General features: G+C 59.6%; 56 protein-coding genes and 1 tRNA gene (2 of these 57 running past the window's edge). 30 read left to right on the top strand and 27 right to left on the bottom strand.

The annotated features are described in order from the left end of the window. Positions 1-754 carry the 3' portion of an iron-sulfur cluster-binding domain-containing protein gene (locus tag GZH79_RS17445; protein WP_211645019.1) on the top strand. The gene continues 299 nt to the left of window position 1, outside the view, so only the last 754 of its 1,053 coding nucleotides appear in the window; the start codon falls outside the window, past its left edge; its stop codon occupies positions 752-754. A 16-nt stretch (positions 755-770) separates the two neighbouring features. Beyond that, positions 771-2,825, top strand: a complete 2,055-nt coding sequence (locus GZH79_RS17440) for an NADH:flavin oxidoreductase (RefSeq protein WP_211645018.1) — start codon at positions 771-773, stop codon at positions 2,823-2,825. A 22-nt stretch (positions 2,826-2,847) separates the two neighbouring features. Here GZH79_RS17440 and GZH79_RS19365 read toward each other — a convergent pair whose 3' ends face one another. The 6 genes from GZH79_RS19365 to GZH79_RS17415 all read right to left on the bottom strand — a co-directional run bounded on the left by GZH79_RS19365 (position 2,848) and on the right by GZH79_RS17415 (position 7,885). After that, the gene (locus GZH79_RS19365) at positions 2,848-3,081 is read right to left on the bottom strand and encodes a DUF6538 domain-containing protein (protein ID WP_349291229.1); all 234 of its coding nucleotides are present in this window, start codon (positions 3,079-3,081) and stop codon (positions 2,848-2,850) included. Positions 3,082-3,267: 186 nt separating this feature from the next. Then, positions 3,268-3,342: transfer RNA gene (locus GZH79_RS17435), tRNA-Gln, on the bottom strand. A gap of 62 nt (positions 3,343-3,404) precedes the next feature. Continuing rightward, positions 3,405-4,691, bottom strand: a complete 1,287-nt coding sequence (locus tag GZH79_RS17430; RefSeq protein ID WP_211645017.1) for a mechanosensitive ion channel domain-containing protein — start codon at positions 4,689-4,691, stop codon at positions 3,405-3,407. A gap of 50 nt (positions 4,692-4,741) precedes the next feature. Continuing rightward, a complete protein-coding gene (kdsA, locus tag GZH79_RS17425; RefSeq protein ID WP_211645016.1) occupies positions 4,742-5,575 on the bottom strand; it encodes a 3-deoxy-8-phosphooctulonate synthase in 834 nt (277 codons plus the stop codon). Beyond that, positions 5,575-7,248, bottom strand: a complete 1,674-nt coding sequence (locus GZH79_RS17420; RefSeq protein WP_211645015.1) for a capsule biosynthesis protein — start codon at positions 7,246-7,248, stop codon at positions 5,575-5,577. Before GZH79_RS17420 ends, kdsA begins: the two co-directional genes overlap by 1 nt. Next, complete coding sequence (locus tag GZH79_RS17415) at positions 7,226-7,885, bottom strand: ATP-binding cassette domain-containing protein (protein ID WP_211645014.1); 660 nt, start codon at positions 7,883-7,885, stop codon at positions 7,226-7,228. The genes GZH79_RS17420 and GZH79_RS17415 overlap by 23 nt, the downstream gene beginning before the upstream one ends. 195 nt (positions 7,886-8,080) lie before the next feature. On the opposite strand from GZH79_RS17415, the gene GZH79_RS17410 reads away from it, so the two are divergent. Then, on the top strand, positions 8,081-8,662 hold the full coding sequence (locus GZH79_RS17410; RefSeq protein WP_211645013.1) for a uracil-DNA glycosylase family protein: 582 nt from the start codon (positions 8,081-8,083) through the stop codon (positions 8,660-8,662). Then, positions 8,659-9,447 carry an SseB family protein gene (locus GZH79_RS17405; RefSeq protein WP_211645012.1) on the top strand — a complete coding sequence of 263 codons (789 nt, stop codon included), beginning with the start codon at positions 8,659-8,661 and terminating at the stop codon, positions 9,445-9,447. Before GZH79_RS17410 ends, GZH79_RS17405 begins: the two co-directional genes overlap by 4 nt. Here GZH79_RS17405 and GZH79_RS17400 read toward each other — a convergent pair. Genes GZH79_RS17400 through GZH79_RS17390 form a run of 3 tightly spaced genes read right to left on the bottom strand, consistent with a single transcriptional unit; the run spans position 9,444 to position 12,290 of the window. Further along, positions 9,444-10,964 (bottom strand): cryptochrome/photolyase family protein, encoded by a 1,521-nt coding sequence (locus GZH79_RS17400; RefSeq protein ID WP_211645011.1) that lies wholly within the window; start codon positions 10,962-10,964, stop codon positions 9,444-9,446. The two genes, GZH79_RS17405 and GZH79_RS17400, sit on opposite strands and share 4 nt — an antisense overlap. Further along, positions 10,958-11,614: an SDR family NAD(P)-dependent oxidoreductase gene (locus GZH79_RS17395; RefSeq protein ID WP_211645010.1), complete on the bottom strand. Its 657-nt coding sequence runs from the start codon at positions 11,612-11,614 to the stop codon at positions 10,958-10,960. The genes GZH79_RS17400 and GZH79_RS17395 overlap by 7 nt, the downstream gene beginning before the upstream one ends. Beyond that, entirely contained in the window at positions 11,604-12,290 is a 687-nt protein-coding gene (locus tag GZH79_RS17390; RefSeq protein WP_211645009.1) for an SDR family oxidoreductase, read from the bottom strand. The genes GZH79_RS17395 and GZH79_RS17390 overlap by 11 nt, the downstream gene beginning before the upstream one ends. A gap of 290 nt (positions 12,291-12,580) precedes the next feature. Between GZH79_RS17390 and GZH79_RS17385 the strand changes: the two genes are divergently transcribed. The 7 genes from GZH79_RS17385 (at position 12,581) to GZH79_RS17355 (ending at position 20,940) form a co-directional block, all read left to right on the top strand. After that, positions 12,581-14,140, top strand: a complete 1,560-nt coding sequence (locus GZH79_RS17385) for a 2-isopropylmalate synthase (protein ID WP_211645008.1) — start codon at positions 12,581-12,583, stop codon at positions 14,138-14,140. Positions 14,141-14,434: 294 nt separating this feature from the next. Beyond that, entirely contained in the window at positions 14,435-15,472 is a 1,038-nt protein-coding gene (locus tag GZH79_RS17380; RefSeq protein WP_211645007.1) for a rod shape-determining protein, read from the top strand. A 22-nt stretch (positions 15,473-15,494) separates the two neighbouring features. After that, a complete protein-coding gene (gene mreC, locus GZH79_RS17375; protein WP_211645006.1) occupies positions 15,495-16,406 on the top strand; it encodes a rod shape-determining protein MreC in 912 nt (303 codons plus the stop codon). After that, positions 16,399-16,938: a rod shape-determining protein MreD gene (locus tag GZH79_RS17370; protein ID WP_211645005.1), complete on the top strand. Its 540-nt coding sequence runs from the start codon at positions 16,399-16,401 to the stop codon at positions 16,936-16,938. The genes mreC and GZH79_RS17370 overlap by 8 nt, the downstream gene beginning before the upstream one ends. Beyond that, a complete protein-coding gene (gene mrdA / locus GZH79_RS17365; protein WP_211645004.1) occupies positions 16,935-18,875 on the top strand; it encodes a penicillin-binding protein 2 in 1,941 nt (646 codons plus the stop codon). The genes GZH79_RS17370 and mrdA overlap by 4 nt, the downstream gene beginning before the upstream one ends. Further along, positions 18,872-20,011, top strand: a complete 1,140-nt coding sequence (gene rodA / locus GZH79_RS17360) for a rod shape-determining protein RodA (RefSeq protein ID WP_211645003.1) — start codon at positions 18,872-18,874, stop codon at positions 20,009-20,011. The genes mrdA and rodA overlap by 4 nt, the downstream gene beginning before the upstream one ends. After that, positions 20,008-20,940: a glyoxylate/hydroxypyruvate reductase A gene (locus GZH79_RS17355; protein WP_211645002.1), complete on the top strand. Its 933-nt coding sequence runs from the start codon at positions 20,008-20,010 to the stop codon at positions 20,938-20,940. The genes rodA and GZH79_RS17355 overlap by 4 nt, the downstream gene beginning before the upstream one ends. Here the strand turns inward: GZH79_RS17355 and GZH79_RS17350 are convergent. Both GZH79_RS17350 and GZH79_RS17345 read right to left on the bottom strand, forming a co-directional pair. Further along, positions 20,937-21,929 (bottom strand): LLM class flavin-dependent oxidoreductase, encoded by a 993-nt coding sequence (locus GZH79_RS17350; protein WP_211645001.1) that lies wholly within the window; start codon positions 21,927-21,929, stop codon positions 20,937-20,939. The two genes, GZH79_RS17355 and GZH79_RS17350, sit on opposite strands and share 4 nt — an antisense overlap. A gap of 76 nt (positions 21,930-22,005) precedes the next feature. After that, complete coding sequence (locus GZH79_RS17345; protein WP_211645000.1) at positions 22,006-23,469, bottom strand: 2-isopropylmalate synthase; 1,464 nt, start codon at positions 23,467-23,469, stop codon at positions 22,006-22,008. Positions 23,470-23,596: 127 nt separating this feature from the next. On the opposite strand from GZH79_RS17345, the gene GZH79_RS17340 reads away from it, so the two are divergent. The 5 genes from GZH79_RS17340 (at position 23,597) to gltX (ending at position 29,874) form a co-directional block, all read left to right on the top strand. After that, complete coding sequence (locus GZH79_RS17340) at positions 23,597-25,255, top strand: NAD+ synthase (RefSeq protein WP_211644999.1); 1,659 nt, start codon at positions 23,597-23,599, stop codon at positions 25,253-25,255. Positions 25,256-25,357: 102 nt separating this feature from the next. Beyond that, positions 25,358-25,954: an NAD(P)H-dependent oxidoreductase gene (locus GZH79_RS17335; RefSeq protein ID WP_211644998.1), complete on the top strand. Its 597-nt coding sequence runs from the start codon at positions 25,358-25,360 to the stop codon at positions 25,952-25,954. 263 nt (positions 25,955-26,217) lie between these two features. After that, on the top strand, positions 26,218-26,901 hold the full coding sequence (locus GZH79_RS17330) for a DUF1236 domain-containing protein (protein ID WP_211644997.1): 684 nt from the start codon (positions 26,218-26,220) through the stop codon (positions 26,899-26,901). Between the two features lie 166 nt (positions 26,902-27,067). Continuing rightward, positions 27,068-28,516, top strand: a complete 1,449-nt coding sequence (locus tag GZH79_RS17325; protein ID WP_211644996.1) for an MFS transporter — start codon at positions 27,068-27,070, stop codon at positions 28,514-28,516. A gap of 32 nt (positions 28,517-28,548) precedes the next feature. Continuing rightward, positions 28,549-29,874 carry a glutamate--tRNA ligase gene (gltX, locus tag GZH79_RS17320; RefSeq protein ID WP_211644995.1) on the top strand — a complete coding sequence of 442 codons (1,326 nt, stop codon included), beginning with the start codon at positions 28,549-28,551 and terminating at the stop codon, positions 29,872-29,874. Between the two features lie 21 nt (positions 29,875-29,895). On the opposite strand, the gene GZH79_RS17315 is transcribed toward gltX, so the two are convergent. Together GZH79_RS17315 and GZH79_RS17310 are read right to left on the bottom strand one after the other, a co-directional pair. Beyond that, the gene (locus tag GZH79_RS17315; protein ID WP_211644994.1) at positions 29,896-32,412 is read right to left on the bottom strand and encodes an FtsX-like permease family protein; all 2,517 of its coding nucleotides are present in this window, start codon (positions 32,410-32,412) and stop codon (positions 29,896-29,898) included. Further along, positions 32,409-33,080 carry an ABC transporter ATP-binding protein gene (locus GZH79_RS17310; protein ID WP_211644993.1) on the bottom strand — a complete coding sequence of 224 codons (672 nt, stop codon included), beginning with the start codon at positions 33,078-33,080 and terminating at the stop codon, positions 32,409-32,411. The genes GZH79_RS17315 and GZH79_RS17310 overlap by 4 nt, the downstream gene beginning before the upstream one ends. Between GZH79_RS17310 and GZH79_RS17305 the strand changes: the two genes are divergently transcribed. Beyond that, complete coding sequence (locus GZH79_RS17305; protein WP_211644992.1) at positions 33,079-33,759, top strand: arylesterase; 681 nt, start codon at positions 33,079-33,081, stop codon at positions 33,757-33,759. The genes GZH79_RS17310 and GZH79_RS17305 overlap by 2 nt on opposite strands. Before the next feature lie 19 nt (positions 33,760-33,778). On the opposite strand, the gene GZH79_RS17300 is transcribed toward GZH79_RS17305, so the two are convergent. The 3 genes from GZH79_RS17300 to ettA form a co-directional block, all read right to left on the bottom strand. Next, entirely contained in the window at positions 33,779-33,988 is a 210-nt protein-coding gene (locus tag GZH79_RS17300; protein ID WP_056036161.1) for a cold-shock protein, read from the bottom strand. Between the two features lie 211 nt (positions 33,989-34,199). Then, a complete protein-coding gene (locus tag GZH79_RS17295) occupies positions 34,200-34,406 on the bottom strand; it encodes a cold-shock protein (protein ID WP_211644991.1) in 207 nt (68 codons plus the stop codon). 236 nt (positions 34,407-34,642) lie between these two features. After that, complete coding sequence (gene ettA / locus GZH79_RS17290) at positions 34,643-36,298, bottom strand: energy-dependent translational throttle protein EttA (protein ID WP_211644990.1); 1,656 nt, start codon at positions 36,296-36,298, stop codon at positions 34,643-34,645. Between the two features lie 148 nt (positions 36,299-36,446). On the opposite strand from ettA, the gene GZH79_RS17285 reads away from it, so the two are divergent. The 3 genes from GZH79_RS17285 (at position 36,447) to GZH79_RS17275 (ending at position 39,008) form a co-directional block, all read left to right on the top strand. Further along, positions 36,447-37,085: a nicotinate-nucleotide adenylyltransferase gene (locus GZH79_RS17285; RefSeq protein ID WP_211644989.1), complete on the top strand. Its 639-nt coding sequence runs from the start codon at positions 36,447-36,449 to the stop codon at positions 37,083-37,085. Positions 37,086-37,093: 8 nt separating this feature from the next. Further along, entirely contained in the window at positions 37,094-38,617 is a 1,524-nt protein-coding gene (gene dacB, locus GZH79_RS17280; protein ID WP_211644988.1) for a D-alanyl-D-alanine carboxypeptidase/D-alanyl-D-alanine-endopeptidase, read from the top strand. Between the two features lie 139 nt (positions 38,618-38,756). After that, positions 38,757-39,008, top strand: coding sequence for a hypothetical protein (locus GZH79_RS17275; protein ID WP_211644987.1), 252 nt, complete (start codon positions 38,757-38,759; stop codon positions 39,006-39,008). Positions 39,009-39,077: 69 nt separating this feature from the next. On the opposite strand, the gene GZH79_RS17270 is transcribed toward GZH79_RS17275, so the two are convergent. Continuing rightward, on the bottom strand, positions 39,078-39,494 hold the full coding sequence (locus tag GZH79_RS17270; protein ID WP_211644986.1) for a tellurite resistance TerB family protein: 417 nt from the start codon (positions 39,492-39,494) through the stop codon (positions 39,078-39,080). Between the two features lie 112 nt (positions 39,495-39,606). Here GZH79_RS17270 and GZH79_RS17265 point away from each other — a divergent pair, with 112 nt between their 5' ends. From GZH79_RS17265 to GZH79_RS19355, 4 genes are all read left to right on the top strand, one after another. Further along, entirely contained in the window at positions 39,607-41,187 is a 1,581-nt protein-coding gene (locus tag GZH79_RS17265) for a lysine--tRNA ligase (protein WP_211644985.1), read from the top strand. 63 nt (positions 41,188-41,250) lie between these two features. Next, positions 41,251-41,679, top strand: coding sequence for a DUF4864 domain-containing protein (locus GZH79_RS17260; protein ID WP_211644984.1), 429 nt, complete (start codon positions 41,251-41,253; stop codon positions 41,677-41,679). A 104-nt stretch (positions 41,680-41,783) separates the two neighbouring features. Further along, positions 41,784-43,163, top strand: coding sequence for a glycosyl hydrolase family 28-related protein (locus tag GZH79_RS19360; protein WP_349291228.1), 1,380 nt, complete (start codon positions 41,784-41,786; stop codon positions 43,161-43,163). Further along, complete coding sequence (locus tag GZH79_RS19355; protein ID WP_349291227.1) at positions 43,156-44,022, top strand: hypothetical protein; 867 nt, start codon at positions 43,156-43,158, stop codon at positions 44,020-44,022. The genes GZH79_RS19360 and GZH79_RS19355 overlap by 8 nt, the downstream gene beginning before the upstream one ends. A 6-nt stretch (positions 44,023-44,028) precedes the next feature. Here the strand turns inward: GZH79_RS19355 and GZH79_RS17250 are convergent, their stop codons facing one another. Continuing rightward, positions 44,029-44,697, bottom strand: a complete 669-nt coding sequence (locus GZH79_RS17250) for a hypothetical protein (protein WP_211644983.1) — start codon at positions 44,695-44,697, stop codon at positions 44,029-44,031. Positions 44,698-44,990: 293 nt separating this feature from the next. On the opposite strand from GZH79_RS17250, the gene acs reads away from it, so the two are divergent. Then, positions 44,991-46,946, top strand: coding sequence for an acetate--CoA ligase (acs, locus tag GZH79_RS17245; RefSeq protein ID WP_211644982.1), 1,956 nt, complete (start codon positions 44,991-44,993; stop codon positions 46,944-46,946). Between the two features lie 36 nt (positions 46,947-46,982). Here acs and GZH79_RS17240 read toward each other — a convergent pair whose 3' ends face one another. The 5 genes from GZH79_RS17240 to GZH79_RS17220 form a co-directional block, all read right to left on the bottom strand. Next, entirely contained in the window at positions 46,983-47,711 is a 729-nt protein-coding gene (locus GZH79_RS17240) for a DUF1194 domain-containing protein (protein WP_211644981.1), read from the bottom strand. Beyond that, positions 47,708-48,403 (bottom strand): DUF1194 domain-containing protein, encoded by a 696-nt coding sequence (locus GZH79_RS17235; RefSeq protein WP_211644980.1) that lies wholly within the window; start codon positions 48,401-48,403, stop codon positions 47,708-47,710. The genes GZH79_RS17240 and GZH79_RS17235 overlap by 4 nt, the downstream gene beginning before the upstream one ends. Then, positions 48,403-48,831 carry a VOC family protein gene (locus GZH79_RS17230; RefSeq protein WP_211644979.1) on the bottom strand — a complete coding sequence of 143 codons (429 nt, stop codon included), beginning with the start codon at positions 48,829-48,831 and terminating at the stop codon, positions 48,403-48,405. The genes GZH79_RS17235 and GZH79_RS17230 overlap by 1 nt, the downstream gene beginning before the upstream one ends. Positions 48,832-48,892: 61 nt before the next feature. Beyond that, entirely contained in the window at positions 48,893-50,305 is a 1,413-nt protein-coding gene (locus tag GZH79_RS17225) for a hypothetical protein (protein WP_211644978.1), read from the bottom strand. Next, on the bottom strand, positions 50,302-51,312 hold the full coding sequence (locus GZH79_RS17220; protein WP_211644977.1) for a hypothetical protein: 1,011 nt from the start codon (positions 51,310-51,312) through the stop codon (positions 50,302-50,304). The genes GZH79_RS17225 and GZH79_RS17220 overlap by 4 nt, the downstream gene beginning before the upstream one ends. A 190-nt stretch (positions 51,313-51,502) precedes the next feature. On the opposite strand from GZH79_RS17220, the gene GZH79_RS17215 reads away from it, so the two are divergent. Both GZH79_RS17215 and GZH79_RS17210 read left to right on the top strand, forming a co-directional pair. Beyond that, positions 51,503-52,321 (top strand): thymidylate synthase, encoded by an 819-nt coding sequence (locus GZH79_RS17215; RefSeq protein ID WP_211644976.1) that lies wholly within the window; start codon positions 51,503-51,505, stop codon positions 52,319-52,321. Beyond that, the gene (locus tag GZH79_RS17210; protein WP_211644975.1) at positions 52,321-52,803 is read left to right on the top strand and encodes a dihydrofolate reductase; all 483 of its coding nucleotides are present in this window, start codon (positions 52,321-52,323) and stop codon (positions 52,801-52,803) included. The genes GZH79_RS17215 and GZH79_RS17210 overlap by 1 nt, the downstream gene beginning before the upstream one ends. Here GZH79_RS17210 and GZH79_RS17205 read toward each other — a convergent pair. Next, the gene (locus GZH79_RS17205; protein WP_211644974.1) at positions 52,800-53,006 is read right to left on the bottom strand and encodes a cold-shock protein; all 207 of its coding nucleotides are present in this window, start codon (positions 53,004-53,006) and stop codon (positions 52,800-52,802) included. The genes GZH79_RS17210 and GZH79_RS17205 overlap by 4 nt on opposite strands. Before the next feature lie 133 nt (positions 53,007-53,139). Here GZH79_RS17205 and GZH79_RS17200 point away from each other — a divergent pair, with 133 nt between their 5' ends. Beyond that, complete coding sequence (locus tag GZH79_RS17200) at positions 53,140-53,466, top strand: ArsC/Spx/MgsR family protein (protein WP_211644973.1); 327 nt, start codon at positions 53,140-53,142, stop codon at positions 53,464-53,466. On the opposite strand, the gene GZH79_RS17195 is transcribed toward GZH79_RS17200, so the two are convergent. From GZH79_RS17195 to GZH79_RS17185, 3 genes are all read right to left on the bottom strand, one after another. Next, complete coding sequence (locus GZH79_RS17195; protein WP_249219245.1) at positions 53,463-54,161, bottom strand: NUDIX hydrolase; 699 nt, start codon at positions 54,159-54,161, stop codon at positions 53,463-53,465. The genes GZH79_RS17200 and GZH79_RS17195 overlap by 4 nt on opposite strands. Next, on the bottom strand, positions 54,145-54,546 hold the full coding sequence (locus tag GZH79_RS17190) for a DUF983 domain-containing protein (RefSeq protein ID WP_211644972.1): 402 nt from the start codon (positions 54,544-54,546) through the stop codon (positions 54,145-54,147). The genes GZH79_RS17195 and GZH79_RS17190 overlap by 17 nt, the downstream gene beginning before the upstream one ends. 278 nt (positions 54,547-54,824) lie before the next feature. Further along, complete coding sequence (locus GZH79_RS17185) at positions 54,825-56,216, bottom strand: diguanylate cyclase (protein ID WP_211644971.1); 1,392 nt, start codon at positions 56,214-56,216, stop codon at positions 54,825-54,827. Positions 56,217-56,309: 93 nt separating this feature from the next. Here GZH79_RS17185 and GZH79_RS17180 point away from each other — a divergent pair, with 93 nt between their 5' ends. Both GZH79_RS17180 and GZH79_RS17175 read left to right on the top strand, forming a co-directional pair. Beyond that, a complete protein-coding gene (locus GZH79_RS17180) occupies positions 56,310-56,588 on the top strand; it encodes a DUF3572 domain-containing protein (RefSeq protein WP_211644970.1) in 279 nt (92 codons plus the stop codon). A gap of 184 nt (positions 56,589-56,772) precedes the next feature. After that, positions 56,773-56,891, top strand: partial view of a fasciclin domain-containing protein gene (locus GZH79_RS17175; protein WP_211644969.1) — the start only. 460 nt of this gene lie beyond the right edge of the window; the window shows 119 of its 579 coding nt (coding positions 1-119); its start codon is at positions 56,773-56,775; its stop codon lies off the right edge, out of view.

The following is a 56,891-nucleotide window of genomic DNA, read 5'->3' as shown; positions in this document are numbered from 1 at the left end:
TCACGACACGCTCGTGCCGGGTGTCGTGATCGAAGCGCTGGGTCCCTCGGGCCGCTTTGGCCCTGCGTTCGTGTCAGGCACGGCCTATGCGCTGATGGCGGCGGGCAGCGGTATTACACCAATGTTGTCGATCCTGCGGACTGCTGCCGACCGGGGCATGAATCCGGACATCGTCCTGATGCAGGTCGTGGCCGCGCCGACCGATCTGGTTGCCACCGCAGAAATCGACGTGCTGTCGCGTCGTCTGCAACGGCTTGTTCACCTGCCCATCATCACGCGCGGCCCCGGCGGCGTCCGGCCTGACGCGGACCTGTTGAACCGGATCATTCCCGACCTCGCGGACCGAACCGTGCTGTGCTGTGGCCCCCAAAGTTTCATGGAAATGGTGCGCACCACGGCGCATGCAGCAGGCGTGCCCGCGGATCGCTACGGCGAAGAAAGCTTTGACTTCTCCTCACCGCTTCCCACTGCCGCTGCCGGGACCGATACGCCAAGCCGCACGGTGACGTTCGCGCGGACTGGCCGGTCCTTTGAATGTGCGGAAACCAGCACGATCCTCTCTGCGCTGAAAGAGGCGGGCCTGCCGCTTCCGTCCTCTTGCGCGCGGGGCATGTGTGGCACGTGCAAGACGTTCAAGCACGCAGGCGAAGTGGCGATGGCCCACATGGGCGGCATCCGCCAGCGCGAAATCGATCGCGGTTTCATCCTGCCCTGCGTCAGCCGTCCGCTGACCGACATCGTCCTAGATTGCTGAAGAAAAAGGTCCCCAAATGAAAGACCACGTCACCGCCGACCCCCTGCTTCAGCCCTACAAGCTCAAGCATCTGACCCTGAAGAACCGGGTCATGACCACCAGCCATGAACCGGCCTATCCCGAAGACGGGATGCCAAAGGCAAGGTATCGCGCCTATCACGAAGAGCGCGCAAAAGGCGGCGTGGCCTTGGCGATGACAGCGGGGTCCGCCGCCGTCAGCCGCGACAGCCCGCCGGTCTTTAACAACATCCTCGCGTATCGCGACGAGGTCGTGCCGTGGATTCGCGAATTGACGGATGCCCTGCATGAACACGGCTGTGCTGCGATGATCCAGTTGACCCATCTGGGCCGCCGCACGAACTGGAACAAGGGGGACTGGCTGCCGTCTATTTCGGCAGGCCCCGACCGCGAACCTGCCCACCGTGCCTTTCCCAAGATGATGGAAGACTGGGACATCGAACGCGTGATCGAAGATTATGCGACGGCCGCCGAACGCATGCAGGCCGGTGGTATGGACGGGATCGAGATCCAGGCCTACGGGCATTTGATGGACCAGTTCTGGTCACCGCTTTCCAACAAGCTGAACGGCCCCTACGGGGCGGATACGCTGGAAAATCGGCTGCGATTTACGACTGACGTATTGGCCGCCGTGCGCAGGCGTGTCGGCCCCGACTTCATTGTCGGCATTCGCTACACCGCCGACGAGGTGCAGGCAGGCGGGATCACCCCCGAAGAAGGCATCGAGATTTCCAAGCTGCTGCGCGATACGGGGCAGGTCGATTTTCTTAACGTGATCCGCGGCCGGATCCACACCGATCCGGCGATGACGGACGTGATCCCGATACAGGGCATGCCGTCAGCCCCGCATCTGGATTTCGCAGGCGAGGTTCGGCGCGTCACCGGTATGCCGACATTCCACGCGGCCAAAATTCAGGATGTCGCCACCGCACGACACGCAATCGCCTCGGGTCTTCTGGACATGGTCGGCATGACCCGCGCGCACATGGCTGACCCCCATGTGGTGCGCAAGATCATGGACGGCCGCGAACATGACATCCGCCCGTGTGTCGGGGCGAACTACTGCCTCGACCGGATCTATCAGGGGGGCGAGGCTTTGTGCATCCACAATGCTGCGACAGGTCGGGAACTTTCGATGCCTCACGTCATCGCGCGGGGCCCAGACCGCCGCAAGATCGTCGTCGTCGGTGCTGGACCCGCAGGTCTAGAGGCGGCGCGAGTCGCGGGCGCGCGCGGACATGATGTCGTCCTGCTCGAGGCGGGCAGCCGCGCCGGAGGGCAAGTTTTGCTGACAGCGCGCTCGAAACGGCGGGCCGAGATGATGCAGATCATCGACTGGCGTGTCGCACAGTGCGAAGCCGCCGGGGTCGACCTGCGCTACAACATCTACGCCGAAGCCGCGGACATTCTGATCGAGGCACCGGACGTCGTCGTTATCGCCACCGGTGGCATGGCCAACAAAACCCTTTACGAAGGGGACGCGCCGGATCACGTCGTATCGGCCTGGGACATTCTGTCGGGCGACGTGAAACCGGCGGGATCGGTGCTGATTTATGACGAAGCCGGAGACCATAGCGGATTGCAGGCCGCCGAGATGGCCGTGACCGCTGGATGCACCGTCGAAATCATGACGCCCGACCGCACCTTTGCGCCTGAAGTGATGGCGATGAACCTTGTCCCCTACATGCGGAATCTGCAACGTGATGACGTCACATTCACGATCGCAAAACGTCTGCGTGGCGTAGAGAAGGCTGGCAATCGACTTCGCGCGATCATCGGAACAGATTATAGCGATCGGGTGGGACATGCGGACTATGACCATGTTGTCGTGAACTACGGCACCATGCCGCTTGATGAGTTGTACCACGCTCTCCGACCATCTTCGTCGAACGGCGGCGCGATTGATCAGACGGCCTTGCTTGAGATACGACCGCAAACACTTGTTCGGAACCCACAAAGCGCGTTCCAACTCTTTCGTATCGGGGATGCAGTTTCCGCCCGGAACACCCACGCGGCAATCTACGACGCACTCCGGCTTATGGTCGCGGTATAAGAGCGGGGGCCAGTGCAACCATTCATGCGGTGCGCCGACGCAGTTCAGCCTGAAAGAAGGATTGTACGTCTGCGTCGGGCAGGTCGATATGCGTATCAGCGTCGAGCATGCGGTCCATGTGTGCGGTCAGTCGCATGCATAATCTAAAGGCCGACAGCCTGTCTGTCGTCCCCAAGGAAAGCATCACTGGGGACAAACCCGTGGACAAATCCGGCACGCGCCTCCGAAAGAAGAAGATGCCGCGTCTGTGCGTCAAGTAAGGAATGCTGTGTATCGTGACCTCGAATCTGGCTCACCGCGAAAAGGTCTGCCGACTGAAGTCTCAACTGCAATACGAAAGGTCATGTGTTACCATACGTGTCAACATTTGTGTAACCACTGCCTCAGCTCTCCTCAGAGGAAAACATTGAGGCTCTGATCTAACAGTGCTTTCAGAGGTCGCTGGCTGGGGTGGTAGGATTCGAACCTACGATACACGGTACCAAAAACCGATGCCTTACCGCTTGGCTACACCCCATCAGCGAGGCGTGGGATACGATGAACCGCCGGGGCGTTCAAGCCCCGGTTTGCGCATTTTCGCTATTCTTTTTGACCATCTGTCCGCAGCAGATCGGTGACGTCGGGGCGGTCGCGCTCGGCCTTAATCATGTTGCTGACCGCCTGTTCCTGATCGGGTGAAACCTTGGCCACCTGATCGCTTTCTTTGGTCGGCTCCACCGGAGTGTTTTGCGGGCTGCGCGACAGGCTGATCGGCTGCACATTGTCGGGAATGGTAAATCCGTTGTCTTCCAGAGTGCGCTTGACGTGGCGGATCGCTTCGCCTTTGGCGAGAAGCAGCGAGCTTTGGGTTTGATCGATCCATCCTGCGGCCTGCATGACGACCCCGCCCGATTCCAGCGTGTCGATCCAGACGTCCGCCTTTGGTGTATCCAGCACAAAGGGCAGGGCCTGCACAGTGCGTTCGATCAGGCTGCGTGCGGCGGCAAGGTCACACGCGCGGCTGACGCTGATCGCGAACACGAACCGTCTTTCCCGGTTCTGGGTGAAATTCACGACGCGCGAACTGAACACGGTCGCGTTGGGAATGCGAATGTGATTGCCATCGGGTGACAACAGGATCGTTGCGCGGCTGGTCAAGCGAATGACCGTGCCCAGATCGCCATTGATTTCGACAAAATCGTTCGGCGCAAACGGTTGCCGGATCGACAGCATGATGGACGCGATAAAGTTTTCGACCGTGTCCTTGACCGCGAAACCAAGTGCCAGACCAATGATCCCGGCGGCCCCAAGGATCGTGCCCAGCAGTGCCGTCGCCCCCAGAATATCAAGTGCCACCACAAGCCCCAGAATGACAAAGACAAGCCGGATCACCTGTCGCATGATTTCGGCAATAAAGGCATTCGGCGCGATGCGGTTCAGCGGTTGTTGAAGCCGTGCCAGCAGAAACCCTGCCCAGACGATGACGCTAAAGATAATCAGGCTGATTCCCAACAGCGGGATATTTGCAATCAGTTGCGCGGTTCGCGTTCGGAACCGGTCAAGGGCAGGGGTAAGCCGTGCATCCAGATCGGTTGTTTCAATCGTATTATTTCGGACTGCGATCACGCCTTCGACGCGTCCTGCAAGGTCAGTCAACGCGGCCTGATCCTGCGGCGTCAGGACTTCGCCCGTCAGGGTGACCACGCCTTCTTGCACGGCGATGTCGACGGCCTCGTACCCGCCCAGCACGTTCATGATGTCGCTGATCCGCTGCTGAATTGCGCTGTCGCTATCGACAGAGGTTTCTGTCGCAATCGGGGCTGCATCGTCCTGCGCCGACAGGGATACCGGAAGGCACAACAGCAGGATGATCAGGATCGCGCGCATATATGCCCTTTATGCATGGTCAGGTTTGCGAAATATGGACCCGGCGATGATTACACCCGCAGGGGGTCCGCTTTGGCAAGACGGTCGAAGTCCATCAGGCTTTTGACCAACGCGGGCATCCGGTCCAGTGGTATCATATTTGGCCCGTCCGACGGCGCGCTATCGGGCGTTTCGTGCGTTTCGATGAAAACGGCCGCGATTCCCAGACTGACGGCGGCGCGCGCCATCACGGGGGCGAATTCGCGTTGCCCGCCCGAACTGCCACCCTGACCGCCGGGCTGCTGAACCGAATGGGTGGCATCCATGACGACGGGGTATCCGGTGCGCGCCATGGTCGGCAATGACCGCATATCCGCCACCAGCGTATTGTAGCCAAAGGACGATCCGCGTTCTGTCAGCAGGATGCGCCGGTTGCCGGTGCTTTCAATCTTGTCGATCACGTTGGGCATGTCCCAAGGTGCGAGAAACTGTCCCTTTTTCACGTTGATGACGGCACCGGTTTCACCGGCAGCCAGCAGCAGGTCAGTCTGGCGGCACAAAAATGCGGGTATTTGCATCACATCGACGACCTGTGCGACCGTCGCACATTGGTCGGGGCCGTGAATGTCGGTCAGGACCGGGCAACCGATCTTGTCCTTGACGGCCTGTAGCACGGACAAGCCTTCGTCCAGACCAAGGCCGCGCTTGCCGCCCAGCGAGGTGCGGTTCGCCTTGTCGTAGCTGCCCTTGAAAATGAACTGCGCGCCTGCGGATGCGCAAGCCTGCGCCATCTGTTCCGCGATCATCAGGGCATGATCCGTGCCTTCCAGCTGGCAGGGGCCGGCAATGACCAGAAGGGGGCGATCGTTGGAAACCGTCAGGTTCCCGATAGAGACGTCATGCATCAGCTTGTAACCTGTTCACGAAGGATAGAGGCGGTGATCGACACCATCAGGTAGATCCCGGAGAAGATCAAGAAAGCCAAAATCGTGTTTTCGAACGCCTTTGGATAGGTGGCTTCGTCGGGAGCGACGGGTTCCACGCCCATGGAAAGATACCGAACCTGCCGGTTGGCTTCGACCCGTGCAGTTTCCATTTGGGTCAGTGCCTGCTGGGCCAGAACGGTCTGAAAGGTATAGTTTTCTTCGGCCAGACGCAGTTCGGTGTTCCGCGCCGCAAGGCTGGTGCCCTGCGCGTTTGCTGTCGTCATCTGCTGTCGCAGATCACTGATCAGCGTTTCGATGTTGCTGATCTGGCTTTCGATTGCGTTGACCTGTGCCTGGTTCGGGGTGCGGACCGACAGGCGTTCCTGCAATGACAGCGTCAGGCGCTGGCGTTCGGATTCCAGCGCGCTGATCTGTTGGGTCCGGGCTGCAGTTTCACCGATCGGGTCGATCTGTTGCACCTGTTCCTGAATGCCAAGCCAGTCCTGCAAAGCGGCGGATCGCGCCGCTTCGGCAGAGACATAGCTTTCGCGCGCACCGGCCATCTGATCTTCGCGCAGGCGCTGGGTCAGCTGGTCGACCTGTTCTTCGGCGTATTCGATCAGGGCGTTGGAAAATTCCTGACTGACCTCTGGCGTGGCGGCGATGACCTTCATCCGCAGGATGCCTTCGGTCGGATCGTAACTGATCTTGACCATGTCCTGATAGACACCATAGGCGGCTTCGTTGGTCGCGTCTTCGGGCAGGCGCTGGATCGGGTCGATCCAATCCTGACTGAAATGCGCCTTGAAATCGTGGTCTTCGTCCAGTCGCACCATGGCGGCACGCGATTGAAGATAGGACTGCACCGTGATGCTGTCTTGCTGGGTCGCCATCGACGTGCCCTGGAACATGCCTCCCAGACCACCCGCGGCGCTGGCGGGTTCCGCCTGCTGGATAACGAATTCGGAATCGGTCGCAAACATCGGCGTGGCAATGTTGTAATAGTAATAACCCACGATGGCTGTCGGGATCAGCACAAAGATGCAAAGCCGGACCATCATCAAGGCAGCCTTCAGCCGCCGCCGCCGCGCCATGTCACGCTGAATCTGCATGATTTCATGGTTGCGCCGTGCGGTGGGGTCGGCCGTTTGGGTCGATTGCAGCTGGTGACCCTGCGGGCGCGTCTGGGGAAGCTGGACACGGTCCTGCGGGACCGGCTGAATGGCCCCCAGCGTCTGGCTGCCGGGTGCCGCTGCTGCGGGCTGACCGGTCGGATTTTCCGGTGTCACCAGTTCCAGCACGGTTGATCGCTGAAAGGGATCAACACCGGCCAAACGGAGCTGGCGCACAGCATCGAAATCCGACGTGACGGCCAGCCCCTGCTTTTGTGCGACCCTGCGCGCCATCCGCAATTGTCGGCCTGTCAGGCCTTCTTGGCGGATGGCATCGATATTCACGTTCGGGGCCGCGTCCTGATCGGCGATGTCCGACGGCTGCGGCGGCTGTGGGGTTGGCTGCGGCGGCTGTGGGCTCGGCGGCGGGGGCGTGTCCGATGCCAGTGGCGTTTCTGCGGCGCGCACCGGGGCGCTTGCGCCAGCATCGGACTGGGGCTTGCGCACCCTGAATTTTTTAACTGTCGGCTTCGTAGTCATAAAGCTGCTTGGCCTCTTCAAGAGTGTCGAACATATGAATTTTGCCGTCCCGCAGCACTGCGGCGGACCGGGCGAAACGTTCAAGCGTCTGTGCCTGATGCGATACGATGATCACGGTCGTCTTTTCCAGACGTTCACGCAGGATTTCGCCCGCCTTGCGGTTGAATTCCATGTCCGTAGTGGATGGCATGCCTTCGTCGATCAGGTAGATGTCGAAATCAAGCGCCAGCATCAGCGAAAATGTCAGTCGCGCCCGCATGCCCGCGCTGTAGGTGCCGACCGGCATGTCAAAATATTCGGCAATTCCACACAGCCAGCGGCAGAACGCTTCGATATAGTCGGGGTCCAAACCGTAAAGCCGGGCAATGTAGCGGACATTTTCGCGCCCGGTGTGACGGTTGACGACCCCGCCCATAAATCCCAGCGGGAACGAAATGCGGCAGCCACGGCTGATCGTGCCTTCATCCGGTTTTTCCAGACCTGCCATCATGTTGATCAAGGTCGTCTTACCGGTGCCGTTGGGTGCCAGAATGCCTAGCGAGTTGCCCAATTCAACACGGAAAGACGCACGGTCAAGAATGACCTTGCGCTTGGTGCCCGTCCAAAAGGACTTGCTGACCGCATTGAATTCCAACATCTTCTGCCCGCTTTCGACGTGCCGTCCTCGATCCCTGCATGACGAAAGAAGCTTAACGCGCCGTCACGTGGTCCGATATTTCTGTATTTATGCCCGCAAATTGTGGTCAAAGACAGGCATCTTAGCAACAATTACAAAACCATGACTATGCACATGGTCCCTGTGCAAAACGTCCTGTGAGCCTAGATCAAGCCTATGCCGATCCAAGACGACATCGCCGCCTGCCGTATCTGCGCCGACCGCTTTGCTGCGACAGCAACCCGACATCAGCCGCGGCCCGTGGTCTGGTTCAACGGGCCGCCCCGTATCCTGATCGCGTCGCAAGCCCCCGGCGCGCGGGTGCACGAGGCGCAGACACCGTTCTGGGACCGATCAGGCGATCGGCTGCGCGAATGGATGGGGATCACCAAAGACGCGTTTTACGACCGCGACCGGGTGGCGATCGTGCCAATGGCGTTTTGCTTTCCGGGTTATGACGCAAAAGGGTCGGATCTGCCGCCCCCGCGGGTCTGTGCCGCGACATGGCGCGATGCGGCGATGGCCGCAATTGGCGACATACCGTTGACCCTGCTGATCGGCGCTTATGCCCAAGGCTGGCATCTGGGCGGGCGCGTGCCCGTCACGCAGCGTGTTGCTGGCTGGAAGGACCATGCGCCGCGGGTCTTCCCCTTGCCACATCCGTCATGGCGCAATACCGGATGGCTGAACCGGAACCAATGGTTTTCCGACGAATTGCTGCCTGTCCTGCGGGCGCGCGTGCAAGAGGTGCTGCAATGACTGAAACGACACTGGATACCGCGCACGCCGCGATGGAAGCTGCACCGCAGGACGACACCTTGCGTTTGCGGTTCTACGAAGACCTGTGCGATGCTGATATCTTTGTTCTGCTGGACGCGGAGCCCGATGGTGACAGTGTCCGTCCCACCACGATCCAGATCGACGGTGCCGATTTTGCGCTGATCTTCGATACCGAAGACCGTCTGACACGGTTCACCGAACGCGTCGCACCCTATGCGGGGCTTCCGGGGCGGGCGCTGGTGCAGATGATGGCGGGGCAGGGCGCGGGGCTTGCGTTGAATTTGCGGGTCGCGCCGTCAGCCATGCTGATCCCGGCGGACGGTGTCGATTGGCTTGCCGGCACGCTGGACCATGCCCCCGAAGAAACGCAGGCCCGTCTGGTTGGGATCAACCGCCCGACCGCGTTGCCGGATGCGGTGCTGGATGCATTGGACCGCAAGCTGTCGAAAACCGCTGGACTGGCTGAAACGGCATACCTGGTGGCGGCCGATTACGCCGACGGTGCAAAGGGCCATGTGCTGGGCTTCGTCGGGGCCGACGACAGTGCCCACGCCGCCCTTGCCCACGCCGCCGGAGAGGCATTGACGTTTTCAGGGATCGACGCCGGTGTCATGGATGTGATTTTTGTCGAAGCAGGCGCTGAAATGGCCCGCCGACTGGAACGCGTCGGCCTGCGGTTTGATCTGCCACGCATCGCCCGCAACACGCCAGAGGTGCCGATGGCCCCCGGTGCGGACCCCACCAAACCGCCAAAACTGCGCTAAACCTTCTCGCCTGCGTCCATGCGGTCCAGAAAATCCTGTGCTTCGTTCAAAATCGTCTGCTTTTTGCCGTCGTCCATACGGTCCCATGTGCCGTAGATGCGCCCGATGCGTGGGTTTGCTTCGAATGTGTCACGGTGTCTGTCCATGAAATGCCAGTAAAGCAGGTTGAACGGGCAGGCCCCGTCGCCGGTTTTCGTCGTGACGGAATATTCGCAGTGTCCGCAATAGTCGGACATCTTGTGAATATAGTTTCCCGAACTGACATAGGGTTTGCTGGCGATGATCCCGCCGTCGGCGAACTGGCTCATACCGATGACATTGGGTGCCTCGACCCATTCATAGGCGTCGGCGTACACGCGCAGGTACCATTCATGCACCTGATAGGGGGCAATCCCGGCCAACAGGGCAAAGTTACCGGTGACCATCAGACGTTGGATATGGTGGGCATATGCCTCTTGTCTGGTCTGTTCCACGCACCGTGACATGCAGCGCATTTTCGTATCGTCGCCCCAGAACATGCCGGGCAGATTGCGGGTATGGTTCAAAGCGTTATTTTTGACGTAATCCGGCCCCTCGCGGAAATAGATACCGCGCACGTATTCGCGCCAGCCGATGATCTGGCGGATGAAACCTTCGGCGGCATTGATCGGCACGTCACCGTCCTGCCATGCCTGTTCGACGGCGCGGCAGACTTCGAGTGGGTTCAATAGGCCTGCGTTGACGTAAAGCCCGACAATGGCGTGATACATGAACCTTTCGTCATCCATCATCGCGTCCTGATAGGTCCCGAAGTGCGGCAACCCATTTGCGATCCAATGCGCCAGATGCTGACGCGCTTGGCCCCGGTCGGTGGCGAACCAGAACGGGCGCAGATCGCCGAAACTGTTGCCGAAACGTTTTTCGACCAGCGTCAGCACATCTTCGACGGTGTCATCGGGTGTGAAACGCATCGGCCCGGCGTAGTCGATGCCACCGGGCGGTGGTTTGCGGTTTTCAGCGTCGTAGTTCCACTGTCCGCCAGCAGGGCTGTCGCCATCCATCATAAGGCCGGTTTTGCGCCGCATGTCGCGGTAGAAATATTCCATGCGCAGCGTCTTGCGTCCGTCGGCCCATGCCTCGAATTCGGCGTGCGACGCGATGAACCGCGTGTCTGGCAGTTGGGTGACGGACACCGGGCAATGCCGGAGGGCGTCGATCAGGCGCCATTCGCCGGGTTCCGTGGCCAGCACATGATCGGCACCATGTCGCGTCGTCGCAGCCAGCAGAGCGCCGCAGATGGAATCCGAACCGTCCCCCAGTCGCGTATAATCGACAGTCCAGCCATCATCACTTAGCTGATTGGCGAACTTTCGCATGGCGGCGAACAGGAACGCGATTTTCTTGGGGTGATGGGGGACATAATTCGCTTCGTCCGCGACTTCTGCCATGACGACGACATCGGTGGCCTTGTCGGCTTTCTGCAGGGCCGACAAGTCGGGCGAAAGCTGATCGCCCAGCACCAGAACGAGTCTCACCACACGATCCTTTCGTGGGCGTAATCGAAAAATCCGCCCGAGTCGCCTGGCCCAACCGCGTCGATGACGGATAGCAGGTTCGCTGCGGCGGTATCGGGCGCCACAGTCTTGTTGTGACCGGCGTAGGCTGCGGTAAACGGCGTTTCCACCGTGCCGGGGTGCAGCGCCACAACGGTTGATTGCTTGTGCGTGCGGCCCAGTTCGATGGCCGCACCATGCACGATCTGGTTCAGCGCGGCCTTTGATGCGCGATAGGAATACCAGCCGCCGACGCGGTTATCCCCGATCGACCCCACCCGCGCCGACAGAACGGCACAGACCGATGGGCGGTCGCGCGGCAGCAGACGAGCGGCATGGCGCATGATCAGCGCGGGACCAATGGCATTGACGGCCATCAGGTGCGCCATGGCACCCGCGTCGATTTCGGTCAGCTTTTTTTCGGGCGTACCCAGAATGCCGACCGCCACAAAGATCAGATCGAACGTTCCGTCGATGCTATCCAGCGCGGTGGCGACCGATGCGGGGTCTGTTACATCAAACCCGTCGTTGCGGCGCGACAGGGTTGTGACGCGATCGCCCCGCGTCCGCAATTCAGCGACGATGGCGGACCCGATGCCACCCGACGCGCCGATCACCAGTGCATTATTCGGCATAAATCATTTTCCTTGTCATGCCACCGTCGACGGTGACGACCTGTCCGGTCACGAATGCCGCCTGCGCGAGCCAATCAACAGTTGCGACAATATCCGCGACGGTGCCTGCACGTCCGGCGGGATGCTGGGCGTGGTCGATGTCGCGCAAATCGTCCCAGCCGTCGGTCACGATCCAACCGGGGGCGATGGCGTTGACGCGCACGTCTGGCCCCAGCGATAAGGCCAGCGCGTGGGTCAGCGCGATGATGCCACCCTTGCTGGCGGCATAGGCTTCGGAATGGGGTTCTGACATGGTGGCACGGGTGGACGCCATGTTGATGATCGCGCCCTTTGATTGGCGCAGGAACGGCACGGCGGCCCGGGTCATCAGGAACGCGCCGGTCAGGTGGCTGTCTGTGACCCGGCGCCAATCGGCCAACGACAGATCCTCGACCGGGCTGCGGTGCGGGTCTGCGATACCTGCGTTGTTGACCAGCAGGTCGCAGGCGTCGATGGCGGCAAAGGCGCGCGCGACTGCGTTTTCGTCCCCGATATCGCAGGTCATGCCAGTGACGCCGTCCAGTTCAACCGGGTCCACATCCAGCCCAAAGACGCGCCAGCCGCGTCTGGCATAATCTTTTGCAATTCCGCGTCCGATCCCGGACGCCGCACCTGTCACGATCAAAGTTTGTTTCATTTGCGTTGATCTAGGACAGGGTACGGCGCGATCCAACTCTCTTCTACCGCCAAAAACCCGTCCAGAAGCCGTATTGAGCACGCCAGGATGGCAAAACGCCCTTTTCATGCTGGACACAGCGGTTATAGTGCGGCGCATGAGCGCACGAGATCATATCACAGCATCGGCCATCTTTGGTCTGCGACTGCGTGCCCTACGCCTGAACCACGTCTGAGCGTGCCTGTCGGCGCGACCGCTCGGACCGACGCAGCGCCGAACCTTTTTCCAGATTTACGTTCAGGACCAGACCTATGACCGACCGCGTCTATATTTTTGACACCACGCTTCGTGACGGAGAACAATCCCCCGGTGCGACCATGACCCACGCCGAGAAACTTGAAATCGCAGCCATGCTGGACGACATGGGCGTCGATATCATCGAAGCCGGTTTTCCCATCGCATCCGAAGGCGATTTTGCCGCCGTGTCCGACATTGCACGGCTGTCGAAAAACAGTGTGATCTGCGGACTGTCGCGCGCGAATTTCAAAGACATCGACCGCTGCTGGGACGCGGTCAAACACGCAGCACAGCCGCGCATTCACACGTTCATCGGCACGTCGCCGCTGCACCGGGCGATCCCCAATCTGGACATGGACCAGATGGCCGAACGTATCCACGATTGTGTGACCCATGCGCGCAACCTGTGCGACAACGTGCAATGGTCGTCGATGGATGCGACGCGCACGGAATGGGAATTCCTTAAACGTACCGTCGATATCGCGATCAAGGCCGGGGCCACCACGATCAACATTCCCGACACCGTGGGCTACACCGCACCGGTCGAATCCGCCGATCTGATCCGTCGTCTGATCGCCGAAGTGGACGGCGCGGACGAAGTGGTCTTTGCCACGCATTGTCACAACGATCTGGGCATGGCGACGGCCAACAGTCTTGCCGCTGTCGAAGGTGGTGCGCGCCAGATCGAATGCACGATCAACGGTCTGGGCGAACGCGCTGGCAATACCGCACTGGAAGAAGTCGTCATGGCCATGAAGGTACGGCAGGACATCATGCCGTTCAGCACTGGTGTGGATACCACCAAGATCATGGGCATTTCGCGCCGGGTCGCCACGGTGTCCGGCTTTCCGGTGCAGTTCAACAAGGCCATCGTCGGCAAGAATGCCTTTGCCCACGAATCCGGCATCCATCAGGATGGGATGCTGAAAAACGCCGAAACCTTTGAAATCATGCGGCCAACCGATGTGGGACTGTCGGAAACCTCGCTTGTGATGGGCAAGCATTCGGGGCGCGCCGCATTGCGCTCAAAGCTGGCCGACCTTGGGTATGAACTGGCCGATAACCAGCTGTCGGATGTATTTGTCCGGTTCAAGGAACTGGCCGACCGCAAGAAAGAGGTGTTCGAGGACGATCTGATTGCCTTGATGCGCCAGAATAACGCCGAAGAAGACCGGATCAAGCTGGTGTCGATGCGAGTTGTCTGTGGTACGATGGGACCGCAGACCTGCGAAATGACGCTGAATATCGACGGGGCGGATCAGTCGGTTGAAACGACCGGCGACGGCCCGGTGGATTCCGCGTTTAATGCGGTCAAAGCGTTGTTCGCGCACGAAGGACGTTTGCAGCTGTATCAGGTCAATGCCGTGACCGAAGGCACCGACGCGCAGGCCACGGTTTCGGTCCGGCTGGAAGAAGACGGGCGCATTGCGACCGGGCAGTCCGCCGACACGGACACGGTCGTGGCCAGCACAAAGGCCTATATCAACGCGCTCAACCGCCTGATCGTGCGACGCGAGAAAACGGCTGTGAATTTCGACCGCAAATCAGTCAACTACCGCGACGCGGGCGAATGACTGGTTCCCGGCGCGCCCGGTCAGGCGCGCCGGTCCTGATTGATTCGGTCGCACATCGTCGTGCTGTCCCCGGACGACCCCTGACAGCCATAATTTGACAATTGTTCGATTTGGACAGGATTGAGCCGAAGTCTGCCCGATTTCTACGCCGTAGAATGTTCGATTAGTGCAGTTGGCGGGAATGCGCTTTGCGGTCGCGCAGAAGGGGTTTCAACCCCTGTAGCGCAGTCCTATAAGGCTTTAGTCCGGATCAGCGGGCGGCACGGCTTGCAAGATTTTGGGGAAGGCCCGCAAATGGCATTTTGGCACAATTTGTTTTCATCCGACATGGCCATCGACCTTGGCACAGCTAACACGCTTGTCTACGTTAAGGGCCGCGGGATCGTGCTGTCTGAACCGTCGGTCGTGGCCTATCACGTCAAGGACGGCGTGAAAAAAGTGCTGGCCGTCGGTGAGGACGCGAAACTGATGTTGGGCCGCACCCCTGGCAGCATCGAAGCGATCCGCCCGATGCGCGACGGCGTCATCGCGGATTTCGACACTGCCGAAGAGATGATCAAATATTTCATCCGCAAGGTTGCCAAGCGGTCCACGTTTTCAAAGCCCAAGATCATCGTTTGTGTGCCCCACGGCGCCACGCCGGTTGAAAAGCGCGCGATCCGCCAATCCGTGCTGTCCGCCGGTGCACGTCGGGCGGGCCTGATTGCAGAACCAATCGCCGCAGCCATCGGGGCAGGCATGCCGATCACCGATCCGACCGGCAACATGGTTGTCGATATCGGTGGGGGCACGACCGAAGTTGCCGTGCTGTCGCTGGGCGACATCGTGTATGCGCGGTCCGTGCGGGTTGGCGGCGACCGGATGGACGAAGCCATTATCAATTACCTGCGGCGTCAGCATAACCTGCTGATTGGTGAATCCACCGCCGAACGGATCAAGACCAGCATCGGTACGGCCCGGATGCCCGATGATGGGCGCGGGGCATCCATGCACATCCGGGGCCGCGATTTGCTGAACGGCGTTCCCAAGGAAACCGAAATCAGTCAGGCGCAGGTTGCAGAAGCACTGGCCGAACCTGTCCAGCAAATCTGCGAGGCCGTGATGACCGCACTGGAAGCGACCCCGCCGGATCTGGCGGCGGATATCGTCGACCGGGGCGTGATGTTGACCGGTGGTGGTGCGTTGCTGGGCCAGCTTGATCTGGCGTTGCGTGAACAGACGGGTCTTGCGGTTTCCGTGGCGGACGAGTCACTGAATTGTGTGGCCCTGGGCACCGGTAAGGCGCTTGAGTATGAAAAACAGCTTCGGCATGTGATAGACTACGATAGCTGATCAAACATGACCGGAAGCTGCATTGGCCCGCGACCGCAATACTGATGATTATACAAAACCGCTTCGCCGCCTTTTGGTGGCGGTGTGGGTGGTTTTGTTGTTGGGAATCTTCCTTGTCTGGCGGATTGATAGCCCCCGTGTGGAACGGTTCCGGATGGCCGTCATCGACAGTGTCGTGCCGAATTTCGACTGGGCGATGACCCCGGTGACTGGCATGATCGGCATGGTCAGTGATTTTCGCAGCTATCAGGCTTTGTCCGAACAGAACGCCGATCTGCGACGCGAATTGCAGCAGATGAAAGCCTGGAAAGAAGCCGCCCTGCAACTGGAACAGGAAAACGCCCGACTTCTGGATTTGAACAATGTCCGGCTTGACCCACAACTGACCTATATCACTGGCGTCGTGATGGCCGACAGCGGATCGCCGTTTCGGCAATCTGTGCTTCTGAATGTGGGCAAGCGGGACGGGATTGTGGATGGCTGGCCTGCGATGGACGGGATCGGATTGGTCGGGCGGATCAGCGGCACGGGGAAACAGACCAGTCGGGTGATCTTGTTGACGGATACCTCCAGCCGCATACCTGTTACAATCCAGCCATCTGGCCAGCGCGCCATTCTAGCGGGTGACAACACGCTGAACCCGCCGATCGAGTTTCTGGAATCCTCTGACGCGGTGCGGCCAGGCGACCGCGTCATCAGTTCAGGCGACGGTGGCGTATTTCCTGCCGACCTGCTGGTCGGGCAGGTGGCGCTGGGCAGTGACCGCAGACTGCGCGTCCGGTTGTCTGCGGATTATGAACGGTTGGAATTCCTGCGGATTTTGCGGGCGCGACCGAACGAAAAAATAAACGACCCCGGCCGCCTGCTGGCCACGGTGCCCAATCAATTTGGGCCACCGATGCCCGTCAGCCTGCAACAAGATGCCGATGGCTGAAACGCCAACATCGCGGATCTGGGGCGGTCGGCTTAAATATCTGGGTCTGGCTGCCGCGATCATGTTTGTGCAGCTTTTGCCGCTTGGGGCGATCCCGGCGCAAATCGCGGGGCCGGATTTCTTGCTTGTCGTCACGCTGGCCTATGCCGCCCGCCGACCGGAATATTTGCAGGTCGGGGTGGTGATCGCCGTTTTTCTTTTGGCGGATCTTTTGTTTCAGCGCCCGCCGGGACTGTGGGCTGCTTTCGTCTGTATCCTCAGCGAAATGCTGCGCAAACGGTCAAAAGGTTTGCGAAACGTGCCTTTGTTGTTGGAATGGGCTACGGTATCCTTGGGCATATTGGCGATTACCCTCGGCTACCGGCTGGTGCTGACGGTCACGCTTGTGCCGCAGGCGCCACTGGGCCTGACGCTGATGCAGATGCTGATGACGATGGCGGCATATCCGATTGTTGTGCTGATTGCGCAATTCTTTTTTGGCCTATCACGCCCCGCGCCCGGGCAGGTCGACAGCTTTGGACACAAGTTATGAAAAAAGGCCCAAAGGACATCGAGCTCAGCAGTCGCACGGTCAGTCGTCGCGCGCTGATCGTGGGTGCGGCCCAGCTTGCGATTGCCGGCGGTCTGGGGTGGCGGCTTCAGTCCATGCAGGTCGAACAGGCGGATCAATTTCGCCTTCTGGCTGAAGAAAATCGCATCAATATCCGGCTGCTGCCACCGGCCCGTGGGCTGATCTTTGATCGAAACGGCATTCCTTTGGCGGAAAACGAGCAGAATTACCGCGTCGTTATTGTCCGCGAAGAAGCGGGTGACGTGGACGAGGTGCTGAACCGTCTGGTGCAAGTCGTGCCGCTGGCGCCAGAGGTCATCGCCCGGGCCAAGGAAGAAATGTTGCGCCGGTCGCCTTTTGTGCCCGTGATCATCGCGGACCGCCTGTCTTGGCAGGATGTCGCCGCGATCAATGTGAACGCGCCGGCCTTGCCCGGGATCACGGCAGAGGTCGGTTTGTCGCGGCTCTATCCCTATGGCGCCGATGTGGGGCATGTCGTCGGCTACGTCGGCCCGGTCAGCGATTACGATCTAAGCCGGATCGACGATAAGGATCCATTGCTGCAAATTCCGAAATTCCAGATTGGCAAGACCGGTGTGGAAAACAAGCTGGAAAGCATGCTGCGGGGCAGCGCGGGCACAAAGCGGATCGAAGTCAACGCACTTGGCCGCGTTATGCGAGAACTGGACCGTCAGGAAGGCGAGCCCGGCAAGGACGTGCAGCTTGGGCTGGATGAACGGCTGCAATCCTATGCGCAGGCGCGGATGGATGGTGAAAGCGCGGGCGCGGTGGTGATCGATCTGGAAACGGGCGACCTGCGCGCCGTCGCATCTGCCCCGTCGTTCGATCCGAACCTGTTCGTGCGCGGTATTTCTGTCAAGGATTGGACCGATCTGAACGAAAACAAGTACCGTCCACTGGCCGCCAAGGCGGTACAGGGCACCTATCCGCCGGGATCGACGTTCAAGATGGTGACGGCCCTGGCCGCATTGGAAGCCGGGGTCATCGGGCCAGAGGAAACGGTGTATTGTCCCGGTTACACCACGGTGTCCGGGACCCGGTTCCACTGCTGGAAATCGGGGGGCCACGGCAACATAAACTTTCACGAAAGCCTGAAGCAGTCCTGCGATTGCTATTATTATGAAATCTGCCAGCGCGTCGGTATCGACAAGATGGCTGAAATGGCACGAATTCTTGGGCTAAGCACACGTTATGATCTGCCACTGTCCGCCGTGGCCGAAGGGCTGGCACCCGATAAAGCGTGGAAACGCGATGTAAGGGGCGAAACCTGGCGCGTGGGGGACACGGTCAACGCGTCCATCGGGCAGGGTTATGTTCTGGCATCCCCGATGCAACTGGCCGTGATGACCGCCCGGATCGCAACCGGGCGCTATGTGACACCACGGTTGATCAAATCGATCAATGGCGTAGAGCAACCCACCGGGCTAGGTGACGTGCTGCCGATCAATGAGAACTGGCTGCGCCGCACCCGCCAGTCGATGGAAGCCGTCGTCAACCATCCGCGCGGCACCGCCCGCCGTGCATTGATCGTGGCGGCGGGTATGGAAATGGCGGGCAAGACCGGAACAAGCCAGGTCCGCCGTATCACCGCCGAAGAACGCGCGCGCGGCGTGACCCGCAACGAAGATCTGCCGTGGGAGCGGCGCGATCACGCGCTTTTTGTCAGCTATGCGCCCGTTGAAAACCCGCGTTATGCCGTTGCGGTCGTGGTGGAACACGGCGGTGGTGGATCGACAGCCGCCGCGCCGATCGCCCGTGATATCATGTTGCAGGCGCTGTATGACGGCACACCGCCGCTTGATGCCTATCCAAGCGCGGACCGCAACCGCATCGAAGAGCAGCAAAAGCGGATCGCGGAACGCATTTCAAAGATCAACAGAGGTAGCGCGCCAGCATGAGCTATCTGACGAACAATGCGAAATATGTCCCCACCGGTATTCGCAAGCTGATCTATCTGAACTGGCCGGTCATCGCCTTGATCTGCGCTGTGTCAGCGGCGGGGTTCCTTATGCTGTATTCTGTGGCCGGCGGGTCCGCGTCGCCTTGGATGGAACCGCAGGTGAAACGCTTTGCGCTGGGCATGGTCCTGATGATCGGGGTTGGCATGGTGCCGATCTGGTTCTGGCGGAACATGGCGGGGCTGGCATTCGGGGTGTCCGTGATTTTGCTGCTGGCGGTCGAATTCTTTGGATCGGTTGGCATGGGTGCGCAACGCTGGATCGATCTGGGGTTCATCCGTCTGCAACCGTCAGAGCTGACCAAGATCACGCTGGTGATGTTTCTGGCGGCCTATTACGACTGGCTGCCGACGAACAAGACATCGCATCCGTTGTGGGTTGCTTTGCCTGTTGTCATCATCGTGTTTCCGACGGCGCTGGTTCTGGGGCAACCCGATCTGGGCACGGCGTTGCTGCTTTTGTTCGGCGGGGCGACCGTGATGTTCATCGCCGGGGTTCACTGGGCGTATTTTGCAACCGTGTTTGCGGTGGGCGTCGGGACAATCTTCGCGGTGATGCAATCGCGCGGTACGGCTTGGCAATTGCTGAAGGATTATCAATACCGACGGATCGACACGTTTCTTGATCCGGCCAATGATCCGCTGGGGGCTGGCTACCATATCACACAAGCCAAGATCGCGTTGGGGTCTGGTGGCGTTACCGGGCGGGGTTACATGCAGGGCACCCAAAGCAGTCTGGATTTCCTGCCGGAAAAACACACCGATTTTATTTTCACCACATTGGCAGAAGAATTTGGATTCATTGGCGCGGTCGGTTTGCTGACGTTGTACATGCTGATCATTGTGTTCTGTGTCGCATCAGCGATGACCAACAAGGACAGGTTTTCGGCACTCCTGACGATGGGGATCGCCATGACATTCTTTTTGTTTTTCGCGGTCAACATTGCGATGGTCACGGGGCTGGCGCCGGTGGTCGGTGTGCCGCTGCCCTTGGTCAGTTATGGCGGGTCTGCGATGCTGGTGCTGCTGGTGGCCTTTGGGCTGGTTCAATCTGCGCATGTGCATAAACCGCGATGATACGGGTTCTGTTTTCAGCCCGCCCGGATCTGTGGGACGAATATCGTGACCCGCTGCGTGATGCATTTGCCGCCGCGGGCCTGTCGGTTGACCTGGCGCGTGACCATGCACCCGCGGATGTCGATTACATCGTTTTTGCGCCTAACGGCCCGGTGTCCGATTTCACGCCGTATGTGAATACAAAACTGGTGATGGGACTGTGGGCGGGGGTCGAAACCATCGTCGGCAATACGACGTTGACACAGCCCTTGGCGCGCATGGTCGATCCGGCACTGACGCAAGGTATGGTGGAATGGGTCGTGGGCCATACCATGCGGCATCATCTGGGAATGGACCTGCATATCGCAGGACAAGACGGCGTCTGGCGCAACAGCACCTATCCGCCATTGGCCAAGGATCGACCGGTGACCATTCTGGGTCTGGGCGCCTTGGGTGAAGCCTGCGGCAAGGCACTGTCACAGCTTGGCTTTCCCGTGACGGGCTGGTCCCGGTCAGCGAAAGAAATCAGTGGTATCCGCTGTCTGTCGGGGGATGATGGATTGACGATGGCGCTGCGTGACGCACAGATTATCGTGCTGTTGTTGCCGTTGACCCCGCAGACCGAAAACACGCTGAATGCAGATCGTCTGGCGCTGCTGGCCCCCGGTGCATTCATCGTGAACCCCGGACGTGGGCCATTGATCGACGATGACGCCCTGCTTGCAGCGCTGGGCACTGGCCAGATCGGCGGTGCGACACTGGATGTATTCCGGCAGGAACCACTGCCTGTCGATCATCCGTTCTGGACGCATCCACACGTGCTGGTCACGCCGCATATCGCATCGACGACGCGGCCGGTCAGCGCGTCGCAGGTGGTGGCAGACAACATTCGCCGCGTGCAAGCAGGCGAACCCGCCCTGAATATCGTCGACCGCGCGGCGGGCTATTAGGCCGCCATTGGCAAATCGGACAGCACCTCTGCCGCGAGGGTGAAGGAACGGTGCCGTGCATCCTGATCGAACATCTGGCCGGTCAGGATTACCTCGTCGGGCGTGTAACGCGCGATCATGTCGGCCAACTGTCCGCGCACGGTTGCCTGTGACCCCACAGCCGTGACCCGCAACGCGTGATCGACGGCTTGCCGCACACCTGCGCCGATGGTGCCGTCGATGTCCTGCACGGGGGGCGGCAGTTTGCCGGGTTGGCCACTGCGCAACCGGGCAAAGGCCTGTTGCTGTGAGGTGCGCAGAAAAGCCGCCTGCGTATCGGTATCAGCGGCAAAGACGTTGACGGCCAACATGAAATACGGCTTGTCCAGATGCTTGGACGGGCGGAACTGGCTGCGATAGGTGGCGATTGCATCGTCCAGTGCGTCCGGTGCGAAATGGCTGGCAAACGCGTAGGGCAGGCCGAGATAGGCGGCGAGTTGCGCGCCGAACAGGGACGAGCCCAGCATCCAGACCGGCACATGGCTGCCCTGACCGGGGTGCGCCTGCACCGCCGCTGCGGGATCGGGATCGTCCAGATAGCCCATCAGTTCCACCACATCCTGCGGGAAACTGTCACCACGAGCACCGGCACGCATGGCCCGCATAACGGCGTGATCGCCGCCCGGTGCGCGCCCCAGCCCAAGGTCAATACGACCGGGATAAAGCGCGTCCAGCGTGCCGAATTGTTCTGCAATCGCAAGCGGCGCGTGGTTCGGCAGCATCACGCCACCCGCACCGACGCGAATCCGCGCGGTCTGCCCCGCAACATGCCCGATCAACACAGATGTCGCGGCAGATGCGATCCCGGCCATGTTGTGGTGTTCTGCCAGCCAATAGCGATTGTAGCCAAGGGATTCTGCGTGCTGTGCCAGTGCGACCGTGTTGCCGATCGCCTGCGTGGGGGTCTGGCCTTCGGTCACGGTGGCAAGGTCTAGGATGGAATACTGCATTGCGCCTGCTTTCGAACTGATTTCACACCACATGGGTGCGCTGGAAAGCCAAGACAACCATCGGACACGGATCGGATCAGTCGGCAGGTGCGTCCGGTGTTTCGGGGGCGACACTTTCATCAGATGCGGTCCCTGCTGTTGACGCGTCGTCGTCATCTGCGGGAACGAGGATCGCGCCATCCGCCCATTCGCCCGCGCTTTCCTGCCCGGTGGCATATCGCATTGTGCCCGGCCCTTGACGACGGCCCCGTACAAAACTGCCTTCGTAGACGTCGCCGTTGGCATAGGTGGCGATGCCGGTGCCGGACATTTCGCCGTCGACCCATTCGCCTGCATAGATGAATCCGTCCGGCAGCGTGATCGTCCCGGTGCCGTGGCGCTGACCGGCCTTGAATTCGCCCTCGTAGACGGTGCCATCGGCATATGTCGCGGTGCCCGTGCCATCACGCTGACCATCGGTCCAGCCGCCGGAATAGGTGTAGCCATCGGGATAGGTCATCGTGCCTTGGCCGTGGTTTTTGGCGTCTTTGAATTCGCCTTCGTAGACCATGCCGTTGGCATAGGTCGCGGTACCTGACCCGTCGATCACCCCGTTGGTCCATTCGCCTTCGTAAGATGAACCATCGGCGTATGTGATGCGACCGGCGCCGTCTGCCAGATCAGCCGAAAAGCTGCCGACGTAGACAGCACCGTCGGGATATACGACTTCTCCGTTGCCATCGATCTGGCCTGCGACCCAATCGCCCGAATACTGGTAGCCATCGGTGCCGACAAATGTGCCTGTGCCGTGGCGCTTGTCATCGACAAATCCGCCTTGGTAGGTGTCGCCGTTGGCATAGGTGACAGTGCCCTGACCTTCGCGCTTGCCGCCGATCAGGTCACCTTCGTAGATGTCGCCGTTGGCCTGCACCAGTTTACCTTGACCTTCGATTTGGCCGTCGACCCATGTGCCGGAATAGGTCAGGCCCTCTGGTATGGTCAGCGTGCCGGTGCCGTGACGTTCGCCTGCGGTCAGTTCGCCCTGATATGTGGCACCGTCGGCATATGTGATCTGACCGGTGCCTTCCTTGACGCCATTGATCCATTCACCACTGTATTCATAGCCTTCGGGGCTTTGCATCTTGCCTGTGCCGTGGTGCATCGCGTTGCGGAATTCGCCTTCGTAAACGACGCCGTTGGCATAGGTGGCAATGCCGCGCCCGGTGATGTTCCCGTCCTGCCAATCGCCTTCGTATGTGCCGCCGTCGGCGAATGCGATCTTGCCGGTGCCATCGGGTTTTCCGGCCGCAAAGGTGCCTTCGTAGACCGCGCCGTTGGGAAAGACGGCGCGCCCGGTGCCTGCGATTTCGCCCTGCACCCATTCGCCGGAATATTCGTATCCGTTCGGCAAACGGTAGGTGCCCTGACCATGCTGTTTGCCGTCAAGAAACGCACCTTCGTACACGCCGCCGTCGTCGTATTGCTTTGTTTCGACCGATTGGGCGGTCGCGGCACCCGTCAGGGCCAGCATCATCAAGGCAGCGGTGGCAATACGCGTCATGGTGTCCCCATTACTTTTGCGTGCAGCCTAAAGAATGCGCTGCAAGGTGACAACGGGGCAGGGCGCACCTCGGCGGGTTTCCCTTTGCGGCAATTCTGCTATTTCCGTCACAAATCAGAGAGGCCGCATGTCCGAAAACTATCGCATCACACTGGCGCAGCTCAACCCGACCGTCGGTGATCTGGACGGCAATGCCGCGCTGGCCTTTGACGCTTGGCAACAGGGTAAGGCGGCGGGCGCCGATCTGGTTGCGCTGCCGGAAATGTTCATCACGGGCTATCAGACGCAAGACATGATCCGGCGCGCCGGTTTTATTCTGGCGGCGATTGACGCGATCAAGGCGCTGGCGCTGCGCTGTGCTGACGGGCCTGCGCTGGCCATCGGTGGGCCGGGCATGGAAGGCGTGCGTTTGCACAACAGTTATTACATGCTGAAAGGTGGGGAAATCGCGGGACGGGCGGACAAACATTTCCTGCCTAATTACAACGTCTTTGACGAAGTGCGGTTGTTCAACCGTGGCCAGATCCAAGGACCGTTCGCCACGACTGGCCCACGCATCGGCACACCGATCTGCGAAGACGCATGGTATCCGGATGTCGCAGAGGCGCAGGTCGAAAGCGGGGCAGAGGTGCTGCTGGTCCCGAACGGTAGCCCGTATTTCCGCGGCAAATTCGACGTGAGACTGAACAACATGGTCGCCCGTGTCATCGAAAACGACGTCCCGCTGATTTATCTGAACATGCTGGGCGGTCAGGACGATCAGGTTTTTGACGGCGGCTCTTTTGTGTTGAACCCCGGTGGTGCGCTGGCTGTACAACTACCGGTGTTTCAGGATGCGATCGCCCATGTCGATCTGGAACGCACCGACAACGGGTGGCGGGCTGTGGCGGCAGACAAGGCAATCCTGCCGGATAGTCTGGAACAGGATTATCACGCGATGGTGCTGTCGTTGCGCGATTATTGCCGCAAAACCGGATTCAAAAAGGTACTTTTGGGCCTGTCGGGTGGTGTGGACAGTGCGATCGTAGCGACGATTGCCGCTGATGCGCTGGGCCCGGACAACGTGCGCTGCGTCATGCTGCCGTCGGAATATACCTCTCAGTCGTCGCTCGACGATGCGGCGGCCTGCGCGGCTGCACTGGGCTGCAAGCTGGATACCGTCAGCATCAAGGACCCGGTGCGTGCCGTGGACGGCGCGCTGGCGCATCTTTTCGATGGGTTGGACCCCGACCTGACAGAAGAAAACATCCAATCACGCCTGCGCGGTCTGTTGTTGATGGCGCAGTCCAACAAATTCGGGGAAATGCTGCTGACAACCGGCAACAAGTCAGAAGTCGCGGTTGGATATGCCACGATCTATGGCGACATGTCGGGCGGTTACAACCCGATCAAGGATTTGTACAAAACACGGGTGTTTGACATTTGCCGTTGGCGCAACGCGCATCACCGGCCTTGGATGATGGCGCCTGCGGGTGCGGTCGTGCCAGTCCAGATCATCGAAAAACCCCCCAGCGCCGAACTGCGGCCCGACCAGCGGGACGAAGACAGTCTGCCGCCGTATCCGGTACTGGACGATATCCTGTTCCGGCTTGTGGACGAAGAACAATCCGTCGCGGATTGCGTCGCGGCAGGCCACGACCGAGAGACGGTCAAAAAGATCGAGCATCTGATTTACATCAGCGAATACAAAAGGTTTCAGTCCGCGCCCGGTACACGGCTATCTAGCCGGGCGTTCTGGTTGGATCGTCGGTATCCGATTGCGAACCATTGGCGGGATAACGGCTGATTGTGCGGATTCGCTCTGACGCTGTTCATGGGCGCGGCTTGCGGCGGGCAGGTTGTGGGTTAAATCAACGCACAACGCAAATTGTCCTGAAAGGCCAAACCGATGGCATCGCCAAAGATCGCAATTCTGTTCTATTCCACCTACGGTAAGAACCATTCCGTCGCATTGGAAGCCAAAGCCGCTGCCGAAGCGGCTGGTGCGGATGTGCGCCTGCTCAAGATTCCCGAAACCGCGCCGCAATCCGTGATCGACAGCCAAGAAGGCTGGAAGGCGCAACAGGACCGTGTCGCTGATATCCCGCAGGCGACGCCCGACGATGTCGAATGGGCCGACGGCCTGTTCTTTTCCGGTCCTGTCCGGTTCGGCGGTCAGTCCAGCCAGGTCCGCGCGTTCATCGACACGATGGGCGGTCTGTGGGGCTCTGGTGCGTTGGCGAACAAGACGATGACGGCAACAACATCGGCGCAAAACGTCAATGGCGGCGTCGAAAACGCGCTGATGAATCTGTACCACGTCGCGATGCACTGGGGCGCGATCCCGGTGGTTCCCGGTTACACCGATGCCATCAAATTCGAAGACGGCGGCAATCCTTATGGATTCTCGACATTTGGCGGCGATGCCCTGACGGATGTGCAAAAGAAATCCATCGCCCATCAGGCAAAGCGTCTGGTCGAAATCACCGCAAAGATCATCGCTTAAAACGTCATCCCCGCGCGACCGTGCCAGGTCGTGCGGGGGTCGCGTCAGGGCTTGTCTCATCTGCCCCGACTTTGAATTTGGTTCCCAGGAATATTGTACCCCGCCAGAAAGCTGCCAGTTCGCGGTTTCGGATCGGCTGACTGGCGCCGCCGGTTTTAATAGACGTGGAATGGCGCGACGAACACGCGCATTCAGTCTGCAGGAAGACCGGTTTATTGGTCGGGACCGATTGTCGGTTCCGTTGACCGGTGTCGAGGATAATGATGTCCATGAAAACAATGATCGCTGTTTCGGTCGGTGCACTGATTGCAGCCGCCCCTGTCTATGCGCAGACAATGGCGAATGCGGCAACGGAACTGAACGTTCGCGATGTGCCCAGCCCGTTCGGTGAAATTGCAGGTGTGCTGGAAGAGGGCGCAGAGGTCACCGTTGATGGCTGCCTTGAAGATATCAGCTGGTGCAAGATTTCATCTGGCGAAGTGATGGGTTGGGCGTCCGGCCAGTATCTGTATGTTGCCGAAGAATCCGAAGCCGTACCATTGGTCAACCTGAGCGGCGACGCCACGGAAATCGTCGTCATCCAGCAGACCGAAACAACGGAACCGACCGAAGCCGATCAGGCTGCATCGGCTGCCGTGGTGGGTACTGTTGGGGCGTTGACGGCGTTTGCCTTTGGCGGTCCCGTGGGCGCGATCGTTGCCAGCGGTATGGCAGGATCGATTCTGGGGTCCGAATTGGCCGACCCGACCGAAGAAACAGTGACCTACATCGCTGAAAATCCGGTCGATACGGTCTATCTGGAAGGCGAGGTCGTGCGCGGTGCGATTGTCCCGCAAGAGATTACAACCTACGAGGTGCCGCAAGAAGGTCTGCGCTATCTCAGCGTGAACAACCTGCCGGTCTTGGTTGACGCGGAAACCGGAACGATCGTGCGCATCGTACGCTGATCGCAATTCTGGAATGAATGTGGGCCCGGTGCAGATTGCGCCGGGCTTTTTCATGTCTCAACATGAAGCGTCACAACCTGTTGTGCACGGCCGCACAGACAATCGTGCGTGATAATCGTCGGGGATGGTCTAGGTATGCCGTGAAACAGATCAAGGCTGCCCCCGGATGAACCGCACCAATGACGACGAACCGCTTCAGGGGCGGTGGATAGCCATGGCCGCCCTGTTGGTGGCCGGATTCATGAACCTGATGGACGTCACGATCGTCAATGTCGCAATCCCATCCCTAGCCGAAGCTTTTGGTGCGACAGACAGCGAAATCGAATGGGTTGTGGCGGTCTATATCCTGACATTTGCGTTGTTGCTGCTGCCAATGGGGCGGCTGGGCGATGTGTTTGGCCGTCGTCGCATGTTCGTGGCGGGGGTTTGCGTCTTTACCGTGGGGTCTGCGCTTTGCGGCATGGCCCCATCAATCGAGGCATTGATCGCCGCGCGCATCCTGCAAGGGATCGGTGGCGCGATGATGACGCCCCAGACACTGGCGATCGTGCCGGCGCTGTTCGCGCCGAAAGAACGCGGGCTGGCTTTTGCACTGTTCGGTCTGTCGGCGGGGCTGGCAAGCGTGTCCGGCCCTGTGCTGGGTGGTGCATTGATCGGTGCAGATATTGCGGGTCTGGGGTGGCGGCCGATTTTTCTGGTCAACATACCGGTTGGCGTCATCGCGGTCGCCGGCGCGCTGTGGTTCGTGCCGAACTTGCCGGGCCGCAAGGGGTTAGAGATCGACTTTGTCGGGATTGCACTGGCTGCGGCCACGTTATTTTGCGTGTTGTTCCCGTTGATCGAAGGGCGGCAGTTGGGCTGGCCCGTCTGGTTGTTCGTCATGATGGCGCTGGCGGTGCCGCTGACGGGTGTGTTTGTGTGGTGGCAACGGCGACGGGCGGCGATAGGACGCGCGCAACTTCTGCCAGTCGCGTTATTCCGCAACCGCAACTACATGATCGGGAGCGTGCTGGTGATGCTGCTCTTTGCGGGGATACCGGGGTTCTTCTTTGTTTTGGCCATCCTGCTGCAGGTTGGAAACGGGCTGACGGCACTGCAATCAGGGCTGACGACGATGCCGTTTTCCATTGGCGTGCTGGTTGCATCGGTGATGGCCGGTCGGCTGGGCAACAGGATTCCGAAATGGCGCATCTCTGTCGGGGGGCTGTTGCTGGTCGCCTGCATGATGATCCTGCCTTTCGTTGTGCCATATGCGGGTGAAACGCTGTCGCGCACGGCTCTTGTGTTGCCATTGTTCTTGGGCGGGTTGGGTCTGGGCACGGCAATTTCGCCTATGTTCAACACAGTGCTGGCGCAGGTCAGTGATGGCGATACCGGTTCGGCATCGGGCGCGCTGCAATCTTTCCAGCAGTTGGGCGGTGCGTTGGGGCTGGCGGTGATGGGGCAGTTGTTCTTTGGCTATCTGGGTGGCAACGGCGAAAGCGTGCCCGCCTATTCGACCGCGCTGCAACACGCGCTTTGGTTTTCGACGGTGACCTTTGCCAGTGTCGCGCTGTTTGTCTGGCGGTTACCGTCGGAACAGCAGGCGAAACTGGACAATACGTCGCCTGCGTGACAGATGATCCGCAACGCATGAGGACGCCTGACATGACCACGATTACCCGCTTCGCCCCGTCGCCGACCGGCTGGCTGCACATCGGAAACCTGCGCGCTGCGCTGTTCAACTATGCCATCGCGCGACAGAACGGCGGCACGTTTATTCTGCGGATCGATGACACCGATCAGGAACGGTCAAAACCCGAATACAAAGAGGGCGTGCGCGACGTGCTGACATGGCTGGGCATCAGCTGGGACGATACAGTCGCCCAGTCGGACCGGTTGGACCGTTATAACGAAGCGCGTGATCAATTGATCGCGGATGGTCGGTTGTATGAATGCTTTGAAACGCCGGTCGAACTGGACCTGAAGCGTAAAAAACAACTGAACATGGGCAAGCCGCCGGTCTATGATCGTGCCGCCCTGTCGTTGACAGATGAGCAAAAGCAGGCCTACCGCGACGCAGGCCGCAAACCGCATTGGCGGTTCAAGCTGGATCTGGAACGCGTCGAATGGGACGACCGGATCATGGGGCCGATCAGTATTGATTGCACGTCGGTCAGTGATCCTGTGTTGATCAAGGAAACCGGTCAGATCTTGTATACCTTCGCGTCGCCTGTCGATGACGTCGATATGAAAATCACCGATATCGTGCGTGGGTCGGATCACGTCACCAACACCGCCACGCAGATCCAGATCATGAAAGCGCTGGGCGGCACCGTGCCGCGTTTCGCCCACCATTCGCTGCTGACCGGCCCGCAAGGCGAAGCACTGTCCAAACGGCTGGGCACGCTGGCGTTGCGCGATTTGCGCGCGCAAGGTATCGCCGCAGAAGCAGTGCTGAGCCTGATGACGCGTCTGGGGTCCAGCCAGCCGGTCGTGCTGGTCAACGGTATCGATGATGTGGTCGCCGGGTTTGATATCGGCACGTTCGGGTCAGCGCCCACTAAATTTGATTTCGAAGACCTGTGGCCACTGACCGCCCGCCACTTGGCACGACTATCAGCAAGCGACGTCAAACCGACGCTGGATGACGCCGGTGTGCCCGCCGATCTGCAGCCCGCGTTCTGGGACACCGTAAAGGGCAATGTGACAAAGCTGGATGATATCGCACCATGGTGGACGCTGTTCCGTGATGGGGGCGAACCGGTCGTAGCGGAAGAAGACAGTGAATTCGTGTCACAGGCCTTTGGCTTGTTAGGCCAGCCGCCCTATGACGCCGATACATGGGGCGCGTGGACCACGGCGGTCAAGGACGCCACGGGTCGCAAGGGCAAACAGCTGTTCATGCCGCTGCGGCTTGCTGTGACCGGGCAAGCGCGCGGGCCAGAAATGGCCGACGTGATGCCCCTGCTGCAGAAAAAGCCGGCGATTTAGGCCAGTAACATCGCGCGACGATTATTCCCGTGCCCGCAATATGCGGGCCGGGCGTGCGTTCAGCGGGCGGATGGCAAAGGCCAGCCCCGCCAGTAGCGATACCGCGATCCCGCCGCCAACAATTCCCAGCGCGCTGGACCAGATGATCGTATAGTCGTTTTCCATGATAAAGGTTTGCACGGCCCAACCGCCCAAAATGCCGGCGGCCAGTGCAACCAGACCTGCCGCAAGCCCCAGCAATGCGGCGCGAAGGGCAAAACTCAACATAATCGTTCCACGCGACGCGCCGATGGTTTTCAGCACAGCAGATTCAAACGTGCGGCTGCGTTCGCCAGCCGCAGCAGCCCCGATCAGAACAAGAAAGCCCGTCACCAGTGTCGCCAACGCGCCATAACGTGTGGCCGCTGTGACGCCTTCGACAAGGACGGCGACGCGGTCGATGGCGTCACGGATACGGATGGCAGTGATGTTGGGATAAGCCCCGGCGATGTCCCGCAGGATCGCAGCCTCTGATTCAGGTGTCGCATAGACGGTCGAAATCCAACTGTGCGGCGCGCCTGCCAGCGCGGCCTCGTTCATGGCCAGAACAAAGCCCATTCCGGCATCGTCCCACGATACGTCCCGGAAACTGGCAATCGTGCCGGTAATGTCGCGCCCCAGCACATTGACGGTCAGGGTGTCGCCCAGTTGCAGGCCGATTTCAGCGGCTTCTTCGGCCGAAAAGCTGATCAGCGGGGGGCCGTCGTAGCCCGACGGCCACCAATCGCCTGCGGTCAGGGTCGTACCATCGGGCATGTCGCCTGCATAGGTGATGCCACGGTCACCGCGCACGGCCCAATGACCGTCGGCAAATTCCTCTGCCGGGGTATCGTTGATCCGGGTGATGATGCCGCGCAACATGGGGGCTGTTTCGACTTGGCTGACGGCTGCGGTGTCGGCCAGACGATCGCGGAACCCTGCGATCTGGTTGGGTTGGATATCGACAAAGAAATAGCTGGGTGCGATTTCTGGCAGGTCAGCGGTAAAGGCGCGCCGCAGGTTTCCGTCGATCTGGCCGATGGCCGCCAGCACGGCCAGCCCTAGCCCCAATGACAAAACGACAGATGTGCTTTCCCCGCCGCGGGCGCCGATGCTACCCAGCGCCAGACGCAGGGCGGGGCGACCACGGGCGGCAATCCGCAGTTTGCGTGCGGTCAGGCGGATAAAGGCTGCGGCAATTATAAGAAGGATCAGCGCACCAATAATCCCGCCTGCTGTCCATAGGGTCAGCCACACTGTGCCGGAAAACCAGATCGCCAGCCCCAGCAGCAGCGCGACCAGCGCGACTGTCACTACCAGATAGGGCCAGCGGGGCAGCGCGCTGCCGCTGGCAAAGGCATCGCGGAACAAGGTCGCGGCGCGGATCTGTTCGGTGCGGGCGAGGGGCCAAAGCGTAAAGATCAACGCTGCTAGGATGCCATAAACCGCAGCCTCTGCCAGCGGGCCGGGGGCGACGGTGAAATCCGCCGGAATGGGTAAGGACGCTTCAATCAGTGGTACCAACAGCAAGGGGATACCACCGCCCAGTACAAGACCAATGGCGACACCAAGAAGGGTCAGCGCGCCGATCTGGATGAAGTAGGTCAAAAAGATTGTCGCACGGGTCGCACCAAGGGTTTTCAGCGTGGCGATGGTGCCCGTCTTGCCGCCCAGATAGGCACGGACGGCTGAACTGACGCCGATGCCGCCGACGGCCAGCCCGGATAACCCGATCAGGATCAAAAACGCTCCGATCCGGTCGACAAATTGGGCTGTTCCACCTGCGCCGTTGCGGCTGTCGCGCCAACGCAGGCCGCTGTCACGAAAGCGCGCTTCTGCCTGCGCTTCGAGCGTGTCCAGATCAGCGCCCGGTGGCAGCAACATGCGATAATTGGTGTCAAATATCGTGCCTTCGACCAGCAGACCGGCATCTGCAAGGTCGTCGGTGCGCACAATGCTGCGCGGGCCCAGTGAAAAGCCAGCGCTGCCGTTGTCGGGGTAGCTGTCAAGGACGGCAGAAAATACAAAATCTGTCGTCCCCAGTCTGAACGTATCGCCCGGCGACAGCGCAAGCCTGTCGGCCAGCACACGTTCCATCACCGCACCTGGGCGTCCATCTGCGCCATCCAGTGCCTGGGGCAGGGGCATGGGGGGATCAAGCGTGACATTGCCCACCAGCGGATACGCGTCATCGACGGCGCGCACCTGTGTCAGGGCGCGTTCCTCACCAACGACGGCCATGGATCGGAAGTCTGCGGTTTCAGATATCTGTGTCGCGACGTTGCCGAAAAAATCACGTTCCGCGTCGGTGGCAAAGCGATAGGTCAGCGTCGCCTCTGCATCGCCCCCCAGCAGGGCGGCACCTTGTTCGGCAAGCCCCGCCGTGATGCCTGCACGTACTGTCCCGACGGCCGCGATTGCTGCAACGCCAAGCGCAAGACACGCAAGGAACACGCGAAATCCGCGCAGGCCGCCGCGCATTTCACGGCGGGCAAAGCGCATGGCAAGTGCAACGCTCATGCCGACAGGCGCCCGTCACGCAGCGGGATCACACGGTCGCAGCGGTCTGCAAGGTCCGGCGCATGCGTCACCATGATCAGAGTCGATCCGTGGCGATCGCGCAGATCGAACAGCAGGTCCATGATCGCGGCCCCGGTCGTGGCATCCAGATTGCCTGTCGGTTCGTCGGCCAACAAAATCCGCGGGCGCGGTGCCGATGCACGGGCAAGCGCCACACGCTGCTGTTCACCGCCTGACATTTGCGACGGGTAGTGATCCAACCGGTTTTGCAGTCCGACCGCTGTCAGTTCCGCGCGCGCCCGGTCAAATGCATCGGCCACGCCAGCCAGTTCCAGCGGGGTCGCGACGTTTTCCAGCGCGGTCATTGTCGGGATCAGGTGGAAAGACTGGAACACCACCCCCATATTGTGACGGCGGAAGCGGGCAAGCTGGTCTTCGGTCATGTCGGTCAGACGTTCGCCCAAGGCGATGATCCGGCCAGCCGTCGCCTGTTCAAGACCGCCCATCAACATAAGGAGCGATGATTTGCCCGACCCACTAGGACCGATAAGCCCCAGCGTTTCACCGGACGTCACTTCGACAGAGATATCGTGCAAGATATCGACGCGCCCCGCATTCCCGTCCAGTGAAAGTGAGACATCGGTCAATGTCAGGACGGGGTCTGTCATGTGGCGTGGCCTTAATTATTCTATTAACTTTGGATATGGGGCCGTGCGGGGAATACGCAACGCCTTTTTGCTGGGCTGTTTGGCCACACCCGTGTGGGCAGATCCGGTTGTGATCGCTGCCTTGGGCGACAGTCTGACAGCGGGCTACGGTCTGCCGCAGGATCAGGGCTTTGTCCCGCAGATGCAGGCGTGGCTGGATGCGCAAGGGGCGCAGGTCACCGTGGTCAACGCGGGCGTGTCTGGCGACACGACGGCGGGTGGTCTGTCGCGGCTGGACTGGACGCTGACGCCCGATGTGGATGGCCTGATCGTGGCCTTGGGTGGCAACGATTATCTCAGGGGGCTGGACCCGGCGGTGTCAAAAGCCAATCTTGATGCGATCCTTGCCGGGGCGGACGAACGCGGCGTTCCGGCCATGTTGGTGGGTATTGTAGCCGGTGCAAATTATGGTCCGGATTATCAGGCTGCATTCAACGGAATGTATCCCGATCTGGCGGACAGCCGCGCCGTGCCATTGATCCCGAACTGGTTCGCGGCGATCCAAAACGGTGCGTCCGCGCGACCGGGCACGATGCAAGGCGATGGCATTCATCCGAATGCCGAAGGTGTGGCGCAGATCGTTACAGAAATGGGTCCGGCGATTTTGTCGTTCGCCGAAACCGTGGATGCAAAGCAGTAGTGCAGACGCCCTGTTTCGGTCAGTCTGCCAAAGACAGGTTCACAGCGCTTTCACGCCCGTCTCGACCTGCTTCGATGTCAAAGCTGACTTTTTGATTGTCGGCAAGCCCGGTTAGGCCAGAGCGTTCGACCGCAGAGATGTGGACAAAAATGTCCTTTGATCCGCCGTCGGGCGCGATGAAGCCGTATCCTTTGGTGGTGTTGAACCATTTGACGGTGCCAGTGGCCATGTCGTCGTCCCTTATGTCAAATGCCGCTCGCGGACATGCAGCAGCCCGGCCCGTCAGAGCTGGTTCGAACAAGGTCGACAGATGTAACGTAGCATGCCCAAGTATGTGCGGCTGCAACGCTAAATCAACAAAATTTTTGGGGGAACCCAATTTCGGCAGGGTTGGGCCGGTAGGGATGCGCGTCAGGCGCGCATCCCACTGTTCTGAACGCTTACGCGAGCGACAGGTTCACAGCCGATTCGCGACCGTCACGGCCAGCTTCGATATCGAAGGTGACTTTCTGATCGTCGTTCAGGCCGTTCAGGCCGGAACGCTCTACAGCGGAGATGTGGACGAAAACGTCCTTGGAGCCGCCATCGGGAGCAATGAAGCCGAAGCCTTTAGTTGCGTTGAACCATTTCACTGTGCCAGTAGCCATGTGAATATTCCTTCATAGTAGTCCGCCCACAGGATTGCGACGGGGTGGCGTAGTCAGTGCATCGAGAGCGCTGTCGCCGTATGAAGGAGAACAGTGGGGTCGAGATGGTAACGTCTGCGAGTTTCGTCTAAGCGATTCCACCGCGAAAAGCAAGCGTTCTATTTCAGCGCGGTCGAAGTATCTGTCGGGCGTCAACCCCCGCCAACCGGGTTGGCGGGGGTGAAATCAGTCCCGGATTAGCGCGTGAATTTCTTGTGTTTCATGCGCTTGGGTTCCATTGCGTCGGCGCCAAGGCGGCGTTTCTTGTCTTCTTCGTAGTCTTCAAAGTTGCCCTGAAACCATTCCACGTGAGCGTCGCCCTCGAACGCCAGAATATGCGTGCAAAGACGGTCAAGGAAGAAGCGGTCGTGGCTGATAATGACTGCACAGCCAGCAAAGTTTGACAGGGCGTCTTCGAGCGCGCGCAGTGTTTCGACGTCCAGATCGTTGGTCGGTTCGTCAAGCAGCAGCACGTTCCCGCCGTCCTTGAGCAGTTTCGCCATGTGAACGCGGTTACGTTCACCGCCCGACAGCAGACCCACCTTTTTCTGCTGGTCGCCACCTTTGAAGTTGAAAGCGGAACAATAGGCGCGGCTGTTCATCTGGGCGTCACCCAGCGCGATGATTTCCGCACCGCCAGTGATTTCTTCCCAGACGGTCGCATCGGCACTCAGCGCATCGCGGGACTGGTCGACGTAGGACAGTTTGACGGTGTCACCAAAGCTCACGGTGCCTTCGTCCGGTTCCAACTGTCCGGTCAACATGGAAAACAGCGTCGATTTACCCGCACCGTTGGGGCCGATCACGCCGACGATTCCGCCGGGTGGAAGATCAAATGACAGACCTTCGACAAGCAACTTGTCGCCCATGCCTTTTTTCAGGTTCTCAACCTCTATCACCTTGGACCCCAGACGCGGGCCGTTGGGAATGATGATCTGGGCGCGGCCCATCTGTTCGCGTTCGGACTGGTTGGCCAGATCATTATAGGCGCTGATCCGGGCCTTGGATTTCGCTTGCCGCGCCTTGGCACCCTGACGCATCCATTCCAGTTCGCGTTCCAGCGTCTTTTGCTTGGATTTGTCTTCCTTGGCTTCCTTTTCCAGACGCTTGGCTTTGGCTTCCAGCCAGCTAGAATAGTTGCCTTCGTGCGGCACGCCCGACCCGCGGTCGAGTTCGAGGATCCAGCCGGTGATTGCATCAAGGAAATAGCGGTCGTGGGTCACAATCAGGATCGTGCCCTTGTAGTCGACCAGATGCTGCTGCAGCCACGCGATCGTTTCGGCGTCAAGATGGTTGGTCGGTTCGTCAAGCAGCAGCATGTCAGGCGCTTCCAACAGCAGCTTGCACAATGCGACACGGCGCTTTTCACCGCCCGACAGGGTGGTCACATCTGCATCGTCCGGCGGGCAACGCAATGCTTCCATACTGACGTCGATCTGGGCGTCCAGATCCCATAGGTTCTGGGCGTCGATCTCATCCTGCAGCTTCGCCATTTCGTCGGCGGTTTCTTCGGAATAATTCATGGCAAGTTCATTATACTTGTCCAGAACGGCCTTTTTTTCCGCGACGCCAAGCATGACGTTTTCGCGCACCGTCAGGGATGCGTCCAGTTCGGGTTCCTGCGGAAGATAGCCAACCTTTGCGCCCTCGGCGGCCCAGGCTTCGCCTTGGAAATCCTTGTCCTGCCCGGCCATGATCCGCATCAAGGTCGATTTACCGGTGCCGTTCACGCCGACGACACCGATCTTGACCCCGGGAAGAAAGTTCAGACGGATGTTTTCGAAAACCTTTTTCCCGCCGGGATAGGTCTTGGACACGCCGTCCATGAAGTAGACGAACTGATAGCTGGCCATGGGTGCACCGTGTTTGGGACTGTAAAATTCGCACCCTCTTACCTGTGGTCGCGGGTTGGGGCAATCCGGCACTGGATGCAGTTTGGCTTGTCACAGCGGGCGGGATTGGATTTACCGACGAAACGGACAGTCAGACTGGAACAACAATATGCAAGGATGGCCCATCGCGCGGGCAGGACAGCGGATCGGATTGCTTGGGGGGTCCTTTGATCCTGCACATGCGGGACACGTGCATCTGACGCAGCAGGCCTTGGTCCGTTTCGGATTGGACCGCGTCTGGTGGCTAGTCAGTCCCGGTAATCCGTTGAAGCGGCATGGACCTGCGCCACTGGCCGACAGGATCGCGGCGGCCCGCTTTGAAATGCAGCATCCGCGCGTTGTGGTGACCGGATTAGAGGCCGAGCTGCAGACGCGGTTCACCGCCGCGACGTTGCGGAAATTGCTTGCCCGTTATCCGGGCGTCAGATTCACGTGGCTGATGGGGGCCGATAATTTGACCCAGTTCGATCAATGGCAGGATTGGCGCTGGATCATGAACCACGTCCCAGTTGGTGTTTTGGCGCGCCCGAATGACCATCTGTCCGCGCGCCTGAGCATGGCCGCGCGGGTCTATCGCGCCGCGCGACTGCCCGACCATCAATCGCATGGGTTGGCTGCGGCACAGGCGCCGGCGTGGTGCTTTGTGAACATGCCAATGAAAAAGGAATCGTCCTCTGCAATCCGTGCTGCGGCTTCTGGCGATGATGTGACCGCAGGCAGCTTGCCCGTGACCAACAAAGGCAGGTAACAAAAGCGATGACATCTTCAGGACATATGACACGGCGCGGTTTGCTGGGCGCTTTGCTGGCAGGGGGTGCTACGGCTGCACTGGCGGCGCCGACAGAAACGCTGCGCCCCGTGCTGCGGCCAGTCACGCAACGCAGCGCGGACGCCCTGTTGTCAGCGCGGCCAGTCTTGCGCAGCACGGCAGTCGATCTGATCCGCGAGGCAGGGCTGGCAGGGCAAACAGGGTTCATCATCGCGGATGCCGCAACCGGTGAAATTCTGGAAGCGGTAGAGCCGGATGTGCAGCGCCCGCCCGCCAGTGTCACCAAAGCTGTGACAGCACTTTATGCGCGTGAAACGATGGGCGCGGATTACCAGTTTATCACCCGTGTGTTGGCGACCGGCCCGATCGTTGACGGCGTGCTGCGGGGCGATTTGATCTTGGCTGGCGGGGGCGATCCCGGTCTGGCGACCGATGATCTGGCCGTGCTTGCGGCTGCCGTCGCTGCGGCCGGTGTGACAGAAGTGCAGGGCGCGTTTCACGTCTGGGGCGGCGCGCTGCCCGGCGTCAAGGAAATCGAGCCGGGACAGTTGGATCAACTAAGCTACAACCCGTCGCTGGGTGGTCTGAACCTCAATTTTAACCGCGTGTATTTTGAATGGCAGCGGGGAAGCGATGGTTACGATGTGACGTTGGATGCCCGTAGCGCAACGCTGCGGCCGGCCGTCACCGTTGCGCGTATGGATGTCGTGGATACCAGCGGTCCGGTCTATACCTACACCGAAGGTCCGGGCGTCGATAATTGGACAGTGGCACGCCGCGCGTTGGGAAATGCTGGATCGCGCTGGCTGCCGGTGCGTTTCCCTGCACTTTATGCGGCAGAGGTGTTCCGGACCTTGGCCCAAGACGCCGGAATTGCCCTGCCTGCCGGGAAAACGATCCAAGAGCTGCCGGACGGCACCGAAATCGCTCGCCACGTCAGCGCGGCACTGGACCCGATCATCCGCGATATGTTGCGCTATTCCACCAACCTGACCGCAGAGGCGTTGGGCATGACCGCGACGGCCACGCGGGTCGGTGGGGCGCAAGAGCTACGCACCTCTGCGTCGCTTATGGCGGACTGGACAACCGACCGTGCCGGTGTGTCGCCGACATTTGTCGATCATTCCGGATTAAGCGACGCGAACAGTATTTCGGCACGTGACATGATGACGTTGCTGACGGCGCCGGGCGTGTCGGATCAGTTGAAACCGTTGCTGCGATCGGTGGTGATGGTGGATGATGCCAGGCGGGCCATCCCTGATATGCCCGGTTCCGTCAGTGCCAAGACCGGCACGTTGAATTTCGTGTCGGCGCTGGCTGGCTATGCCACCACCGGCAACGGCAGAAGGCTGGCCTTTGCCATCTTTTCGCATGATCCCGACGCCCGTGCGGCGTCTCGCGGGTCGCTGGATGAACGGCCTGCCGGTGCCTCTGGATTCAACGGCAAGGCCAAGCGGTTACAACAAAAGCTGTTGCAGCATTGGCTAATCCTCGGCGACATCACCGGATAAAGATTGATCCCGTGTCCGGATCACAGCCGTCCGTCTGATCAAATATATTTTACCTTTGTTGGAACCAAGCGCCCATCTTGTCGGTTAAAACGCAAAAGCCGTGACAAAATGTTGCCGCTGCAAAACTAAGGAATACCGAATGAAAGCCGTTATTGGGATTATTGGCGCGATTGTATTGATCGTGATCATCTATCTTCTGTTTTTCATGGTCGACGTCGAGCAGACCCAAGAAGGCCAGATGCCGGATGTCGACGTTAGTGTCGAAGGCGGCCAGATGCCGGAAGCCGACGTTCAAACTGGTGATGTCGAACTCGACAGCACGACGGTAGAAGTCCCGACGCTGGACGTGCAGTCGCCCGAGGAAGAAGAAGCCGAAACGACTGGCAACTAATCCCGCGACGATCCCAAAAGTTAAAGGCCCGGTCTGTTTGACTGGGCCTTTTTCGTTTTTATGAATGTCTTACAGCGTCAGATGCCGGGCGCGCGCGCCGCGTTCGATCGCTGCCGCATGCAGGCGGTCGATGTTCAGCTCGTACCTGATTTCTTCCAGCATGCGCGTTTCCGTTTCCCGGATCAGTCCATCCGCTGCTGCGACGTCGCACGACAAGGCATAGGCCGTTTCGAAAAGCCGTTCTGGTAAAACGTCACGGATCAGGCCGAACAATGCTTCCAGTCCATCGTCCTGATCCAGCAGATCAAAAACGGTTTGGGTCACACGGGGCAGACGTTCCGCGTCGTAGGTTGAAAAAATCGGCAGATTGTTAATGGCACTGTTAATCTTGATCAGTTCTGCCGTACGGATGTTCGCGTCTGACGCTGACACGGCAATCATCAGTGCAGCAAGCGCATCCTGCGCGGTCATGATATCGGCAGACATGGTACATCCTTTTTCAAAGCCTTGGTTCTGCATTTATTGACGGCAATGCCCCCACTCAATAGGGAGACGCTTGCATCACTGCAATCCGCCGTGACCACAAGAGAGACAAGATATGAGCACCCTACGCGACGCTGCAATGACATCGAAGGCCTGGCCGTTCGAGGAGGCGCGCCGCGTGCTCAAACGTTACGAAAAGAAAGACCCCGAAAAGGGGTATGTGCTTTTTGAAACGGGTTATGGCCCATCGGGTCTGCCGCATATCGGCACATTTGGCGAAGTCGGGCGCACGACGATGGTGCGCCGCGCGTTCGAAGTGATCAGCGATATCCCCACAAAGCTGTTGTGTTTTTCAGACGATATGGACGGGATGCGAAAAATCCCCGGCAACGTGCCGGACCCCGCCGCACTGCAACCCTATATGCAGCGGCCACTGACGTCTGTGCCCGATCCATTCGGGACGCACGGCAGTTTCGGTGCGCATATGAATGCGCGGTTGAACAATTTTCTGGATACCTTCGGGTTCGACTACGAATTTGCAAGTTCCACCGAATATTACCGCAGTGGCAAGATGGATGACATCCTGCTGCGCAGCGCCGCACGCTATGACGATATCATGGCGATCATGCTGAAATCGCTGCGCGACGAACGGCGTGAAACCTATTCCATCTTTCTGCCGATCAGCCCGACGACAGGGCGTGTGCTGTACGTCCCGATGAAGCAGGTGACTGCGGACGGAATGATTACATTCGCCGATGAAGACGGCACCGACGTGACGCTGCCTGTGACGGGCGGCAACGTCAAACTGCAGTGGAAACCTGATTTCGGTGCGCGCTGGGCGGCGCTGGATGTGGATTTCGAAATGTATGGCAAGGACCACGCGGCCAACACGCCGATCTATGACGGGATCTGCAAGGTGTTGGGCGGGCGTCCGCCGGAACATTTCACCTATGAACTGTTTCTTGACGATCAGGGCCACAAGATTTCCAAGACCAGCGGCAATGGGCTGACGATTGACGAATGGCTGACCTATGCGGCGACCGAAACACTAAGCTATTTCATGTACCTGAAGCCCAAGACGGCCAAGCGGATGCATTTCGATGTCATCCCCAAGGCGGTTGACGAATACCATCAGCAACTGCGCGCCTATGCAGATCAGGACGACGCGGCGCAGTTGAACAACCCGGTGTTCCATATCCACGGCCATAACGTACCCGCGTCCGATATGGTTGTGCCGTTTTCCATGTTGCTGAACCTTGCAAGCGTGTCGGGTGCCGAAGACAAGGACACGCTGTGGGGCTTTATCCAGCGCTACGCACCAGAAGCGGGGCCGGTCACGCATCCGCAACTGGATCAGGCTGCGGGTTTCGCGGTACAGTATTACAATGACTTTGTGCGACCCAAAAAGGTTTATCGCGCCCCCGACGACCGCGAAACCGCGGCGTTACAGGATCTGGCAGAGCGGCTGCGTGGCTGGACCGGTGGTCTGGATGCCGAAGGTCTGCAATCAGAGGTGTTCGCCGTCGGCAAGGCGCATGACTTCGACCCGCTGCGCGACTGGTTCACCGCACTTTACGAGGTGTTGCTGGGTGCAAGCCAAGGGCCGCGCTTTGGCGGGTTTATCGCGCTATACGGTGTGGATGAAACGATAGCGTTGATCGAAACGGCGCTGCGCGGCGAATTGCAGCAGGGGTAACGCCCGAAACTGTTTGGACGTTTATCGCGTGTTTGCTTTTATAAAAGCCACGGGAGAGATGTGATGCGTTTTGTTTTGACGACAGCCATACTGATCGGGCTGGCCGGGCCCGCTGCGTTTGCGCAGACCTTACCGGATGCCCCGCAAGTCAGCGAAGCAGGCATTGAAAGCGTCATTTCTGAACAACTGGACGCCTTTAACGGGCGCGATTTGGACAGCGCTTTTTCCCATGCCAGCCCGATGATCAAGGGGCTGTTCGGCACGCCCGGTAATTTCGGTGCGATGGTCAGACAGGGCTATCCGATGGTTTGGGATAATTCAGCCGCGCGGTTCGTGGCGACACGGCAGGCACAGGGACGTGTGTTCCAACAGGTGATGATACAGGACGCGACTGGAACACTGCACATGCTGGAATACGCGATGCTGCAAACGGACGCCGGATGGAAGATCGACGGCGTGTCGCTGCTGCCGATGCCGGACGTCGGGGTCTAGGCGTTGCCTCTGCACCGACCGGCCCCGACAGGTTCGATTTACCGACCATAACCTAAGCCTCTGCGCGACGACCGGGTCGATCCGGGTAGCGCAAAGGATAGGGTATGAACAAGGCAATTACCGACGGAATCGTTTTTCAGCCACTGCCGTTTGCGGCCGGGCTTTCGGTTTGGTCCAGTGGGGACGGCACGCCCGGTAGCGATACCTACGCGACCAGTGGCACTGGTGTATTCGTTCCGTCAGATCAGGATTTCGGCGGTGCCTTGGAGGTTCAGAAAACCGAAACCGTCCAACGACTGCGTTACATGGCGGAAACGCCGCTGCTGCCCGGCACCTATTTGCGCATCACGGCGCGGGTAAAGGCCATTGCCGGGCCGTTGCCTGCGGTGCGCATCGCGGGTTTTGCAGGTCGGGCAGGGGGTGGTGCTGCGTCCGTCCCCACGACAACCGGACCGCAGGTGCAACTGACCAGTTACGGCACGGTGGTCGAGGTGGCCGCGATTGTCGGCACCGGTGACCGAACGGGCGTGGATCTGGTGTGGCAGGACGCAATCTACGGCCATTTCGGGCTGGACCTAGTGGGTGAATCCGGTGGTCTGGTGCGGATCGACGATATCGAAATCGAGGATTACACCGTCGCGTTTCTGCGCGATCTGATTTCCATGGTCGATGTGCGTGATTATGGGGCGATGGGCGATGGGGTGACCGACGACTCTGTCGCATTCGAGGCGGCTGACACGGCGGCGCGTGGACGCGAAATTCTGGTGCCGCGCGGCGTGTACCATCTGGCGGATGACGTCAGCATCCAAAGCAAGATCCGGTTCGAAGGCACGGTGACCCAACCTGCACAAAAGCGCCTGATCCTGCAAAACGGTTATAACCTGCGCAAATATGTCGAGGCATTCGGTGACGAAGAACTGGCGTTCAAAAAAGCATATCAGGCGCTGCTGAACTTTTCTGATCACGAGTCGCTGGATATGGGCGGCATCCGTGTAACGCTGACCGAACCGTTGGACATGCAGGCCTGCGATCCGACCCGTACCGTTTATGCCACCCGCCGGGTTGTGCGGAACGGTCAGTTTCAGCCAGCGAACACGACCGCATGGGATACGCACGTCGTGACATCACCCGCGAGCTATGCGCTGAGCAGTGAAAAACGCCTGTCCAATGTCACAAACATCGCAAACATCCCTGTCGGATCACTGGTGACCGGGTCCGGCGTCGGGCGCGAGGTCTATGTCACCTCTGTTAACGTCGGGGCCCGTACACTGGAACTCAGCCAGCCGTTGTACGACGCAGTCGGCACGCAGACGTTTACGTTCAGACGCTTCAAATATCTTGTGGATTTCTCGGGATACGACGATCTGGCGCAGTTCGTGCTGGATGACATCGAATTTCAGTGCGCCGGGCTTGCCAGCGGAGACGCGGCCCAAGGATCGCGGCATTACATCGCCCGGGCGCGGCTGTCAGGGCATGATGATTGACCGTTGTCAATTCAATTCCAGCGAACAGGCGCTACGCGTACAGGATCGGACAACAATTGCGTTCAACACCAACGCCGAAGACGTCAAGATCAGGGACAATCGCTGCGCCTTGTTCAAACATTTTGCCGTCATCGGTGGTGGTGGGTCGACCATCACGGCGAACCACTGGTTCAATGGCGACAGCGAAACCGGTGGCGTGCGTGTTGCCGGTCTGATCTTTGCCACACCGAATTGCAGGTCCGTCGTCACGGGTAACTATATCGACAACGGCTGGATCGAGTGGACGAACGAATATGAATCGACACCGGAATTCGCCAACCAGTTTTCGTTTGGTGGGCTGACGATCACCGGAAACCATTTCATTTCCATCAATGTCACGTCGGGCTTCAATTTCATCAGGGTCAAACCCTATGGACCGGGTCATTTCGTGCAGGGCTTTGCTGTCGTCGGAAACGTGTTTCGGGCCGTCAACGGCAAGATCGACCGGATCGAAGGTGTCGACACCACCCATGCGGGGTTGGATTTGACGCGGATGCGGCAGGTGTCTTTCGACAGCAACGCCTATAACGGGGTCGACGAACCGGTCTATAATCCGGCGTCATTGATCCATACCCAGAATACGGCGTCGTCCAGTTGGGTCGCCCGGACGGACCCGTATTTGCCGTTCAAGGGGCATGCACGGACCGTCGATGGCTTTGCTTTGGTGCAGGCGTTGCGGACAGGGTCCGGTGCGACGGTAAGCGACGTGCCATGGATCGAAACAAGCTTTAACGCCGATAATCGGGATATTCGCCTGTCATTTGGTCAAAGCGTCCGGGGCGCCGTGCGGTTCACGGTGCGGATGGATAATCCCGTCTGATCGGTTTCAGTAAGTGATCCATGTTTCAAGTTTCAGGGCACTGCCCTTGTCACCGGTCAATCCCCTGACGGCACCAAAGTTGATTTTGAAACGGTCGTTCGCCGTGTAGATCATGGTCGGGCTGACCTTTGCATAGTGGTCGTCCGAAAACCCCATGCCGGTTTGCACCTGAAACGTCGTGGTCCAGCGTGGGGACCACGACTGCCCCCATGTAAAATCGGCTTTTGGACGCCACTTTGAATCGATGGCACCGTAGGTCACAGTGCCATCGAACGCGAGCCAGCCCGACGGAAGCGATTGCCCCAGTGAAAAACCGGGGCGGATCAGCAGTTCTTCGGTTGTGTCGCTGTTGCGACGAAATCCGACGCCCAATGCCGCCGCTGTTTTCAGCGCATTTTCTGGATCCCCCAGTGGAATCCGGGCAAAGGTGAATCCCGACAAAATGTCGCCCTTGTTCGCAGAGTGAAAGTCGAACCCAAGGGTAAGTTCGGGCCGCAAACCGTATTCCACATAAAGCGTCGGATCATAGTGCACTGGCAATTCTGCACCCTCTGACAGCAAAAAGTTACCGCCAATGGCGATGAATGTCTGGTCCTGCTGTCGTGCCCATGGACCGGCCGCAACCGCATTGCAGATGCACAGCAACCACGACACCACCAGACATCGAAATTTCATAAGCGACCTCCAACAACGTCAGGATTCGCGCCTGATGGTAAAGATTGCATTAATGTGAGTGATTGGGTTGCCGACAGCAGCGCCAAGCACGTCAATTGCGTCTGCAGGTGCAATCGACCGTTGGTAGTAAATAAATTTACCCACGATGCCCGTCATGGTCCTACTTGTTTACACGACCAAGGACGGTCTGGTGTCATCCGCTTGGATTTCCTACGGTCTTGCCCATGATGACGCAGAATGTGACCCGGCTAACGTCGGTGACGCTCATAGGCAAAACGGGGGGGAGACCTGACATGGCCGAAACCGAAAAGACATATGCGCCCAGCGCTGAAATGGCCGCGCACGCGCATGCTGACAAGGCAAGCTACGATAAAATGTACGCTGACTCTGTCGCTGATCCAGACGCGTTCTGGGGTGAGCATGGTAAGCGTCTGGAATGGATGACCCCCTATACCAAGGTCAAGAACACCAGTTTCGCACCCGGCAACATTGATATCCGCTGGTACGAAGACGGCACGCTGAACGTTGCGGCCAACTGCATTGATCGGCATCTGGCGACGCGTGGGACACAAACCGCGATCATTTGGGAACCTGATGATCCGAATGCCGATGCACAGCATATCACGTATCAGCAGCTGCACGCCCATGTGTCTAAATTCGCCAATGTTCTGAAAGAAATGGGCGTGGGCAAAGGCGACCGCGTTGTGATCTATTTGCCGATGATCCCGCAGGCTGCCTATGCAATGCTGGCCTGCGCGCGGATCGGGGCGATCCATTCGGTTGTTTTCGCAGGATTTTCGGCCGATGCGCTGGCCGCGCGCGTCAACGGGTCCGAAGCCAAGGTGCTGATTACGGCGGACGAGGCGCCGCGCGGCGGGCGCAATACCCCGCTAAAAGTGAATGCAGACAAGGCGTTTGAAAAAATCACTGTCGATACAAAAGCGCTGGTCGTCAAACGGACCGGGGGCGACATCGCCATGGTCGATGGCCGCGACGTCTGGCTGCACGAGATGGAGGCAAACGTTTCCGACGATTGCCCGCCCACCGAAGTCAACGCCGAAGACCCGCTGTTCATCCTGTATACATCCGGCTCGACCGGGCAGCCAAAGGGCGTTGTCCACACAACGGGTGGCTATCTTGTCTATGCGTCGATGACGCATCAATACACGTTCGATTATCACGACGGCGATGTGTTCTGGTGCACTGCCGATGTGGGGTGGGTCACGGGGCACAGCTATATCGTCTACGGGCCGCTGGCCAACGGTGCCACCACCGTGATGTTCGAAGGCGTGCCGACCTATCCGGATGCAGGCCGGTTCTGGCAGGTGTGCGAAGAACACAAGGTCAACCAGTTCTATACCGCACCAACAGCCATCCGGGCGTTGATGGGCAAAGGCAACGCCTTTGTCGAAAAATACGATCTGAGCGCGCTCAAGGTGCTGGGCACCGTGGGTGAACCGATCAACCCCGAAGCGTGGAATTGGTACAACGACGTCGTCGGCAAGGGGAATGTCCCGATCGTCGATACATGGTGGCAGACGGAAACTGGCGGCCACCTGCTGACGCCGCTACCCGGTGCGACAGCGACGAAACCGGGGTCTGCGACCCTGCCGTTTTTCGGCATCAAACCTGTCGTGCTGGAACCGGAAACGGGCAAAGAGGTCACCCAGACCGAAGCCGAAGGCGTGTTGTGCATCGCTGACAGTTGGCCCAGCCAGATGCGTACGATTTGGGGCGATCACGAACGGTTCGAAATGACCTACTTCAGTCAGTACAAGAACATGTTCTTTTCGGGCGATGGGTGCCGCCGCGATGCCGACGGCTATTACTGGATCACAGGCCGCGTCGACGACGTGATCAACGTATCCGGTCACCGCATGGGCACGGCAGAAGTCGAAAGCGCGTTGGTCGCGCATGAGGCCGTAAACGAAGCGGCGGTGGTGGGTTACCCGCACGACATCAAGGGGCAGGGGATCTATGCCTATGTGTCGCTGATGGCCGGGCAAGAACCGACAGAGCAACTGCGCAAGGACCTGTCCGACTGGGTGCGGCACGAAATCGGCCCGATTGCAAAGCCCGATCTGATCCAGTTCGCCCCCGGTCTGCCAAAGACGCGGTCGGGTAAGATCATGCGCCGCATCCTGCGCAAGATCGCAGAGAATGATTTCGGCGCGCTGGGCGATACCTCTACCCTGGCCGAACCCGAAGTTGTCGACGATCTGATCGCGAACCGGATGAACAAAAACTGACGGGTCGCCCCGCCCGCATCTGCCGGGCGGGGCTTTTCACGACGGTGATTGCGTTGACGTGGCTGGTGTCGCGCTTAGCCCAACTGCACGTAGTTCGCGCAGCAATTTGCGTTCCATCGCGTCGGCGTAATCCGCAAACCCCAGCGCCGTTTCGACAAAGGCGCCCGGCCCCCGGATCACATAGGTTTTGAAATAGGCCGAAAGCTCTTTGATATCAGCGGCGCTTTCGTCATGGCCCATTGTGGTGTCTGCGCCGATGGTCAGGCCGTTCACCGTGACATCCGCAGGGCTTTGGTCGATACCGATATCCTGCGGGCGTGGGTCGGTATTGGACGGCCCATCGCCGGAAATATCCAGCGTCCGCGTCCAGCAATCGGTTTGTTTATCCAGCAGTTCAAACCCTGTCAGCATCGCGGACCCCAACGCTGTCGTGGGTGATAGGGCCCCGCGCGGCGCGTACCGGATGCGCTGTTGCAGGGCGGCCAATACAAGGGCGTCCGTGATGGCGGTCCACGGTACCAGAACCGCCTGATCGTTCTGCCCGCTCCATTCAAAAACGGTGATCCGGACGGGCGCGCCGCTGTCCAGTAACACGCGCTGCACAGCGTCGCGGCCCAATGCGTCTGCCAGACCGTCGCGCTGCAACCTGTATTCGGTGTCATCGACAGATCCGCTGACATCCAGACCCATCGCTAGCGCCTGACGGCAGGCGGCATCCGCCGGAAGGCCCAGCATCACCACCAGTACGGTGGCCAGCCACCTCATCCCGACGCGCCCGACGGCACCCCGCCCAACATCTGCACGCCCAGTTCACGCACCAGTTTGCGGCGCATCGCGGCTTCGTAATCGGCAAAGCTGTTGGCAATTTCGACAAAGGCACCGGGACCGCGGATCACCTCTTCGGTGTAGAACGGGATCAGATTGACCTCGCCTTCGTAATCGGCGGCGTTCACGATCAACCCGTTTACCGTCACATTCCGAAACGGAAAGGCGGCATAGGCTTCTGCCGGACCGAAACCTTCATTGTTGATGCCGTCACCGGCGACGTCGATCGTCTTGAACAGGCAATCCGGGCCGCGTTGCAACACCACCGCCGCATGTCCTAGCGCATAGCCAAGGGCGGTCGGGTAATCGTCATAACTGCGTGTGCTGGTGGATACGGCGTCTGCGACCATCCGCAGATCGTCGGGCGCTTCGATCAGACGCCAGTCGGACAGCGTGACCTGATTGTACCGGCCTGACCATTCGAAGACATGCAATGCCACGGGATCAGGCGACGCGAAAAAAGCGGATTGCACATCGGGGGCGAGCAGCGCTGCCGCAAGCCCCTGACGCTGCAATGCATCCTCTGCCGCATCGACCGACGACGACACATCGATGGCCAAGACCAGCGCAAGCCGACAGGCATCTGCGGGGGCCGCCGCAAGGGTCAGCCCTGCGATCAACCCCCATTGCATTACCAGTGCCCTGTGTTTTCCATGCTTTTCCACGGCTCTGCCGGGGCCAGCGCGTCGCCGTCCTGCAACAGCTCAATCGAGATGTTGTCGGGCGACCGCACGAACGCCATGTTGCCGTCACGTGGCGGACGGTTGATCGTCACGCCGTTGTCCATCAGGTGCTGACACATCTCATAGATGTTGGGCACGCTATAGGCGAGATGGCCGAAATGGCGGCTGTCATCGGGCAGGGCATCGTCGCCATCCCAGTTGTAGGTCAGTTCGACAGGGCAATCTTCGTCCCCTTCGGCCGCCATGAAGATCAGCGAAAACCGACCGCCTTCGTCATCGCGGCGGCGGATTTCGCGCAGGCCCAGCAGGTTGAAAAAGGTCATCGTCTTTTCCAGGTCTTTTACCCGGACCATCGTGTGCAGATACTTAACAGGCATTGTTCTTCCTTTGTGTCATGTCTGCCGGTAAACCTAGTGCTCAGGCGGAACCCGCCAACCGTCAGAACGCAGACCGCAGATCAAATCCAAGGCTGATATATTCCCGGTCAAACAGCGCGTTGTCTGAACTGGTGCGGCTGATTTCCAGCGTGCCGACAGGCTGGAAGCCATAGTATTCCACTTGGCTGAATTGCGCGCTGACCCTGGCATCCACAGTCAGATCGTCGCGTGGCCCCGCGTTCAGGCGCGAAAAGTCGTAGCCACGGTTTTCGACCGACACACCAAATGCCAAGCGGACCCCGAACACCGGTTCGGTCAGGTCGTAATCCAACCCCAGCCGCAGTGCCGTAAAATCGCGTTCCACGTTGTCGGACTGGCTGACGCGGTTGTTGACCGACACCGCCACCAGATCCCCCCAATTCAGGACATAGCTGTAGGTCGCACCGACACGAAAGCTTGTCACATCGTCAAAACTGTCGTCCGCAAATTGCTTTTGCGCCCCTGCGGTCAGGCGCAGGCGTGACCGTTGGCTGGTCGCCAGCGATTGCCCGGCACTGACATCGATCAGATGTTGATAAGGATCGCCGCCATACCAACTGGTTCCGATGCGCGCGGCCAGCGTGGTCGGCAACAGATCAGGCGTCAGTTGAACCCGGTGCGTCAGGCCAAAGGACAGCTGCGTGAACCCGTAATCGCTGCCTTCGATGTCGCGCAGGGCGGCGGCGCTGTCGATGTCGCCGGACGCGTCTTCCGCGCGTGCTTCTGCTTCCAGATCGTCGCGCGCGTCCCGGCTTAGCGTATAGGTCGTCGCATCGATGCTGATATCGGCAAAGGTGGCAGATGTTGCGTTTTCGCGGAACCGCCAGCGGCCCGTTGCGCCTAGATTATAGGCCAGCCCAGACAGCGCTTGTGCGTCGCGTGACAAGGTCAGGGCAAACGGCAGGCCCAACAGGAACGCTTCTTCCGATTGCGATCCGTTGTTGATGTTGGACGACGGGCGAAGGCCGAATGTCAGGTCAAGCGATAGCGGGTTGCGGTCGCGGACAAAGGCATAGTCTTCGGCGACCCCGGCGGCGGTTTCGGCATCTGGGGCGTATTGACGGGCGCGGCGCAGCCAAAGCTGTGCGCGGCTGTCATTGCGTTGTTCGACATGCGCGCGCGCGACCAGCCGGGCTGCAACATAGGATTCAACGCTGTCCTGCGACGCACGATATGCGCGTGCCCCCAGCGTGACAGCATCGTCCTGTCGGTTCTGCGCCAACGCAATGCGGGCTGCGGTAATCAGCGCCGTCACATCGCGCGCATCGCGTGCCAGCAGTGCATCCAGCACAGTTTGCGACGCGGCAAGATCACCGGCATTCGCCAGATCAATGGCCAGCGCACGGGTCTGATCGACGCTCAGTTGCGCGTCATGTGCCTGTGCCGCCAAGGGCAAAAGAAGCAGGGCCGCCGCGAAGGCACAAAAACGTATCATCGGTAAAGTATCGCGCCACCGGTTTCCTTGACCGTGATGTCTCCATCGAAACGGGGATCTTCGGAATCCAGCACGACGATCCCGACGATCTGGCCGCCATCTCCTTTGGTCGTGTCGCCCGCGACGATCCCGGTAAATTTGCCAGTTTCGTATTGAACCAGCTTGCCGTCTTCGTCACGGATGAAATTGTTCAGGCTGACTTCGATTTCCCCGGCAGAGCTCAGCGACTTTGTCCCTTCTCTGATGATGATATTCACGTTTGGCGTCTGCAGATCGCCATCATCGAACCCTGTCACGATCCGAACCCCGTCTTCGTCAAAAATGCGACGATCGGTGATCCGGCCTTTGACAGCATCATTGGCGTTGAAATCCTCGAAATCGATATCAATCGTCATATCACCGGTGACATATTCAATCGTGCTGCGCGACGGTGCAAACACACGGACCCCCGCATAATCGCCCGAAAACGTCGCTTGCCCTGCGCTTGGCAGCACGGTGCCGCCGTTGCGTTCATAAACGAAACCACCGAATCCATAACCGGCGTAACCGCCGGTTCTGACGATCGCGAAACTGGTCTGCGGTTCGTCCCCGACCTTTGTCTTGCTGACCCCGTAAAGCGCGATATAGGGCACGATCTGCCCGACGGCGTCACCGGTCAGGAAATCCTCGACCTCTACGTCGGCCTCGTAGATCCGCGTGCTGCCCAATGAGGCAAGCGGCGCCGCTTTGCGACTGTAAACATTTTCACCATCGAACCCAAGGTTATCAACGCTGAACGTATCGTTTTTCGCGTTATAGGAAACGTCAGTGACCAGACCGCCGCCGTCGTCGTTTGGTGCTTCGAAGCGAAAGATGTCCGATGATGCTGTGACGTTTTCCGTGCCGGGTGGCAGGTCCAGATCCGCGTCGTCTGCGCCTTTTGGTGCAGGCGTGTCGATCAAGGGTTGTCCGTCACCACAAGCAGCAAGGAACGTCAGTGCGGACACCACGGTCAAAATTCGGATCATCGTTGCGCCACCTGCTCTGGTCGTATTATTGCTGCATTGTCCAAGTCGCATTTGTCTGAGTCAATGCGCCCGGTGTTTTCAACGCCAACAAGTGCACCGCCGTGCGTCTTTTGTCACGAGCGCTTTGCGCTTGCCCCGACCTTGATCTAGCGTAGCGCGGAATCATCCCCCACCCGAAAGGCGGCTATCCTTGCACCAATACCATGACGCGCTGCGCACCGTTCTGGATCACGGCGTGCGGTCAACCGACCGCACCGGCACGGGCACCATCAGCCATTTCGGCATGCAGTGCCGCTATCCGCTGGTGGACGGTTTTCCGCTGGTGACGACGAAAAAACTGCATCTGAAATCCATTGTGCATGAATTGCTGTGGTTCTTGTCCGGGGACACGAATGTGCGCTATTTGCAGCAAAACGGTGTATCGATCTGGGATGAATGGGCGGACGAAAATGGCGACCTTGGCCCGGTTTACGGCCACCAATGGCGGCATTTTCCCAGCGTGGCTGCAGCCGACGACGGCACCCTGCTGCTGGGAGAGGTCGATCAGATCGCCCGCCTCGTCGATGCAATCCGCAAAACGCCTGACAGCCGCCGCCTGATCGTATCCGCCTGGAACCCGGCAGAGATGGATGCCATGGCGTTGCCCCCCTGTCATACGCTGTGGCAGGTCCGGATCAGCGACGGCAAGCTGCATTTGCAGCTTTATCAACGGTCCGCCGACATGTTTCTGGGGGTGCCTTTCAACATCGCGTCCTATGCTTTGCTGGCGCATATGTTGGCGCATGTCACAGGCTATGCGCCGGGCGATTTCATTCACACCATCGGGGATGCCCATATTTATCTGAACCACATGAATCAGGTGAATTTGCAGCTGTCGCGCAGGCCAAAGCCGTTGCCGACACTGCGGTTGACCCGCGCCGTCGACAGCATTTTCGATTTTAGGTTCGACGATTTCGCCTTTGACGGATACGACCCTGACCCTGGGATCCGCGCGCCGGTGGCTGTCTGATGCTGACGTTGATTGTTGCACGCGCCAATGACGGTGCCATCGGGCGCAACGGCGAAATTCCGTGGCACGCGCCCGAAGATCTTGCCATGTTTCAACGCGAAACGACAGGCGGGGCGGTGATCATGGGCCGTAACACCTGGGTCAGCCTGCCGGTCAAGCCGCTGAAAAACCGGATGAATTGTGTGGTGTCCCGTGACACAACACTGACCGATCATGTCTTTGGCGACACCGAACAGGCGGTTGCCGCGTGCTATGCCGCAGGATATCATCGCATCTATGGAATCGGTGGGGCAGGGATTTATGCGGCCTTGTTGCCGGTGGCGGACAGGTTGCTGATCACGCAGGTCGATGTGACGGTGCCGGATGCCGACACGCATTTCCCCGACATTGATCCCAATCAGTGGAACCGCATTGCAACGCGTAGGATCCGGCAGGCGGACCCCGCCTGCCGGCTTGATGAATATCTGCGGGTCAGATTTTAGGGCTTGTAAAGCTCGCCCGCCATCGTGCGACCATCGCGGCCTTCGATCAGTTCAAAACCGATCGGCTGATCGTCCGCAAGGCCGGTCATGCCGGCGCGTTCAACCGCTGAAATATGAACAAAGATATCGTTTCCACCATCATCGGGGGCGATGAAACCGAAACCTTTGGCGGTGTTGAACCATTTTACTTTGCCGGTGGGCATGTCTTGTCTCCTGCAACGTCTGGCCGACCTTCTTGGCCTTGTTGTAAAAGGTTAGCGCGGCCGGTCCGATTGCAAATGAACCCGGTGGTCGAAACGTTGAAAACCTGATGCACATTAGCCAAAGGAATGCTGTATGCGACTGTTTAGCCTGAAATCATGCGATACCTGCCGCAAGGCACTGGCAGCCCTGCGCGCCGCTGGGCACACGCCAGATGTGATCGATGTTCGGGCCGATGGCCTGTCTGAACAGGATCGTGCGGACCTGATTGCGCGCTTCGGGGATGCACTGATCAATCGGTCGTCTACCACATGGCGGCAGTTGACGGACGCGGAAAAGGCGCAGGACACTTCAGATTTGCTGACCACGTTTCCCACGTTGATGAAACGCCCTGTCATCCAGAATGGCGACCTGTGGACGCTGGGCTGGAAATCCGACGTGCAGGACCAGCACCTGACTTAGCGGGGCACGGTGTCCAACGGGCGTATTCCACCCAGTCTTGTGACCAGATGCTGTTCGTCGTCATTATTGAAAAACGGTACCGTCAGCGGTGCGTCCGGATCGGACAGATGCTGGACCAGTTCGGCCAATGCGACTTCTGTGATGAACGGCAGGTCCAGATCGCGCGCGCGGTGCAGATCAACCCAGTGCAGGTGTGACAGTTCATCTTCTGCCCGGGTGAAATCATCGGGATCGGTGACAAGCGCATCCGCATCCACGATAAAGAACCGTGCGTCAAACCGGCGTGGTCGGCCTGCCGGGGTCACGGCCCGAAAGAAAAATCGCATGCCATGGGCCGTTGGGCGGTGTCCGGTCGCCGCAAACCCGCGCCAGCCCTGTGGCGGATCGGTCCATGGGGCGGTGGTCCCCAGGATCTGTCCGGTTTCTTCCCAAAGTTCGCGGATCGCTGCGGCGGCGATTGCGGCAGGGCTAAGTCGGCTGAACGACTGCAGCGCGGTTGCCTGCATGGGATCGAGGCCAAGAATGGGCACAATGCCGTCGTTTGCATCTACAGCACCGCCGGGGAACACGAATTTGCTGGGCATGAATGCGGCTGTGGCACCGCGCTGGCCCATCAGGATCGCGGGACAGTCGCCCCGACGCAGCACGATGACGGTGGCTGCATCCTGGATCGGTGGGTCAATCGGCTTTGCCAAATCCGTGCATTCCTTTTGACCATTGGATCGCCACAACAACCCCCTTGAGCCGCGGCAAAAGATAAAGCGACAGCGCGACGGTGCTGATCGTAAAGACGATCGCCATGACCAGACCGCTGGGCCGGAATTCAGTAAAGACCCAGATCATCAGCGGCGCCAGCAGGTGTCCCACGATCAGGATCGTCAGATAGGCAGGGCCGTCATCGGCGCGGTGCTGGGACAGGTCCTCGTCACAGGCCGCACAATTGTCGCGCACGTGCAGATAACTGTCGAACATCGCACCATCCCCGCAATTCGGGCATTTACGACGATAGCCGCGCCACATCGCAGGTTTCATTTCGCGGTCATCGACGCGGATGCGCTCATAGGTCTCGCTTTGGGTCATAACGTAGGTCCTTTTTCCATCGAACTGAGGCATGTGCCTGCGAAGGAAAGCTATTGTTCCGTCATCGCAGGTGTCGCCCGGTCGTGGCAATACCTGATTGGCCCGGTGCCTCGCGGCGAAACGTCCAGCCTGATCCAAGTCAAGGAATGGTTGGGGGACCTGTAGAAAAGAGCCCGTGGTTTGCGGTCTGCGGTTAATGGCTTCCGCGCGGTCAGGTTGCGTGGACGCAAGGGCAGCGGCGCGCCATTGGCTGGACCATCGCATCCCACCGTGGGGCGTCAGGCAGCGGACAGGTCCACGGCGACCGCGTTGCGGCCTTCGGCCTTTGCCCGGTAAAGCGCGACATCGGCCCTGTCGAACAAAGCGTCAAGGGTGCCGCCAGTGGGCATTGCGGCTGATCCTGCGGCAATGCCGACCGAAATCGTCACATGCAGGGCTGGACGGTCACCGTTCGCGTCGAACGGTTTGGCCCCGATCATTTCGCGCAGGCGTTGTGCTGCGACGGTCGCATCCTCAACCGATGTGCGTGGCATCACGATCAAAAATTCTTCGCCGCCGATGCGGGCGACCAGATCGTCGGGTCGAAAGCTGTCGCGCAGGCAGGCACCCACGCCCATCAGCACACGATCACCGACGCTGTGGCCATAGGTGTCGTTGACCGATTTGAAATGATCGATGTCCGCCACCATCAGCGCATAGTTGCAGCCGGATTCGCAGGCCTGTTCGGCGATGCGATGCAGATGCGCAAGCGCATAGCGGCGGTTGAACAATCCGGTCAGCGGATCGGTCATCGCGGCGGCAAGCCCGGTGTTGACCTGATCCATCAGCCGGTCGCGGTGCAGTTTGTGCGCGACCAATGCGCGGGTCCTGTGACACAGTTCGTCGCCTTCGAATGCGCCAAGGATGACATCGTCCGCGCCAAGGTCCAGAACCAGTGCGGCTGTCCGTAAATCGTTCGCGGGCAACAGGATCAGTTGCGCGGCATGGCGCGTCGTATCGCGGGTCCGCAGATCGGCCAGCAGCCGGAACAGATCGTCACCGGCGTCGCAATGAGACCTTGCATCAATAACAAAGACGTCCGGCGATACCGGTTGGCCATGATCCGACAGGACCCCATCGATACCCATCGTGCGGATACGCTGCCGCAATCCTGATTGCAGCATGCCGCCGATGGACGCGATGGCGATGCCTGAATCCGATAGCAGGGTCACGCAGGCCGGGGCGATCCGGGGGCCAGCCGCGTCATCCAATCCCATCATGCGCAGGGTTTCGGACCGCATGTCCAATTCACGCGCGCGATTTCCACGACGTAGCAGATTGCGAACGCGCGCCATCAGCAACGTATCGCAAATCGGGCGCGGCAGCACATCGTCGGCGCCCGCGTCAAGCGCGCTGAACCTTGCGGCACTGGTATCCTGTCCGCCTACCGAAATGATCGGAATGTTGCGGGTCGCCGCAGCCCGTCGTACACGGGCGCAGAACGCAAGGCTGTCGTCCGTCCCGTCGAACAGGTTGATCAGGATCAGGTCCGGCATCCGTCGGGCAATGGCCGCGTCCGCAGCTTCGCAACTGGCCACTGCTTCGACATCGTATTTTGCAGCCAGCAGTTTGACCCGAAGGACGATGCGGTTTGTGGACATGGCATCCACGATCAATAATCTGCCGGACATGATTCAATCCTGTTTGATGGTTTCACCACCTTCTGACTGGACACTGCGCGCGATAGATTAAAAAAAGGTTCATTCTTTGCTGCCGGAAATCCCATGACCCCAGAACACGCTGAAATCGTCGCATTGCAGGCGCTTGCGCATGTCGTTGCCGACCAAGAGCTGAGTGCGGCCTTTATGGGGCCGAATGGTCTTGCCCCTCAGGACATGCGCGCAGGTGCGTCAGATACGGCGTTTCTGGCCGCCCTTCTGGATTTTCTGTGTCAACGCGACGATTGGGTCGTCGCATTCTGTGATGTTCACGGCCATGCCTACGACGTGCCGATGCTGGCACGCTATGCGTTGCCCGGCAACGAACAGGTTAACTGGACCTGATCATCGGCTTCGTGTCGCACTGGCGCCACGTGGCCGTTCCCGTTCCATCCACGGAGTTTTGACGTTGTTGTGAACTCAATTCAGCGAAATATTTCCCGGCGGACGAAACTATCGCACGCGGCCATCCGTTTCTTTCACATCGAAGGCGGAATGACCCGCCATGTGTAATAGAGAGAGTATTCTGATGACCATGAAGACCAATCTGATGACCGCCGCCGCTGTCGTGGCACTGTCCACCGGTTCCGCATTTGCCGCCGCTCATATGAGCGAGGACGGCAACCCGATGGTTGGCGGCGCAGAGAT

Source organism: Loktanella sp. SALINAS62, assembly GCF_018263905.1.
Lineage (GTDB): Bacteria > Pseudomonadota > Alphaproteobacteria > Rhodobacterales > Rhodobacteraceae > Loktanella.
Note: the sequence above shows the minus strand (reverse complement) of the source record. Positions and strands in the feature narration are given on the sequence as shown.

Coding starts and splice junctions, on each gene's coding strand:
- GZH79_RS17260 (WP_211644984.1), top strand. CDS start 41,251: ATGCGTTTTGTTTTGACGACAGCCATACTGATCGGGCTGGCCGGGCCC.
- ettA (WP_211644990.1), bottom strand. CDS start 36,298: ATGGCCAGCTATCAGTTCGTCTACTTCATGGACGGCGTGTCCAAGACC.
- GZH79_RS19355 (WP_349291227.1), top strand. CDS start 43,156: ATGATTGACCGTTGTCAATTCAATTCCAGCGAACAGGCGCTACGCGTA.
- GZH79_RS17200 (WP_211644973.1), top strand. CDS start 53,140: ATGCGACTGTTTAGCCTGAAATCATGCGATACCTGCCGCAAGGCACTG.
- GZH79_RS17190 (WP_211644972.1), bottom strand. CDS start 54,546: ATGACCCAAAGCGAGACCTATGAGCGCATCCGCGTCGATGACCGCGAA.
- GZH79_RS17210 (WP_211644975.1), top strand. CDS start 52,321: ATGCTGACGTTGATTGTTGCACGCGCCAATGACGGTGCCATCGGGCGC.
- GZH79_RS17180 (WP_211644970.1), top strand. CDS start 56,310: ATGACCCCAGAACACGCTGAAATCGTCGCATTGCAGGCGCTTGCGCAT.
- dacB (WP_211644988.1), top strand. CDS start 37,094: ATGACATCTTCAGGACATATGACACGGCGCGGTTTGCTGGGCGCTTTG.
- GZH79_RS17250 (WP_211644983.1), bottom strand. CDS start 44,697: ATGAAATTTCGATGTCTGGTGGTGTCGTGGTTGCTGTGCATCTGCAAT.
- GZH79_RS17370 (WP_211645005.1), top strand. CDS start 16,399: ATGGCTGAAACGCCAACATCGCGGATCTGGGGCGGTCGGCTTAAATAT.
- GZH79_RS17440 (WP_211645018.1), top strand. CDS start 771: ATGAAAGACCACGTCACCGCCGACCCCCTGCTTCAGCCCTACAAGCTC.
- GZH79_RS17350 (WP_211645001.1), bottom strand. CDS start 21,929: ATGCAGTATTCCATCCTAGACCTTGCCACCGTGACCGAAGGCCAGACC.
- GZH79_RS17300 (WP_056036161.1), bottom strand. CDS start 33,988: ATGGCCACTGGCACCGTCAAATGGTTCAACACCACCAAAGGATACGGC.
- gltX (WP_211644995.1), top strand. CDS start 28,549: ATGACCACGATTACCCGCTTCGCCCCGTCGCCGACCGGCTGGCTGCAC.
- kdsA (WP_211645016.1), bottom strand. CDS start 5,575: ATGCATGACGTCTCTATCGGGAACCTGACGGTTTCCAACGATCGCCCC.
- rodA (WP_211645003.1), top strand. CDS start 18,872: ATGAGCTATCTGACGAACAATGCGAAATATGTCCCCACCGGTATTCGC.
- GZH79_RS17405 (WP_211645012.1), top strand. CDS start 8,659: ATGACTGAAACGACACTGGATACCGCGCACGCCGCGATGGAAGCTGCA.
- GZH79_RS17385 (WP_211645008.1), top strand. CDS start 12,581: ATGACCGACCGCGTCTATATTTTTGACACCACGCTTCGTGACGGAGAA.
- GZH79_RS17270 (WP_211644986.1), bottom strand. CDS start 39,494: ATGTCTGCCGATATCATGACCGCGCAGGATGCGCTTGCTGCACTGATG.
- GZH79_RS17410 (WP_211645013.1), top strand. CDS start 8,081: ATGCCGATCCAAGACGACATCGCCGCCTGCCGTATCTGCGCCGACCGC.
- acs (WP_211644982.1), top strand. CDS start 44,991: ATGGCCGAAACCGAAAAGACATATGCGCCCAGCGCTGAAATGGCCGCG.
- GZH79_RS17310 (WP_211644993.1), bottom strand. CDS start 33,080: ATGACAGACCCCGTCCTGACATTGACCGATGTCTCACTTTCACTGGAC.
- GZH79_RS17390 (WP_211645009.1), bottom strand. CDS start 12,290: ATGAAACAAACTTTGATCGTGACAGGTGCGGCGTCCGGGATCGGACGC.
- mrdA (WP_211645004.1), top strand. CDS start 16,935: ATGAAAAAAGGCCCAAAGGACATCGAGCTCAGCAGTCGCACGGTCAGT.
- GZH79_RS17430 (WP_211645017.1), bottom strand. CDS start 4,691: ATGCGCGCGATCCTGATCATCCTGCTGTTGTGCCTTCCGGTATCCCTG.
- GZH79_RS17230 (WP_211644979.1), bottom strand. CDS start 48,831: ATGCCTGTTAAGTATCTGCACACGATGGTCCGGGTAAAAGACCTGGAA.
- GZH79_RS17225 (WP_211644978.1), bottom strand. CDS start 50,305: ATGATACGTTTTTGTGCCTTCGCGGCGGCCCTGCTTCTTTTGCCCTTG.
- GZH79_RS17295 (WP_211644991.1), bottom strand. CDS start 34,406: ATGGCTACTGGCACAGTGAAATGGTTCAACGCAACTAAAGGCTTCGGC.
- GZH79_RS17345 (WP_211645000.1), bottom strand. CDS start 23,469: ATGACGCGTATTGCCACCGCTGCCTTGATGATGCTGGCCCTGACGGGT.
- GZH79_RS17395 (WP_211645010.1), bottom strand. CDS start 11,614: ATGCCGAATAATGCACTGGTGATCGGCGCGTCGGGTGGCATCGGGTCC.
- GZH79_RS17330 (WP_211644997.1), top strand. CDS start 26,218: ATGTCCATGAAAACAATGATCGCTGTTTCGGTCGGTGCACTGATTGCA.
- GZH79_RS17420 (WP_211645015.1), bottom strand. CDS start 7,248: ATGACTACGAAGCCGACAGTTAAAAAATTCAGGGTGCGCAAGCCCCAG.
- GZH79_RS17185 (WP_211644971.1), bottom strand. CDS start 56,216: ATGTCCGGCAGATTATTGATCGTGGATGCCATGTCCACAAACCGCATC.
- GZH79_RS17355 (WP_211645002.1), top strand. CDS start 20,008: ATGATACGGGTTCTGTTTTCAGCCCGCCCGGATCTGTGGGACGAATAT.
- GZH79_RS17275 (WP_211644987.1), top strand. CDS start 38,757: ATGAAAGCCGTTATTGGGATTATTGGCGCGATTGTATTGATCGTGATC.
- GZH79_RS17335 (WP_211644998.1), top strand. CDS start 25,358: ATGGCATCGCCAAAGATCGCAATTCTGTTCTATTCCACCTACGGTAAG.
- GZH79_RS17205 (WP_211644974.1), bottom strand. CDS start 53,006: ATGCCCACCGGCAAAGTAAAATGGTTCAACACCGCCAAAGGTTTCGGT.
- GZH79_RS17240 (WP_211644981.1), bottom strand. CDS start 47,711: ATGAGGTGGCTGGCCACCGTACTGGTGGTGATGCTGGGCCTTCCGGCG.
- GZH79_RS17315 (WP_211644994.1), bottom strand. CDS start 32,412: ATGAGCGTTGCACTTGCCATGCGCTTTGCCCGCCGTGAAATGCGCGGC.
- GZH79_RS17220 (WP_211644977.1), bottom strand. CDS start 51,312: ATGATCCGAATTTTGACCGTGGTGTCCGCACTGACGTTCCTTGCTGCT.
- GZH79_RS17305 (WP_211644992.1), top strand. CDS start 33,079: ATGTGGCGTGGCCTTAATTATTCTATTAACTTTGGATATGGGGCCGTG.
- GZH79_RS17285 (WP_211644989.1), top strand. CDS start 36,447: ATGCAAGGATGGCCCATCGCGCGGGCAGGACAGCGGATCGGATTGCTT.
- GZH79_RS17415 (WP_211645014.1), bottom strand. CDS start 7,885: ATGTTGGAATTCAATGCGGTCAGCAAGTCCTTTTGGACGGGCACCAAG.
- GZH79_RS17340 (WP_211644999.1), top strand. CDS start 23,597: ATGTCCGAAAACTATCGCATCACACTGGCGCAGCTCAACCCGACCGTC.
- GZH79_RS17235 (WP_211644980.1), bottom strand. CDS start 48,403: ATGCAATGGGGGTTGATCGCAGGGCTGACCCTTGCGGCGGCCCCCGCA.
- GZH79_RS17325 (WP_211644996.1), top strand. CDS start 27,068: ATGAACCGCACCAATGACGACGAACCGCTTCAGGGGCGGTGGATAGCC.
- GZH79_RS17265 (WP_211644985.1), top strand. CDS start 39,607: ATGAGCACCCTACGCGACGCTGCAATGACATCGAAGGCCTGGCCGTTC.
- GZH79_RS17380 (WP_211645007.1), top strand. CDS start 14,435: ATGGCATTTTGGCACAATTTGTTTTCATCCGACATGGCCATCGACCTT.
- GZH79_RS19360 (WP_349291228.1), top strand. CDS start 41,784: ATGAACAAGGCAATTACCGACGGAATCGTTTTTCAGCCACTGCCGTTT.